The organism is Pseudomonas sp. GL-R-19, assembly GCF_019956375.1.
Classification (GTDB): domain Bacteria; phylum Pseudomonadota; class Gammaproteobacteria; order Pseudomonadales; family Pseudomonadaceae; genus Aquipseudomonas.
In genome coordinates, this window is record NZ_JAHBDJ010000033.1 from 230,687 (window position 1) to 277,563 (window position 46,877).

Sequence of the window (46,877 nt, forward strand, 5' to 3'; positions counted from 1 at the left end):
ACTTCAAGGGACCGTTTTTCCTGACGCAGACGCTGTTGCCATTGCTCAATGACGGCGGGCGCATCGTCAACATTTCCAGTGGCCTGGCCCGCTTCAGCCTGCCGGGTCACAGCGCCTACGCGGCGATGAAGGGTGCGATGGAAGTGCTGACCCGCTACCAGGCCAAGGAACTCGGCGCACGCAACATCGCGGTGAACATCCTGGCACCGGGTGCGATAGAAACCGATTTCAGCGGTGGCGCCGTGCGCGACAACCCTGAGTTGAACACGCTGGTGGCGAACAACACCGCTCTGGGTCGCGCCGGTTTGCCGGATGACATCGGCGCCGCGATTGCGCTGCTGCTGGCGCCGGGCAGCCAGTGGATCAATGGCCAGCGTATCGAGGCGTCGGGGGGGATGTTTTTGTAAACCGTAGGAGCTGGCTTGCCAGCGAAGGGGTCGGCACATCCAACAATGATGTCGCTGGATTGTCCGCCTTCGCTGGCAAGCCAGCTCCTACAGGCCTCATTGCGGACCATGCATTACGGTTATGAGTGAGTGATGCTCGCACGCACTACTAACCGCTCGCGCAGCACGTCATACACCCAGTGGTAAACGTAGGTGTACGGCAGGAAGAACAGCAACACACCGATATCCAGCACGAACGCTTGCCACAGGCTGACATTCAGCCACCAGGCGATCAACGGCACGCCGAGGGCGACCAAACCGCCTTCGAACAACAGCGCATGCACCACGCGGACCCAGGCATTGTGTGCGATGGCCAGGCGCTTGAGCACCCGATCGAACATACCGTTGAAGACCACGTTCCAGGCCAGGGCCAGTGCAGCCATGGCGATGGTCACAGCGCCCATGTCCAGCATCGGTTTGTTCATGATCCAGGCCAGCAACGGGGTACAGATCAGGATGGCCAGCAGTTCGAAACCGATGGCTTGAAAAATACGTTCAGTAATGGACTTGTTGGCGCTCATGGCCGAATTCCCTTGAGTGACTGTGGTTGCCATGATCTGTCATCACACCGATACTTCATAACCAATAACCATCGATCAAGGCGATAGTTCATGGCGTCTCACGAAGTGTTGCTGGCGTTTGTCGAAGCGGCGACCCAGGGCTCATTTTCTGCCGCGGCGCGCAAGCTGGGCCGCAGTCAGTCGACCATCAGCGCCGCAGTGGCCAGCCTGGAAATCGACCTGAACCTGACGCTGTTCGACCGCAGCAGCCGTAAGCCCGGGCTGACCCCGGCCGGGCACGTCATGCTGCAACGGGCCGAAGACATCCTGGCCGCCACCAGTCGTCTGGAAATGGCCGCCAGCCAACTGTCCCAAGGCGTGGAAGCGAAGTTGACGGTGGCGCTGTCCGATACCTATCAGTCGGACCGCTTCGAAGCCGCCCTCAGTGCCTTCGAGCAGCGCTACCCGGACCTGGAGCTCGAATGCCTGATCGCCGAATGCGATGACCTGGTGTCCCTGGTGCAAAGCGGCCGGGCGCAGATTGCCTTTGCCGAAATGCAGGACAGCTACCCGCCGGACCTGGTCAGCTCGACGGTGGACGAGCGCACGGAAATCGCCTTGTTCGTGTCCCCGGCACACCCGTTGGCGATGCTGGAGCACGTCGACCGGGACGTACTGCAGCAACACCGCGAGCTGCGCCTGGCCACCATCATCAATCCCTATGAAAGTCGGGCGAAGGGCCGTGTCTGGTCGGCGCCGAGTTATCTGATGCTGCTGGAAATGGCCCAGGGCGGATTCGGCTGGGCACCGTTGCCCCGCTGGCTGGTCGAGCGCTTCGGGCCTGGCACCTTGCAGGAACTGGTGGTGCGCGGGTGGCCGAAAACGGTGTCGGTGGATGCGTTGTGGTCGCGGCTCAATCCGCCGGGGCCGGCGGGGAACTGGTTGCTGGGCAAGATGCTGGAGTGAAGGTCCTTCGGCCCTTATCGCGAGCAGGCTCGCTCCTACAGGTATCGAGTACACCATCAATCCCTGTAGGAGCGAGCCTGCTCGCGATGAGGCCAGAACGGCCGCATCAATCCAACGCCCTGAGCCGCTCTTCGATAAACCGCCGCTCCGGCTCTTGCCGAGTCAACGCCAGCGCCCGTTCCCACGCCGCCCGCGCCTCTTGCACCCGGCCCAGTTGCCGACAGAATTGCGCCCGCGCCGAATGCGCCAGGTGGTAGTCGAGCAGCTCTCCCCGCTCCAGAATGGCGTCAACCAGCGTCAGCCCCGCCAGCGGTCCATCCCGTTTCGAAATCGCCGCCGCCCGATTCAACTCGATCACCGGCGACGGCACTGCCCGCAGCAGCACGTCATACAGACCGACAATCTGCGGCCAATCGGTTTCCCCCGCCGTCGGGGCTTCGGCATGCACCGCCGCGATGGCCGCTTGCAGGCAATAGGGTCCGAATCGTCCCATGGTCAGTGCTTGCTCGACCAGCGTGCAGCCTTCAGTGATCAACCCGGCGTCCCACAGCGAACGGTCCTGCTCGTCCAGCACAATCAGCTCGCCGCTCGCCGAGGTCCTGGCCGGGCGTCGCGACTCGTGCAACAGCATCAACGCCAGCAAGCCCATGACCTCCGGCGCCGGCAGCAGTTCCACCAGCAACCGACCGAGACGGATCGCTTCGCGGGTCAAATCCTCGCGGATCAGTTCGGCTCCGATGGACGCCGAATAACCCTCGTTGAACACCAGGTAAATCACCCGTAATACGCTGTCCAGACGCTCAGGCAACTCAGCCCGCGTCGGCACTTGATAAGGGATTTTCGCATCACGGATCTTCGCCTTGGCGCGCACGATGCGCTGGGCGATGGTGGCCGGGGCCGAGAGAAAGGCCCGGGCGATTTCTTCAGTGGTCAGGTCGCAGACTTCCCGCAGCGTCAGCGGCACTTGCGCGTCCGCCGCCAGGGCCGGGTGGCAGCAGGTGAAGATCAGCCGCAGGCGATCGTCTTCCACGTCTTCATCACTCCAGTCGGCCTGTTCCAGCGCCTCCAGTTGCGCGATCAGCAAGGGCTGCGACGCGGCAAAACGCGCGCGCCGACGCAAGGCATCGATGGCCTTGAAACGCCCGGTGGACACCAGCCAGGCCCGCGGATTGCTCGGTACGCCGTCACGCTGCCAGCGTTCGACCGCGACGAAAAACGCCTCGTGCAAGGCTTCTTCGGCGAGGTCGAAGTCACCCAGCAAGCGAATCAGGGTCGCGAGGATCCGCCGCGACTCTTCGCGATAGACCCGCTCGACCTGCGCCTGAACCGGCAGCCCCGGCATCTTAAGGATTCAACTGTCGAACGGGGCGCACTTCGACACTGCCGACCCGGGCCGCCGGAATGTTGCCCGCGACCTGAATGGCCTCGTTGAGGTCCCTGGCGTCGATCAGGTAGAAGCCGGCCAATTGCTCCTTGGTTTCGGCGAACGGGCCGTCGGTGATCGACATCTTGCCGTTGCGCATGCGTACCGTGGTGGCAGTCTGCACCGATTCCAGGGCCTCGGCGGCGACCATCCGGCCACTGCCCTGGATCGACTCGGCATAGGCCATGCACTCTTCGTCCTTCGGGCTTTCCGGTAGCGAATGCAGCAACTGCTCATCGCTGTAGACCAGGCATAGATACTTCATCACGCTCTCCTTATCGAACGATCAACTATGGTCGCTGATTGGCATTCTGGCTCGGCTTCCCGACGATCAGGGTTTGAGATCGAACAGCGTCGCGCCGCTGGTCATGTCGAACGGTGCCGACCAATGTTCGTGGACGATCTGCCACAGCCCGGCTTCTTGCCGATAGCAGGCGGTGACGCGCATCCAGCAGGACTGGGTTTCACCTTTTTCATTGGTGCCGCCGCAGTGGGCGAGCCAGTGAGCGAACGCAATTTCCTGGGACGGCTCGATGGTGATTTCGTCGAATTCGAAGATGTGCGGGCCGGGGCACATTTCCATGCAGGCCTGCCAATGCGCGCGATACGCCGGCTTGCCTTTGAATTGCAGGGCCTTGACCGCGTCGAAGGAGACGATGTCATCGGCATAAAGGGCCATGACTTTTTCAATGTCCTTGGCCATGACCGCCTGACGATAGTTCTCGATGAGGTTATGAATCTGGGTTTGCGAGTTCATGGTGGTTCTCCGTGGTTTTTATAGTGAAGACACCCTTAGTCGTCCGGCGATCCGGCGAATCGACAAGTGAAATAAAAATAATCCATACGGCCGGAATCGCTAGAATCCGAGGCTCTATTCATGCTGGAAAAGGACACACCCGTGACAGCCCGACTCGTACCTTATGAAAGCCTGAATACGCAGCAGCGCCAACAGGTCGAGGCCATCGAAGTGCATCCGCAGCAAATCAGGTTTTCCGGTGATATCCACGGTGCCTTGCACACCTTGTTGTCCAAGCCCGGCCCGGGAGTCAAAGGATTTGCCCTGCTGGCCGAAGATATTCCCGTGGCCTTCCTGCTGCTCAAGCGCCCTCCGGTATTGCCGGCCTGGGCCGATGAGCACAGCGCCACCCTGCATGCCCTGCAAGTCGATCAGCGCGCCCAGGGCAAAGGCTACGGCAAGGCCTGCCTGCAAGCGCTGCCCGAAGCGGCGCGCCTGGCCTGGCCGGAAATCCGGGGGCTGGAGCTGTCGGTGGATGCCGACAACGAGGCCGCCATCGCCCTGTACGCCAGGTTTGGCTTTGTCGACAGCGGCGAGGCGTACAAGGGGCGGATCGGTTATGAGCGGCGGATGGGGTTGGTGTTCTGACTGCGCGCTAGTTTTTTGCAGACATTACTGACACAACACCGCCCCCTGTAGGAGCGAGCCTGCTCGCGAAGGTGTGTCAGCATAAGTGGTGTCGACTGACACTCCATCGCGAGCAGGCTCGCTCCTACAGGGGATCTTCGTCGGATCAGAGTTCGAGCACCATCTCATGCCACGCCATGCCGCCATGGTCCGAGGCCGACGGCTTGACGTAGGCAAAACCGAATCCGGCATACAACGGAATATGCCGCTCCTTGCACATCAGGTTGATGCTGGCCTTGCCCATCGCGCGCATGCGCTCGATGAACTCGCCCATCAGGCGCTTGGCCAGGCCCTGCCCCTGATAATCCGGGTGCACCACCACCGACATGATCACCACGTGCGGCCCGGCCGGGTCGTGGCCGATCAGTTCCTTGAACGCTTCGTCCGACATTTCCACCTGAAACGCCGCACCGGAGTTGATGAAACCGGCGACTACCCCGTCCACTTGCGCGACGATAAAACCCTCGGGCCAGGTGGCGATACGGGTGGCGATCTTCTCGCGGGTCGCGGCTTCGTCACCTTCATAGGCAAGGGTTTCGATGGCAAAGCAGCGATCCAGATCGGCGGGGGTGACGTTGCGAATGACGGTGTTCATGGCAGCTCGGAATCAGCGTGGGAAAGGCAGGGGATGATAAATCAGCCGCAGTGGGACATCGAGAGACGAATCGGCGGATCCGCCTCTCGCTGCAGGTGTCACGCCTTGATCGGCAGCCAGATTTCCAGTTTGCCGGTGTTGAGCTTGGGGTTGAAGTCTTCGCTGTAGCGTTCGAATTCCGGGGCAGCCAGCAACTCATGCCCGGACTGTGGCAACCACGTGCCATGGATGTATTGGAAGGTTTGCGGCAATGTGGCCAGCGGTCCTTGATGTTCGAACACGACGTACTGCTGGGGCTGAATCTCTACCCAACGATACGTGTCCGGCAAATCGTCGAGTTTGCTGATCTCGACGCCAGCGATGTAATCGAAGCCGCCCTTGCCGTCGAAATTGCAGCAGACGCCGTAAGTGACTTCGTCTTTTTGGCCCGGAATCTCGCCCAAATGCGGATTGAGTTTCTCCCAGAGTTCGGGAATGCCTTGAATGGTTTGTTGGGTAAATGTTCCACCAAGCCCTGCAATCAGCAGGAAGTGCCCGTGTTCGAAGCGCGGTTGCGTCAGTTCGACGCGTGCTAACTCATCCATGACTCGACTCCTGACACATAAAATGGGTTCGGCTGGGAGTATAGAAGCCAAACCCGATTCGCCCAATTACAGCGCGTGCAACTGCTCGACGGCAGCGGCACCGACGAACTCGTTATAGCCCGATAGAATCACGTAGACCGCGAAATAGCAGAAGATCGCCGCCGATGCCATGTAGGAATAGCGCAACAGTTTATCCCCCAGCAACTTGCCGCCATGGCTCGCGGCGAAGCACAAACCTGCCGACCAGAGCAGCCCGGCACAGAGAAAACCGCCGAGAAACAGTGCCGAACTGAGCGGGCCACCACCACCGGAGCGGGCGATCAGGGTACCGCCGACTGCCGCGAACCAGAGAATCGCGCTGGGCGAGGACATGGCCAGGAAAATCCCGCGGAAGAATTCCTTGCGATGGGAGTTGTTCCCGACCTCCGCCGTCTCGGCCAGCAGCGCCTCGTGATGGATCGCCGAGTAGATCATCTTCGCCGCGAAGTACACCAGCAGCGCCGAGCCACCGATCCACAGCACCCAGCGCACGGTTTCGTATTGCAGCAACACGGTCATGCCGGCCAGCGCCAGCACTGCGTAGATCAGGTCGCCGACGCAGGTCCCCAGGCCCAGGGCAAAGCCCTGGAAATAGCCACGCTGCATGGCCAGGGTGATCATCGCGATGTTGGCCACGCCGATATCCAGGCACAGCGAAAGGCTCAGCAAGAAGCCGCTGGTAAATTCCATCGAACCCTATCCTTCGGAAAAAATTGTTTACATGGAGGCTGGACAGTCTGCCACAGCTGCCCGTACATTCCGCCACAGGCCACCGCAGTGGCCAGCGTCGCTCGGACGGTTCCGGGCGCTTACGTTATCCGAGGCAACAATGGCCGAACAAGGTTCGCCGCGCCGCTTTGCGCGCATAGATCGACTCCCCCCTTACGTTTTCAACATCACCGCCGAGCTGAAGATGGCCGCCCGTCGTCGTGGCGAAGACATTATCGACTTGAGCATGGGCAACCCCGACGGCGCCACGCCGCCGCACATCGTCGAAAAACTCGTGACGGTGGCCCAGCGCGAAGACACCCACGGTTACTCCACCTCCAAGGGCATTCCGCGCCTGCGCCGGGCGATTTCCAACTGGTACAAGGACCGCTACGAGGTCGACATCGACCCGGAAAGCGAAGCCATCGTCACCATTGGTTCCAAGGAGGGCCTGGCGCACTTGATGCTGGCCACCCTGGATCAGGGCGACACCGTACTGGTGCCGAATCCGAGCTACCCGATTCACATCTACGGCGCGGTGATTGCCGGCGCCCAGGTGCGCTCGGTGCCGCTGGTGCCGGGGGTGGATTTCTTCGCTGAACTGGAACGGGCGATTCGCGGCTCGATTCCGAAGCCGAAGATGATGATTCTCGGTTTCCCGTCCAACCCCACCGCGCAGTGCGTGGAACTGGACTTCTTCGAACGCGTCATCGCCCTCGCCAAGCAGTACGACGTACTGGTGGTGCACGACCTGGCTTACGCCGACATCGTCTACGACGGCTGGAAAGCCCCGTCGATCATGCAGGTGCCGGGGGCCAAGGACATTGCGGTGGAGTTTTTCACCCTGTCCAAGAGCTACAACATGGCCGGCTGGCGCATTGGCTTCATGGTCGGCAACCCGGAACTGGTCAACGCCCTGGCGCGGATCAAGAGCTACCACGACTACGGCACCTTCACCCCGCTGCAAGTGGCGGCGATTGCCGCGCTGGAAGGCGATCAGCAATGCGTGCGCGACATCGCCGAGCAATACCGGCAACGGCGCAACGTGCTGGTCAAAGGCCTGCATGAGCTGGGCTGGATGGTGGAAAACCCGAAAGCCTCGATGTACGTCTGGGCCAAGATTCCCGAGGCTTATGCGCACCTGGGCTCGCTGGAGTTCGCCAAGAAACTGCTGTCCGAGGCCAAGGTGTGTGTCTCGCCGGGCGTCGGGTTTGGCGAGTACGGCGATGATCACGTGCGCTTTGCCCTGATCGAAAACCAGGACCGGATTCGCCAGGCCGTACGCGGGATTCGCGGGATGTTCCGGGCGGATGGGCTAGTCGCAAAAACCAGCGCCTGACACAAAAGCCTGTAGGAGCGAGCCTGCTCGCGAAAAACGCAAGACCACCGCGGAAAATCAGATGCCCCGCGTTTTCGTTAACGACCATCGCGAGCAGGCTCGCTCCTACAGTGGATTTGTGTACAACCTGAACATCACCCACAAAAAAACCGCATCGCTGCGGTTTTTTTGTGTCTGCCGAATCGCTTAGACGAACAGCGACAACAACAGGATAAAGCCCAGGCCAACCACTGACAGGATGGTTTCCATCGCGGTCCAAGTCTTGAAGGTTTCTGCTACGGTCATGTTGAAGTACTGCTTGACCAGCCAGAAACCGGCGTCGTTGACGTGGGACAGGATCAGGGAACCTGCACCGGTGGCCAGCACCAGCAGTTCGCGGTTCACACCGGGAATCATCCCCACCACCGGCACTACGATACCGGCACCGGTAATGGTCGCCACGGTCGCCGAACCGGTCGCGATACGAATCACCGCCGCCACCAGCCAGGCCAGCAGGATCGGCGAGATCTGTGCCGCCACCGCCATGTGACCGATCACATCACCCACACCGCTGGTCACCAGCATCTGCTTGAAGCCACCACCGGCACCGATGATCAGGATGATCGCAGCGGTCGGCGCAAGGCTCGCGTCCAGCCATTTGAGCATCTGTTGCGAACCGATGCCCTGCTTGTAACCGAAGGTGTACAGCGACAGCAGCAACGCCAGCAGGAGGGCCGAGATCGGGTGACCGATCAGGTCCATGAAGGTGCGGAAGAAGTTGCCGTCTGGCAGCACCACATCGGCAAAGGTCTTGAGCAACATCAGGAACACGGGCGAAAGCACAGTGATCAGGGTAATGCCGAAGCTAGGCAGTTCGCCTGCATTCTCATCGCGCACCAGTTGATCCACCAGTTCCTGATTCGGATGACCAGGAATGTGCTTGGCAATGAAGGTACCGAAGATCGGGCCAGCGATGATGGCGGTTGGCAACGCAACGATCAGACCATAAAGAATGGTCTTGCCGATGTCGGCACCGAATACGCCGATGGCCAGCAGCGGACCCGGGTGCGGTGGCACCAGGCCGTGCACGGCGGACAGACCGGCCAGCAACGGGATACCGATCTTGATGATCGACACGCCGGTACGGCGGGCAACGATGAACACCAGCGGAATCAGCAACACAAAGCCGATTTCGAAGAACAGCGGAATACCGACCAGGAACGCAGCGAACATCATCGCCCACTGCACCTTGTCCTTGCCGAAGGCGCGGATCAACGTCTGCGCAATCTGATCCGCACCGCCTGATTCGGCCATCATTTTGCCGAGCATGGTACCCAGCGCCAGGATGATGCCGACGAAGCCAAGCACGCCACCGAAGCCGTCCTGGAACGCCTTGATGATGGTCCCGATCGGCATGCCGGAGGTCAGCCCGAGGAAGGCTGCGGCGATGATCAGGGCGATGAAGGGGTGAAATTTGAACTTGGTGATCAGGACGATAAGCCCGATCACCGTGACCACTGCATCGAGCAGCAGGAACGTCTCGTGGGACATGCCAAACATTGGGGGTGTCTCCTGGTTGTTGTTGTTATTAAAGCGGGTTGATCAGAAGTCGTGAGGACAGCGCTGTCTTTGCAAACACAGTCATACCGCCTGTTTCAGGCCGTGCGCCTGCCACCAGTCATGAGCCTGCGCCGCCAGTTGCTCGACGCTATGGCTCGAAGCATCCAGCGCCAGGGTCAACGGCTCGCCGACGGGCGATTCGAGGGTGGCGAACTGGCTGTCGATCAGGGTCGACGGCATGAAGTGGCCTGGCCGATGGGAGACGCGGTCGGCGGCCACTTCGGGGGTCAGTTCAAGGAACACGAAGCCCAGGCCCGGCAAGGCACTGCGCAGACGTTCGCGATAGATGTGCTTGAGCGCCGAACAGGTCAGCACCGGGCGCTGGCCCTTGGCGTCGACACGGCGCAGTTCATCGCACAGGCTGTCGAGCCAGCCGGCGCGGTCTTCATCGTTCAGGGGGATCCCCGCGCTCATCTTTTCGATATTGGCGGCAGGGTGGAAAGAGTCGCCTTCAATGGCCGTGGCGCCGCTCAAATGGCACAGGGCCTCGCTGACGCACGTCTTGCCGCAACCGGCAACGCCCATGATGACCAGGGCGGTGATGGGATGATTCATGTAACACCTCAGCGCGCAGACAGCGCTACCTTTGCCAGTTATGACACCAGAGCAAAAGCAGAAGTTGCCGACGCCTTTCTTGTCATTTTATGGGTTGCAGCAGTTAGGTCCCGACGCCAAAAAGCAAGGATCAGGCGAACCCCCGCTCACGCATTTGCAGCTGCATCGAGACAGCGCTACCTTAGTGCCTTGAATTTTGTTTGGCAAGCCGTCGATGAACACAACCAAGAACGATAAAAATACCCGCACCACTGGCCGCCCTACCCTGAATGAAGTTGCCCGACTGGCCGGCGTCAGCCCGATCACCGCCTCCCGCGCCTTGCGGGGCGTCAGCACCGTGGCCACGGAACTTGTGGAAAAGGTGCAAAAAGCGGCGCTGGAACTCAACTACGTCGTCAACCCCGCCGCCCGCGCCCTGGCCTCGGCCCAGAGCCAATCGGTAGTGGTGTTGGTGCCGTCGCTGTCGAACCTTTTGTTCATCGACACCCTGGAAGCCATTCATCGGGTTTTACGCCCCAAGGGCTTCGAAGTGCTGATCGGCAACTTCCATTACTCCCGTGATGAAGAAGAAAACCTGCTGCGAAATTACATGGCCTATCAACCCCGAGGCCTGCTGCTGACCGGTTTCGACCGCACCGAAAGTTCGCGGCGGATGATCGAAGCCAGCAACATTCCCTGCGTGTACATGATGGAACTGGATAGCGCGGCCGGGCTCAATTGCGTCGGCTTCTCGCAACTGGCCGCCGGTGAAACGGCTGCCGAACACTTGCTGTCTCGCGGCCGCAAACGCCTGGCCTACATCGGCGCGCAACTGGACCAGCGCACCCTGCTGCGCGGCGAAGGCTTCCGCAAAGCCCTGCAAAAGGCCGGATTGTATGACCCGGACCTGGAAGTGCTGACGCCCCGCTCATCCTCCGTCGGCCTCGGCGGCGAACTGTTCCTGCAACTGCTGGCCAGTCATCCGGATGTCGACGCGATCTTCTTCGGCAACGACGACCTGGCCCAGGGCGCTTTGCTCGAAGCGATGCGCTGCGGAATCAAGATCCCCGAGCAAGTGGCGATCCTCGGCTTCAACGACTTGCCCATGTCCGAACACATGGTCCCGCGCCTGAGCAGCATCAACACCCCACGCGAAGCCATCGGCCGCCGCGCGGCAGAGCAAATGCTGACGCTGATGGCCGGCAACACCGTGGCCAAACCGGTGCAGGACATGGGGTTTGAGTTGAAGGTGCGGGAGAGTACTTAAAGACACGCTCGGCGACACGGTTCAAGGAGTTTGCCGTGTCTGCCGTGTCAGGATCAGCTCTCATCAGAACGGGTCACAGTTTTGGCTTCAGGATCACGGCAACCACCCCAGAAAGACGAACCATCCGTAATTGATGGGAACCAATACAACATACGTAATGAATGCAAGCGCAAGACTCAATCGTAACGCTGCCATGAAAGGGATTCTTCCCATTTCAATAGCGAGAACAATCGGAGAGGCTTGGTAAGGCAGGAGCGGTGTTGAAAACCCGATGACCTGAATCATTAGAACACTAAGTAACGGCAGTCCGGATGCGGTGGCTAACGACTGTGCCAAGGGAGTAAATAACGCTGGTACTCCGTTCGCTGTAACCACAAAATTTAGCAGCGTGGAAAGACCTACGATTGAGGTGTAGCTGCCGAACGGTGAAGCCGGATCCAACGGTGCGAGGGTAAGTACTTCATTACCAATTAATGTTCCAAGTCCGCTTTGTCCTACAAGTGCGGCGAGTCCGAGGATTGCTGCGACATAGACTGCCGTCCGATGGTTTACCTCTTGACCAAACTCTTCACTGGATACAAAGCCGATTCGTGGAAGGAGGCATACGCAAGCTGCCACGAGACCGACCCATGCAGGGGAAATGCCGTGTAAGGAGTCAGTAAGCCAGAGCCCCAGAGTCATCAAAAGAAGGATACCCAACCTCTTTTCCTTAGGACTCAAAGGGCGAGCAGGTTCCACCTCTATGCTTTTTCCCGCTTTATCTGGAAACAACCAGACGATACATGCACAGAGTGCAAGCCCCTTGAGAATGCCAAGTATGGGGGCATGCAATATCAGATAGGGCAGATAGGATAACTGCAACCCGTACGTGGTATCGATGGCTCCCGCCATGACAAGATTTGGAACGTTCGCCGGCAGAATGGATGCCGAAAGCTGGAAGGTTCCAAAGCCGACAGCAAGTGAAAGACCAATACGCCCTGGACTTTTCTCCCTGAAACCCACTCGATCAGCAAGCGCCAGGACAATCGGCATCAGTAGCGCAATACGCCCCATATTGGAAGGCATAACAAAAGCGAGCGCGTAAGTGAGGCCGACAATTCCAAGGACCATTTGTGGATATGATCTGGAAAGATGAACCGCGAGCACCCTCGCACATCGAGAAGCCAATCCTGTCTTGCGGATAGCGATTCCAATGACATAGCCGCTGATAACGAGCCAGAGCGCAGCCGAGGTAAACCCAGAGAAAATCAAGGAAGCAGGAGCGACATGGAGGATCATCGCGGTCGCGAAGAACATAAGTGCAGTCAAGTACTCAGGAAGTCTACGTGTTGCCCATAGCGCGATTGTCACAGTTACCAAACCGGCCACTGTTATGAGTTGAACATCCATATCACTTTCCTATGTTCCGCGGACTCGGTTTCCATCTTGAACTTTCTCAGTTCCTGAGGTCCGACTTCATAGCTGGGTTTATAACAAGTCCAAGGCAAGATACCGGCTGGTCTGAACGATTTTTTCGCGTTCCTCGAAACTCGTCAATTGTGCTGCCATGGCGCTGCTATCCCCTGAGCGTTTGATCTCAGTCAGAACGACTTGCATCGCGTGTATTGCAGCGCGCTGCATATCCGAAGGAATAATGACGAGCTGGTAGCCAAGAGCGGACAGCTCTTCAATGGGCATTAAGGGAGTCTTGCCACCGTAGAACATATTCATCAGTTTTGGCCCTGGGATGCGCCGGGCAATCGTGCGAATTTGATCCAGTGTCTCCGGGGCTTCTACGAAAATCATGTCTGCACCTGCCTTCACATACTGCTCGGCTCGGCTTAACGCAGACTCAAAACCTTCTGTTGCAATTGCATCGGTACGGGCAATAATCATGCAGTCCTGATCGATCAGTGTATGGCGTGCAATCCGAATTTTTAGGCACATCTCGCTTACATCTATTAATTTTTTGTTGTCCAGATGGCCGCAGCGCTTGGGAAACGATTGATCCTCAAGGTGGAAGGCGGCGACACCGGCACGCTCAAGAGCTCGAACCGTGCGCTGAACATTGGCTGATCCCCCAAATCCCGTATCGGCGTCTGCAACCACTGGCAAGCCACTTGCTTCAACGATTTTCTCGATCCGTTCTAATACTTCGTTGAAGCTCAGTAGACCGATATCCGGGTATCCAGCAGCACGCGCAATCGCACCACCGCTGGCATAAACCGCGTCGAAACCCGCCATGGCAACTAGTCGAGCGGATATACCGTCATAAGCGCCCGGTGCTATCACAGGAGAACCTGAGGATAGTTTTTCACGCAGATGTCGAGTTGGTTTCATATGAAGTTCTCCTAATTCTCGGACCGTAAACGTTCTGACCGAAGCACTGACGGTATTTTTGACGCAGAAGAAGCATGGCGGCAGACAAATAAGATGTCTAATATTTAGAAAATACAGAATTAGTATCTTTGGAGTCCTAATTGGAACTCAGGCATCTACGTTATTTCGTCGTCACGGCCCAGGCGGAGAACTTCACACGAGCCGCCGAACAACTTGGGATCGCCCAACCCCCGCTTGGACAGCAAATACGTGATTTGGAGGATGAAATTGGTACGCCGCTTTTTCACCGGGTGGGACGCGGCGTCATACTCAGTGATGCTGGCAGGGTATTTCTGGTATCGGCACAAGATATTCTTGCGCGTGCCGAGGACGCCCAAAAAAATGCGCGGCGCGCCGCACGAGGAGAGATCGGCTCATTGAACCTGGGGTTCACCGAATCCGCTTCGTTCAATGATACCGTCACCGGTTTGATCAGCCGTTACCAGCGACAACACCCCAAGGTGGAGGTAAACCTTGAGGAGAACGATAGCGAATCTCTTATTTCCAGGCTCGGCCGTGGAGAAATAGACGCTGCGTTTGTCAGGCCTCCGTTTGCTATGGGCGGCGACATTGACTTCATCACCTTATCCGAAGAACCACTTATTGTTGTCCTGCCTGACGGCCACCCATTAACGTCACGCAAGCGTCTGTCGCTTGCTGATTTACGGCAGGAGAATTTCATCCTGTATTCACGCAAATCCGGTTATGGGCTGAGTGCGGATATCGTGGCCGCTTGCCGGCAATCCGGGTTCAATCCGACCATCCGTCAGCAGGCACCCCAACTATCTTCCGCTGTAAACCTGGTATCTGCCGGGATGGGTATTGCGGTAGTACCTGCATCGATGCAGCGAATTCAACGCGCTGACCTGCACTACAGAGCACTTCGGCTTGATTGGCCGAAGGCGATACTTGGATTGGCCACGCGAAAATCGAATCAATCAACCGCAGTCAAAGACCTGATCAGTTCGACGAGAATCGAAACTCTGTAGTTGATCCTCCGGATACAGACCATATTGTGGCGAGGGGGCAAGCCCCCTCGCCACAGGGAATGCCTCTCGCCCTCGCTCTGTGTTCAGTCCTGCGGATCGAGGTTATCCAGTACCCGGTTCACCGCCAGCTCGGCCAGCATGATGATCTGTGCAATCGCCAATGCCGTATTGCGCTGGCTACCTTCCAGGAATGCCGCAAAGTCATTGGTCATGACACTCGCCGAGGCCAACGATTCGCAGGCGTGTGCCAACAGGGTTTCGTTATTGATGCCGGGTGAGATGGAGAACATTGGGCTGGGATTGCGTGGGGGGTTCGGCGTGGGTTTGAACATTGCGATGCTCCTAGAGTGATGGAGCTGCCACGATTCGCTGCTAGACGAAAATAAGGTGGCAGCCATGCGCGGGCTAGCAGACCAGGACTCTAGAACCCGGTAGACCCGAAGATCTTCCCACGCACAGCCGCCATAACATGAACTGGCAGACATAAAAACACCTGCTCACGAATGGTGGACGTCATGCGTCTAAAGTATCCAGGCTGCTAGACCCGATCGCTGAATTTGCAGCGACGCGGAACGATAGAGTCCGGATACCAGGCGCACAAGCCGGCGGATTCTGGCGTAGTTGTAGGCAATGACGCAATAATTCGTAGGCAGCGGAAACCTGTCGAAACGCCTTTCCTACAGACCGCTCCTACAATTACACCTATGCCATTCGCGATGGAGTTGCTCAAATGGAACACACCCTGAAGATTCTCGGCAAAGCCTCGTCCATCAACGTCAGAAAAGTCCTGTGGACCTGCGAAGAATTGGGCATAGCCTACGAACGCGAGGACTGGGGCAGTGGCTTCGCGTCCACCCACAGCCCCGAGTTCCTGCGCTTCAATCCCAACGCTCAGGTACCGGTGATCATCGATGAAGCCGGCGCGTTGTGGGAATCCAATACCATCTGCCGCTATCTGGCCGGCAAACACCAACACCACCACGAGCTGTTGCCCGGCGAGCCGGCCGCCCGCGCCCGGGTGGAGCAGTGGATGGATTGGCAAGCCATCGAGCTCAATCCGTCCTGGACCTATGCGTTCATGGCGCTGGTGCGCAAGGACCCGGAGTTCCAGGACGCCCATCGCCTTGACGTCGGCATCCGCGGCTGGAACCAGAAAATGGGCATCCTCGAACATCAACTCGCGACCACCAAGGCCTATGTCGCCGGACCGAGGTTTACCCTGGCCGACATCGTCATCGGCCTGTCCGTCAACCGCTGGCTGATGACCCCGATCGACCGTCCTGACTACCCCGCCGTCGATGAATATTTCAAACGCCTGGCGCAACACCCCGGTTTCCTGAAGCATTGCTGCAACGGCTTGCCTTGAATGGCCGCAGGTTGCCGCCTGGATCGCCACACAGCAAGGTAGCCTTGGGCATGCAAGGCCCACTAAGTCGCTCAGCATTGAGGACAAAATCGGTTCAATTGCTTGCCAGGGGTTTCCGTCCGTCGAGCATGTCCAGCAGCGCCTGCACCGCCGCCGACGGTGGTTTGTTCGCCGCGACCACCAAGGCGAACTCGCGCTCGATCCGCGGCAGCACCGGCACCACGCGCAAACCCTGCCGATTGCCTGGCAGCGTCATTTCCGGCACCAGGCTCACGCCGATGTTTTCCCGCACCAGGGTGAACGCACTGCTCCATTCGCGGACCTCGACGCGCACATCCTGCAGTTGCAGCCCCGCATCGGCAGCCAGGCTTCGCGCATTGGTCGAACAACCGCCCGTGGCCAGTACAAAAGGTTGCTTCGACAATTCGTCGAGGGAGACGCCCTCTTCATGAGTTCGCCGCGCCAGTGGATGGCCTCCGGGCAACACCGCCATCCAGGCATCTCGTCCCAATGGACTGGCCTTGCGCTCGGCAGACGGATTGAGCACCACGCCGACATCCACCAGTCCCGCGCCGAGCAGGGTTTCCACTTCGTCATCGCTGACTTCCAGGGCGACCACCTCGATGCCGGGGTAAAGCCGATTGAACTGACGCAGCAACGGCGGCAGAAACGTCGCCAGTACCATGGGAAAACTGGCCAGGCGAATCGTCCCGCGTTCAGCACCTTTTGCCGCCTCGACGGTGCTGCGAATGGCCTGCAGCGCACCGAGCATGGTCCGCGCCTGCTCGATGACCGGCAGGCCGATGGCTGTCGGCAACGTCCGGCGATTTTCCCGGGTGAACAATTGAACGCCCAGGGTTTCCTCGATCAAGGCCAGTGCCTGGCTGGCGCCTGACTGGGTCATGCCGACCCGTTCGGCGGCGCGGGTGATGTTGCCGGTATCCGCCACGGCCACCACCATTCGCCAGTGCATCAGGTTCATCATGGCAGTAGCTTTCCTTATGGCAGTTTTCTGAAAGATTAATTTTACCGAGGGCGCCGCGCACTATGACACTGGCGTAAATCCACAACCAGAGCCCGCCCCATGAAGCTGTATTACGCCCCCCAAGCCTGCTCGCTGGCGCCGCATATCGTGCTGCGTGAACTGGAACTGCCCTTCGAATTGATCCGCGTCGATAACATCAGCAAAACCACGGCCGACGGCGACGATTTTCTCGCCATCAATCCCAAGGGCTACGTCGCCGCCCTGCAACTGTATAACGGCGAAGTGCTGACCGAAGGCCCGGCGATCCTGCAATACCTGGCTGATCTGCATCCAGACGCGAAACTGGCCGCAGCCCTGGGGACATTTGAGCGGGTGCGATTGCAGGAATGCCTGAACTTCATCTCGACGGAGATTCACGGCGGGCTCGGTTGGCTGTTCAACGCTCGATTTCCCGAAGAGGTGAAAGCGCTGATCAAGGAGAAACTGTTCAAGCGTTTGGCCGTGTTGAACCAGACGTTGGAGCGGCAGGATTACTTGATGGCGGGCGGGTTCAGCGTTGCTGATGTGTATTTGTTTACGGTGCTGCGTTGGGCTCGGTTGTTCGAGATTGATTTGAATGGGTGGCCGGCGTTGGCAAGGTTTCAGGCCAGGGTAGATCTGCGGCCGGCGGTGAAAGCCGCGCTGGCCGCAGAGTTGGCGTAGGACGTTAGATCAATCGCGAGCAGGCTCGCTCCTACAGGGGATCTTTGTTGACCACGGGTTTTGTGGGCAATACAGACTTAATGTGGGAGCGAGCCTGCTCGCGATGGCTGCAGTCCAGACACTACAAAACTACAAGCTGGCACTCACCCTGGTAGCCACCTCCCCCGGCACCCAGCCCTTCCACACCTGCGGCTGTTCACGCAAAAACGCTTCGGCGACTTCACGGGGTTTCTGCCGTTTTTCACTCATCTGGCCCAAGGTCTGGTTCAACAGATCGATCGGCAAATCGACCTTTTCAAAGAACGTCACCAGGTCCGGGTATTGCGCCTTGAACGGTGCCGATACGCCGATGGCCAGGCTCGCCGGCATCGAGCGCGTGCCTTTGGGGTTCGGGTTGTTGGCGTCGGCCAGGGTTTTCCAGGCTTGCGCGTCGAACGGCGGTTCGTCGAGTTTCACCAGTTTGAAACGCCCCAACAGCGGTGTCGGCGACCAGTAGTAGAACAGCACCGGTTTGCCACGTCGGATCGACGACACCACCTCGGCATCCAGTGCGGCACCGGAGCCGGTGCGGAAGTTGACGTAGCTGGCGGTCAGATCATAGGCCTTGAGTTTCTGGCTGTTGACGATTTCCGAGGTCCAGCCGGTCGGGCTGTTGAGGAAGCGTCCGCGGCTCGGGTCTTCGGGGTCGCGGAATACGTCCTTGTACTTCGCCAGATCAGCAACGGACTTTAGCTCCGGAGCCAAGGGCTTGATGCCGCGCTCGGGATCGCCCTTGATCACGTACTCCGGCACCCACCAGCCTTCAGTGGCGCCCTTGACCGTATCGCCGAGGCCGAACACTTTGCCCTCCGCGGCAGCCTTGACCCAGGCCGGACTGCGCCCGGCCCACTCTTCACCGATGACCTGGATATCGTTTTTCGCCAGCGCCGCTTCAAGGCTGACGGTGCTGCCCGGCAGCGTGTCGGTCGGGTAGCCGTAACCTTTTTCAACGATCAGGCGCAGGATTTCGGTGATGAGGCTGCCGCTTTCCCAAGTGATGTCGCCAAAGTGAATGGGCGCGACTTTCTCCGTGGCCGAGGCCGGGTGGGACAACAGGCTCAGGGCCAGCAACGAACTGCCGAGCAGGGTTTTGATCGATCTCATGCGGACCTCTTGTTCTGGAGTGGACGGCTCAGGGGTTGATTGGCGCTGTGCCGGTCGCACAGGGCCTGGGAACGGGTCATGTAGTCGCTGACCGAACGCAGCGAGATGCCCAGCGCGGCGGCAATTTGCGGATAGGTCAGGCCGTCGATCCGCGACAGCAGGAAGGCCGAGCGGACTTTGCCGGGCAGCCGCTGAAGGCTGCGATCCACCCGGTTCAGGGTCTGGGACAATTGAGTCAGTGCTTCCGGCGATTCCGCGTGGACCGGCTCGGCCTGTTGCAGTTGCTGAAGGTACTGGCGCTCCAGATCACCTCGACGCCAACGCTGATAGAGCAGGCGCCGGGCGATGGTGGTGAGCAAGGCACGGGGTTCACGGATGGCCGTCAGGCCAGGGGCCTGGAGCAATTGCACGAAGGTTTCGCCGGCAATGTCTTCGACAGCGGCGGCATCGTTCAGGGACTGACGCAGGCGCGTGCAGAGCCAGTGGTAGTGGGCGCGGAACAATCCGTCCACGTGTTTGCGATGAAGAATATCGGCGCCGGACATAGGGGCTCCTGGGTGAGGGGTCGCTGAATGTCCGGTGGTCCGGTGAGGCGAATCCTAGCAAGGAGCCTTATTCATTAATAATACTTAAAACTTATTTTTATATTCGCTTATGGAATTAAACAAAGGTGTGCCTGATAGACCGCTTTCGTCGGAACGCCGCCCGGAGCAAGCTCGCTCCTACAGGGTTTCGGTGTACCTGGACCCAACACTCAAACCTTATCGCACTTCCCCATACCCCAACGTCTCGGCCTCACGTTGATAGTCGAGCACAACCTGATAGTCGCTTTCGCTGGCGGGCAGTACCTCTGGCAAACCGAGGGTTTGGGCAACGTCCGGCAACTCGCGCAACGCCAGGTTCATCACCCGCAGAAGCTCAACGGCCTGCTCATCGCTGACCGTCGCAGCAGTAATGAACGGTAAGGCAGGACTGAGCGCACTGCGGGCAATCACGCCCAAACCGGCCACTTCCTCTGCGGCATGGCGCGCCAGATAGGCAAAGGTCACGCTGTCGATGGCCGCCAGATCGGCAAGGTCTTCGCGCAGCCAGCGCAGGCTTTCACGATGACTGCCGCTGATGCCGACCCGGGCAAAAAACCGCCCGTCACGCTGCAATGGCGCCAACCGGTGGCGCAGCAGGTTCATGCCGCTGTTGGAATCCAGGCCATTGATCACGCCTCGGCTGCCGCGAAAATCCGCCAGGGTTGGCCGTGCATCATCAAGGCGTCCCATAATCAGGCTGCAATGATTGCCGCCGCTGCTGTCCGGCAGCTCATAACGAGGCCGCCCCAGCACCCGGACCTTGCCGCGCAATGCCGTCATCAGCGGATAGCCGCAGGTTTGTGTCAGCAGCAAGTGCGGCGACAACCACATCTGCATCAGGGACAGGCCTTCGGCATTGAGGCGGGTGTCGCCCAGATGCTCGAGGATTCGCACCAGCCAGCGTTCGTTGGCCTGGTGGATGGGTTCGGGGGCGGTGTACATCAGCAGTTCGGCGATGTGTTGGGTCATCGATATAGTCCCATGCAATGAAAATCCCCTGTGGGAGCGGGCTTGCTCGCGAAGGCGGCGTGTCATTCAACATGGATGTTGGCTGGGACGACGCCTTCGCGAGCAAGCCCGCTCCCACAGGGTTTTGAGGTGATCAGGCATCAGTAAAACGGATGCCTCGGGCTGTCGATGGCCTTCACTCCATGCTCACGCCACAGCTGCCCATAACCCTGCACCAGAAACCCGCCGCTACGCGCCAGCCATTGCTCGCGGCGAGCCCGGTAAGCACGGGGCAAGTCGTACCAGGGCAGCCCCGGCAACTCGTGGTGCACCAGATGAAAATTGAGGTTCAGGAACAGCCAGCGCCACGGCCACGCCGCTTCGTTGAGCACGGTTCGTTGCTCCGGTGCCGCGTGAGGTCGATGTTCATAGTAGGAGCGAATCATGGCGATCGACAGCGCAGGCACACTGATCAAAAACAGGTAATACCAAACCGGCAACACACTGAAGTTTGCGATGAACAGCAGCATCAACCCGGTCATCGAGCCGTGACTCAACCACATCAGCCACGCCTGGCGCTCGCCTGCTCTGAGGCGTTGCAGCTCTTCACGGGCCAGCGTCAGCAAGGCCAGCGGTGCACCCAGGGCAAAGCGGCCGAGCACGGTTTTGTTCAGCCAGTGCAGGCTGCGCCCCAGAGGTGAACTGCCCTGCCACTGCCCGGCGCTCAGGTAACGGCTTTCCGGATCACGACCGGGGATCGTCAGGTCCTCGTCGCGGTGATGCAGCAAATGGCTATCGCGATACAAGGTGTACGGATACCAGACGGCAAACGGCGCGTAGCCCAGGATTTTGTTCAGGGTTGGCCAGCGCGTGGGATGACCGTGCAGCAGTTCGTGTTGCACGGATAACCACAGCACCAGCAACGGAATCAGCAACAGCGTGCTCCACCACAAACCCAACCGATGGCTGTTCAACACGATGCCAAACCAGGCGCCATACACACCGATCAACAGCAACCAGGTCGGCCATTCGGTGCGCGCGGTGAAACGTCGGCGCAGGGTTTCTATTTCTTCCTGGTGGGCGCTATCAAAGTAATGGGGCATGGCGTTGCTCAGATTGGGGACCAGTCCCCTTCTGTGCATTGGCCTTGGGAAATCTTGCAGATTATTTTCTGGAGGATCGCTCCCATGTTGCATGGGAGCGATCAATCAACGCGGGATCAGTGACCGAACACGCCGACCTTCTTGGCCTTCTTGTCCGCGCGCTTTTCAATGGCGGTTTTCACTGGTTTCTTTTTCGCCGATTTCTTTGAATCCATACCTTTGGACATGATGCGTACTCCACTCATGGGGATGTGAGATCAGGTATACACCTATCCCGACGCGTGCGTTCTTTTATAATAGCCTGCTTTGCACACTGACAGCCCTGGACCATGCCCGACACCCAATACACCCTGCTCGACGAGCCGTTATGGCCGTTGATGAACAAGTTCTATCGCGCTCACCAATCGTCGATGAAAGCCGTGCGCGACGCGCAACTGTGGGTGGCCCGGCGTGAGCAGATCGTTGCCGTGCTGTGTTTGCGCCCGGTGTCCGGCGGGCATTGGCTGACCGGGTTGTTTGTCGATCCGGCCTGCCGCGAACAAGGGCTTGCTGCCGGCTTGATTGCGGCCGCGGTGATGGATTGCGAACAGCCGGTGTGGTTGTTCTGTCATCCGGATTTGCGGGGGTTTTATGAGCGACGCGGGTTTACTTTTGATCCGCCAATGCCTTACGCGATGGTTGAGCGATTGAGCCGTTATGCGCGTAGCAAGCCGATGATTGCGATGGGGTTGGAACCCTAAACCTGTAGGAGCGAGCCTGCTCGCGATGGCGATCTGTCAGTCATCGCATATATGACTGCCAGACCGCTTTCGTCGGATCGCCGCCCGGAGCAAGCTCGCTCCTACAGGGGTTTGCGGTGTTTTTAGTCGTCCGTGTTGGGGTCCAGGTCCGGGAACATCACCTCGGTGAAGCCAAACTTGCTGAAGTCGGTAATGCGCGACGGGTACAGGCGGCCGATCAGGTGATCACACTCATGCTGCACCACCCGCGCGTGGAACCCTGAGGCAAAACGCACGATAGGCTCGCCCTTGGGGTCGACGCCTTCGTAGCGAATCTGCTGGTAACGCTGCACCGCGCCGCGCAGTCCGGGTACCGACAAACAGCCTTCGAAGCCCTCTTCCAGAATCGGACTCAGCGGTGTGATCAACGGGTTGATCAGGATCGTCTGCGGCACGGCCTCGGCATCCGGATAACGCTCGCTGTGCTCGAAGCCGAAGATCACCAGTTGCAGGTCGACGCCGATCTGTGGAGCAGCGAGGCCAACGCCCCCCACACTTTCCATGGTCTGGAACATGTCATCGATCAGTTGCCACAACTCGGGGCTGTCGAACATTTCGGCCGGCACCGGCGGGGCAATGCGCAGCAGGCGCTCGTCGCCCATTTTCAGAATTTCACGAATCATGATCAGGTTTCATCGATGGTCGGTTTGTGTGAGTGATCGCGGCCCAGCCCCGACACGTGGTGCTTTTCCTCATGGACGGGACCATGCTCGCCAGCTACTTTTTCGCCAGGGTCCTTGCCCTCTCGCGACATGTGCTCGATCACCGCGTTCATCTCCGCGCCCAGCAGCAGCACCGCTGCGGAAATGTAGAAGTACAGCAACAGCACGATGATCGCCCCGATACTGCCATACATGGCGTTGTAGTTGGCGAACTCCTTGACGTACAAACCGAAGCCCAGGGAAGCGATGATCCACACCACCACCGCCAGCACCGAGCCTGGGGTGATGAAGCGGAATTCCTGTTTGACGTCGGGCATGACGTAGTAGATCAACGCCACTGCGACCATCATCAGAATCACGATCACCGGCCAGCGCGCGATGGTCCAGAGCGTGACGATAAAGTTCTCAAGGCCGACTTGCGCAGCGATCCACTCCATCACCTGCGGCCCGAGCACCATCAGCGCTGCGGCGATCAGCAGCATGCCGGCAATGCCGACGGTGTAGATGATCGACAACGGAAAGCGTTTCCACAGCGGGCGCCCTTCAACCACGTCGTAGGCAGCGTTCATCGCGCTCATCATCAGCCGCACACCGGCGGACGCGGTATACAGCGCAATCACGATACCCACCGAGAGCAAGCCACCCTTGGACTGCTGAAGCTGGTCGATCACCGGGTTGACCTGTTCCAGCGCCTGGGGCGGCAGCACCAGTTCCGATTGCAGGCGCAGCCAGGAGAAGAAATCCGGCAGGTGCAGGAAGCCGATCAGGGCAATCAGGAACAGGATGAACGGAAACAGCGAAAACAGCATTTGATAGGCCAGCGCCGAGGCATAGGTCGACATCTCGTCGGCGATGAACTCGGTGACCGTGCGCATCATCACACGGTGCAGGGGCAAGCCTCTCATGTCCGGGAAAATCATTCGCGTCTCCATTCGCCGCATACGGATTTGGGTGGAAGTCGTGGCGACTCAGGGGCCGTTTTCTTTCATCAAGGTAGCCCAGTTGGCGACTTTGAAACAAATTCAGCGTGCAAGTTCAGGCTGACACAAAAACGGCCATCTGCAGATGGCCGCGTCTTCTTTTCATTAAAGGCATTTCGATGCAGGAAAGTCGTTACACAAGGTTGACCGGGGGCTTTTGCAGGGAGTTTCATTAATTTTCACCACGACATTTCATCGTTCAGTGCAGGTTGCGCTTTATGTTTGCGGGCCAACCCCTGAGAATGCGCAACACATTCAGGCCTTGGCGCTGAAGATCCAATCCCGTAGGAACGTTATGAAACTCGATAAAAAGCAGGCCATTGCCCGCAGAAACCAGGAACTCGGCGGTGCTGTGCTTGGCGTCAACAACTGCCACTTCGCCGAACTGAACCGTAACCGCAACATCTGGTGGTTCGACCTCCCGGTGACGCGCCTGGCCGTGGGTCAGTACGAGTGGATTCACCTGCTGATGCACACACCGGACACCGACGAGCTGCTGCACCTGAAAGTGCCGACCGTGTTCCTGCGCGAGAAGCTCGAAGGCCTGGTGGTGCGTAATGAAGGCAAGCGCAAGGCTGCATTGAGCCTGGAACTGAGCGCCGACAAGGACTCCTTCCTGCAAGACATGCGCCCGACGGGCACCAACGTCAACTTCGCGCCGTTCCGCTTGTAGGAGCGAGCTTGCTCGCGATGATCGTTAACGATAACGCGTGTTTATTGGTTAAACGCAGCGCTCTTGAGTCCATCGTCGGAACGCCGCCCGGAGCAAGCTCGCTCCTACAGATACATACAAAAAGCCCCGCATCTGCGGGGCTTTTTGTTTTACGCGGTAGCTTTCTTCGCGTTGATCTTCTTCAGCTCTTCATCGCGCAGTTCACGACGCAGGATCTTGCCGACGTTGGTGGTCGGCAGTGCATCGCGGAACTCCACGGAGCGCGGGACTTTGTAGCCTGTGACGTTGGCGCGCATGTGCTCCATCACCTGTTCCTTGGTCAGGATCGCCCCCGGCTTGGCGACGATGAAAATCTTGATCGCCTCGCCCGACTTCTCGTCCGGCACACCGATGGCCGCGCATTGCAACACACCCGGCAGGGTAGCCAGCACGTCTTCGAGCTCGTTCGGGTACACGTTGAAACCGGACACCAGGATCATGTCTTTCTTGCGATCGACAATGCGCATGTAGCCATCGGGCTGGATCAGCGCGATGTCACCGGTCTTCAACCAGCCTTCGCTGTCGAGGATTTCATCGGTGGCTTCCTGGCGCTGCCAGTAGCCTTTCATGACCTGTGGGCCTTTCACGCACAGCTCGCCGATTTCGCCCATCGGTTGTTCGACACCGGCATCGTTGATGACTTTGCACAGGGTCGACGGCACCGGAATGCCGATGGTGCCGATCTGGATGTTCTGGATCGGGTTGACCGTGGCCACCGGGCTGGTTTCGGTCATGCCGTAGCCTTCGCAGATGGCGCAACCGGTCACCGCTTTCCAGCGTTCGGCCGCGGCCAATTGCAGGGCCATGCCGCCCGACAAGGTGACTTTCAGCGCGGAGAAGTCCAGTTTGCGGAACCCTTCGTTGTTGCACAGGGCCACGAACAGGGTGTTCAGGCCGACAAAGCCGCTGAACTTCCACTTCGACAGTTCCTTGACCATCGCCGGCAGGTCACGCGGGTTGCTGATCAGGATGTTGTGGTTGCCGATCAGCATCATCGCCATGCAATGAAAGGTGAACGCATAGATGTGGTACAGCGGCAGCGGTGTGATCAGGATCTCGCAACCTTCATTGAGGTTGGAACCCATCAGCGCCTTGCACTGCAGCATGTTCGCCACCAGGTTGCGGTGGGTCAGCATCGCGCCCTTGGCCACGCCGGTGGTGCCGCCGGTGTATTGCAGCACCGCGACATCACCGCTGGCCGGATTGGCTTCCGCCACTGGCTGGCCCAGGCCCTTGCTCAGCACGTCATTGAACTTGACGGCTTTTGGCAAGTGATAGGCCGGCACCATCTTCTTCACGTACTTGATGACGCTGTTGATCAGCAAGCGCTTGAGCGGCGGCAGCAGGTCGGCGACTTCAGTGACGATCACGTGCTTGACGCCGGTTTTCGGCACCACGATTTGGGCCAGGTGCGCCATGTTGGCCAGGCAGACCAGGGCCTTGGCACCGGAGTCGTTGAATTGGTGTTCCATCTCCCGCGCGGTGTACAGCGGGTTGGTGTTGACCACGATCAGCCCGGCGCGAATTGCACCGAAGACGGCTACCGGGTACTGCAACACGTTGGGCAATTGCACGGCGATTCGATCGCCAGGCTGCAAGTCGGTATGCTGTTGCAGGTAAGCGGCAAACGCACCGGACAATTCGTACAGTTCACCGTAGGTGAGTGTCCTGCCCAGGTTGCTGAATGCCGGCTTGTTGGCGAAGCGTTGGCAGGATTGCTTCAACACTGCCTGAATATTCGGATACTCGTCTGGATTGATGTCTGTAGCAATCCCAGCTGGGTACTTATCCTTCCAAAAGTCTTCGATCATGGAAGCCCACTCCTCAGCAACGCGAATTCAGCACCGCATTTGATGCGATTATTATTGGTGTTTGGTCATTGGTGAATCTGGCTGATAGAAGGCCGAGAAGTCACAAAGCGCGCCGAGAGTAGCAGCTTTGCCGAGGGTCGACTAGAGCCAAAATAGGCCTCTACGGTCACAATTGTGACTCAAGACTAGCGATTGGTCATTTTAGAGCAAAAATTCTATTCATCCCCGAAAGCCCCGAAAATCGGGGCTTTCGCGCTAAAACTGTAGGAGCGAGCTTGCTCCGGGCGGCGTTCCGACGAAAAACGTCCGGACAACGCGATCATTCAAACAGGGCGCGTTATCGTTGACGTCCATCGCGAGCAAGCTCGCTCCTACAGGGGATCGGTCATTCACCGGTCAGGCGATATCACGCAATTCCCGCCGCAGGATCTTGCCCACCGGCGTCATCGGCAGCGACTCACGCAGAACAATGTGCTTCGGTACTTTGTACGCCGTGAAGTTTTCTTTGCAGTAAGCCTTCAACTCTTCAAGGCTGACCCCCGCTTCACGGGCCACCACAAACAGCTTCACCGCCTCCCCCGACCGCTCGTCGGGCACACCGATGACCGCGCAGTTGGCGACTTTCGGGTGTGCCATCACCACGTCTTCGATCTCATTCGGGTACACGTTGAAACCCGAAACAATGATCATGTCCTTCTTGCGATCGACGATGCGCACGAATCCGTCCGGGTCGATCACCGCGATATCACCGGACTTGAACCAGCCCTCGGCATCCAGCACTTCGGCCGTGGCATCAGGTTTTTGCCAGTAGCCCTTCATGATCTGCGGGCCTTTGATGCACAACTCGCCGCGTTCTCCCAAAGGTTGTTCGACGCCGTCATCACTGATGACTTTCAGCGCGGTGCCCGGCACCGGCAGGCCGACCGTGCCGATCCGCGATTGGCTGCCGTAGGGGTTGGTGCAGGCCACCGGCGAAGTTTCGGTCAGGCCGTAACCTTCGGTGATACGGCATCCGGTCAGTTGTTCCCAACGCTCGGCGGTTGCCTTGACCAGCGCAGTGCCGCCGGAGTTGGTGAGCTTGAGGCTGGAGAAGTCCAGGGTCTTGAAGTCCGGGTGATCCATCAGCGCGACGAACAGCGTGTTGAGCCCCAGCAACGCCGAGAACCGCCAGTTCTTCAGCTCCTTGATGAAGCCGCCGATGTCACGCGGGTTGGTGATCAGCACGTTGTGGTTGCCTGTCACCATCATGCACATGCAGTTCGCCGTGAAAGCATAGATGTGGTACAGCGGCAGCGGCGCGATCATCACCTCCTGGCCTTCGCGCAGCAGCGGCTGGCCGTCGCTGGCCGACTGGCTGAGACAGGCCCGCGCCTGTTGCATGTTCGCCACCAGGTTGCCGTGGGTCAGCATCGCGCCCTTGGCAAGGCCCGTGGTGCCGCCGGTGTATTGCAGTACGGCGATGTCGTCAAGGCCGACCTTCAGCGGCTTGATACCCAGGCCACGGCCCATGCGCAGCGCACTCTTGAAGGAAACGGCCTGGGGCAAGGAATAGTCCGGGACCATCTTCTTGACCTTGCTCACCACGGTGTTGACCAGCCACCCCTTGGCAGTGGGCATCAGGTCGCCCATCTTCGCTTCGATCAGGTACTGGATATCGGTGTCGGGCAGCACTTCCTGGACTTTCTGGCCGAACATGTTCAGGTACACCAGCGCCCGGGCGCCGGAATCCTTGAACTGGTGGCGCATTTCCCGCGCGGTGTACAACGGGTTGGTGTTGACCACGATCAACCCGGCGCGCAAGGCACCGAACACGGCGATCGGGTAATGCAGGACGTTGGGCATCTGCACCGCGATGCGGTCACCCGGCACCAGATCGGTGTGGGCTTGCAGGTAGCCGGCGAAGGCAGCGCTCTGACGCTCCAGTTCGGCGTAGGTCAGGGTCACGCCCATGTTGCTGAACGCCGGGCGGTCAGCAAACTTCTTGCAGGAACGCTCGAACACCTCGATCACCGACTTGTAGGTTCCCAGATCGATATCCATGGGCACGCCGGCCGGGCGTTTGTCATTCCAGAAATCAGGTTGCATTGTTCTTGTCCTCTTTACCTGAATCTATCCCGGGCCACTTTTCTGTCATTTTTCAAAAAAAAATGCAAAAAGCGGAGCTTCACGGACACTAGCAGTTATGACGTAGCAGGCAAATATGCCCACGGCCGTCATTGACCGTATGAATCTTCTTGCCGTGGCGTAGGCTGATCAGACGCCCAGCCAAGGATGCGCTATAAACTGCAACGAGCTGTTTGCGACCAGGCAGCCTCATGCAAAGGAACCGCCATGATCCATGACACTTTCTGGCTGACCACGAGCGACCACAGCCGCCTCTTCGTCAACCAGTGGCTTCCCGACGGCAGCCTCAAGGCAATGATTCTGCTGGCACACGGCATGGCCGAACACAGCGGTCGCTATGGTCCCCTGGCGGAAAAACTCTGTGAACAGGGCTATGGCGTGTGCGCGCCGGACCTGCGTGGACATGGCAAAACTGCCGAAAACGGGACGCTCGGGCATTTCGCCGATGACGATGGCTGGTGCAAGGTCGTGAGCGACCTGGCCTGCCTCAACCAGCACATCGGCCAGCAGTACCCTGGCGTGCCGATCGTGCTGTTGGGTCACAGCATGGGCAGCTACATCGCCCAAGGCTATCTGCTGCACCACAGTGCCAGCCTGCACGGGGCAATCCTCAGCGGCTCGAACTTCCAGCCCGTGGCGCTTTATCGCGCGGCCCGGCAAATCGCCCGTTTCGAACGCCTGCGCCAAGGCCGCAAAGGACGCAGCGCATTGATCGAATGGCTGTCGTTCGGCTCGTTCAACAACAAATTCAAACCGGCACGCACGCCGTTCGACTGGCTCAGCCGTGATCCGGCGCAGGTCGATCTGTACGTCAACGACCCGCTCTGTGGTTTTCGCTGCACCAATCAACTGTGGATCGATTTGCTCGGCGGCTTGCAGCAAATCAGCAAAGCGTCCAATCTCGCCCAGATCGACCCGGGCCTGCCGTTGCTGGTGATTGGCGGCGAATGTGATCCGGTGAGCGAAGGCAAACGTCTCAAGGATCTGGCCGACGCGCTGCGGGCGGCTGGCAGCCAGCACCTGCAACTGACCGTTTACCCACAGGCGCGGCACGAACTGTTCAACGAGAGCAACCGCGATGAAATCATCGCCGATGTGCTGAACTGGATCGCACAGGCCTTGAGCACTCCTCGGCCGCACCGATCCGAATAGTTTTTTGTGGATTTTTTAATTCGTTACAGGAATCGAGACAGATGACCCAGGTTACCAACACCCCTTACGAGGCCCTCGAAGTCGGCCAGACCGCCAGTTTCAGCAAGACCGTTGAAGAGCGTGACATCCAGTTGTTCGCCGCGATGTCCGGCGATCACAACCCGGTGCACCTGGATGCCGACTACGCCGCCAGCACCATGTTCAAGGAGCGCATCGCCCACGGCATGTTCAGCGGTGCGTTGATCAGCGCAGCGGTCGCCTGCGAACTGCCTGGGCCGGGGACTATCTATCTCGGCCAGCAAATGAGCTTTCAGAAACCGGTGAAGATCGGCGACACCCTGACCGTGCGCCTGGAAATCCTGGAAAAACTGCCGAAATTTCGCGTACGCATTGCCACCCGCGTATTCAACCAGCGCGATGAACTGGTGGTGGATGGCGAGGCGGAAATCCTCGCGCCACGCAAGCAACAGAGCGTGACCTTGACCACGCTGCCGGCGATCAGCATCGGCTAACTCTCTGTGGCGAGGGGGCTTGTCGCAATGCCTGTATTTTCCAGACTGACCGAATCAAGACGATCGATCGATGAATCCTGAAAAGCTCGAACTGCTGATCACCCGCGAGATGCCCTTCGGCAAGTACAAGGGTCGAATCATTGCCGACCTGCCCGGCCCTTACCTGAACTGGTTCGCCCGGGAAGGTTTCCCCCATGGCGAGTTGGGTGGCCTGCTGGCCCTGATGCAGGAAATCGACCACAACGGTTTGTCGGACTTGCTCGAACCGCTGCGCGCCAAACACGGCAAACCGGCTCCGCGCCACTGAACACCTACCGAGTGCCCCATGCCCGACAACACCCGCCGCGCCCGTGATGAAACCTTCTGGAAAACCTTTGCCGACCGCTACGATGTCGAACCCGGCCCGCTCAACCTGGAGAACGGTTACTTCGGGCGCATGTCGCGCACGGTGGTCGAGGAATACCAGCGCAACATCGAGCTGATCAACCGCAGCAATTCGGTCTATGTGCGCCAGCGCTTCGAACAGGGCGACAGCCTGAAGATCCGCGCGCAACTGGCCAGGTTGATCGGCGTACCCGCCGACAGCATCGCCCTGACCCGCAACGCGTCGGAAGGTTTGCAGTCGCTGATCCGCAACTACAACCGGCTGCAGCCCGGCGATCAGGTACTGGTTTGCGATCTGGAATACGACACGGTCAAAGGCGCCATGCGCTGGCTGGCGCGTCATCGCGGTGTTGAAGTGATCGAGATCGAACACACCCACCCGGCAACCTTCGACAGCCTGCTCAATACCTACCGCGAAACCTTCGCACGACACCCACGGCTGAAGCTGATGGCCCTGACCCACGTCACCCATCGCACGGGCCTGGTGATGCCGGTGCAGGCGATTGCAGTCGCGGCAAAGGAACACGGCATCGACGTCATCCTCGACGGTGCCCATGCCCTCGGTCAGTTCGAATTCGACCTGGCCGAGTTCGGTATCGCCTTCGCCGGCTACAACCTGCACAAGTGGATCGGCGCACCGCTGACGCTCGGCTTTATCTACATCGACCCCGAACGCCTGGCCGATATCGACCCGGACATGGGCGAAATGCATTTTCCACCCACTGACATTCGCGCCCGTACCTCGTACAGCACCCCCAACATCCCGGCGCTGCTGACCCTGCCGCTGGTGCTCGAAGAACATTGGGCGATGGGGGGTGCTGCGGCCAAGGGTTCTCGGCTCAACTACCTGCGCAACCTGTGGGTCCGCCCCGTGCGCGAACTACCGGGCATCGAAGTCCTGACCCCGGACGACCCGCGACTGTACTGCGGCATCACGTCCATGCGTTTCATCGCACAGACCGATCAGCAGGCGATGGTCGAGCGGCTGCTCAAGGACTACAACCTGTTCACCGTGGTACGCACTGGCGCGGCGTGCGGCCCGTGCATCCGCATCACTCCGGGACTGACCACAACCGCCGAGCACATGACGCGGCTGACCACGGCGCTGACGCAATTGTGCTGACCTGTAGGAGCGAGCTCGCTCGCGAAAAACTTCCAGGCACCGCTGGCTATCGGGTTCCCGCGTTATCGTTCACGACCATCGCGAGCGAGCTCGCTCCTACAGGTATTAATTGCCTCAACTTTTCGCGGGCAAAAAAAAACGGTGCGCCGACCAAGCGCACCGTAAAGCCGTAGAACACACAACGAAGTGTAGGGTGAAGCGATCAGTCCAGCAGCGCCAAAGCCTCGGCGGTGCATTCCTGAATGCGGGCCCAGTCGCCGTTCTTGATCCACTCCGGATCGAGCATCCAGCTACCGCCCACGCACATGACGTTTTTCAACGCCATGTAGCTCTTGATATTGGCCGGGCCCACGCCGCCGGTCGGGCAGAATTTCACTTCGCCGAACGGGCCGCCCAAAGCCTTGATAGCCGCAACGCCGCCGCTGACTTCGGCCGGGAACAGCTTGAAGCGGCGATACCCCAGGCCGTAGCCTTCCATGATGCCCGAGGCATTGCTGATGCCCGGCAACAGTGGAATCGGGCTGGCGACGCTGGCTTCCAGCAGGTCACGGGTGATGCCCGGCGTGACGATGAATTGCGAGCCGGCCGCTTCCGCCGCTGCCAGCATGTGGCGATCGAGCACGGTGCCAGCACCTGTCACCAGCTCCGGACGCTGCTCGCGCAGGATCTGGATGGCCTTGAGGCCGAATTGCGAACGCAGGGTCACTTCCAGGGCCGTCAGGCCACCGGCCGCCAGGGCGTCGGCCAACGGCAGAACGTCTTGCTCGCGGGCGATGGTGATCACCGGCAGGATCCGCGCTTTCGCGCAGATGCTGTCGATCAGGGCAACTTTGTCCGCCATGGAAACGGTCGGGGATGGGTTTGTCATAGCGGCTGTTCCTTGGCTCATGGGCACCAGTAAATCTCTAACGTGGGTTGCAGAAATGCGCGCACCGGCATTTCGGTGACATCGTCACCGGCCAGCGCGAAACTCAGGGTGGTCAGCTTGGACGAACCGGAAATCGACAGAATTTTATGTTTGGCCGAGGCCAGTAGCGCCCGGCTCATGGTCAGGCGCTGATGCGGCACGGTCGGCGCCAGCATCGGCCAGCAACGACGAGTGCCGTCGACTTTCAAGGCCTCGTCAAGGTTCGGGCTGTTGGGGAACAGCGATGCGGTGTGGCCGTCATCGCCCATGCCGAGGATCAGCACGTCGATCACCGGCAATTCGGACAACAAACGGTCGGCCTGCTCGGCCGCCTGTTCCAGGTTGGCACTGGCGCTGTACAGGTTCAGGAATTGCGCCTTGGCCGCCGGGCCTTGCAGCAGGTAACGCTTGATCAGGCCGGCATTACTGTCGGCGTGCTCCACCGGCACCCAGCGCTCATCGGCCAGGCTGATCACCACGTTCGACCAGTCCAGCGTCTGTTTGGCCAGGTGCTGGAAAAACGCCACCGGGCTGCGGCCACCGGAAACCACCAGGGTCGCAGTGCCCTGGTCTTCGATCGCGTCGCTCAGTTTTTTCGCCACGTTCAGCGCCAGGCTTTCAGCCAGCAGCACCGGGCTCTTGAACGCATGGGCGCTGACGCCCTGCGGCAGTTTCAAATCAGATATCGCCATACCACGACCTCCCGTCCCGCGTGATCAGAGCAATGGAGCTCATCGGCCCCCAGGACCCGGCCGCGTACGGCTTGGGCGCATCACCGGATTTTTTCCACCCGGCGATCAACTGGTCACACCAATTCCACGCGGCTTCGATTTCATCTTTACGGACAAACAGGTTCTGATTGCCGCGCATCACTTCCAGCAACAACCGCTCGTAGGCATCGGGAATCCGTGCGCTGCTCCAGGTGTCGGAAAAATTCAGCTGCAACGGACCGCTGCGCAGCTGCATGCCTTTGTCCAGGCCTTGATCTTTGGTCATCACGCGCAAGGAAATGCCTTCGTCCGGCTGCAGGCGGATAATCAGCTTGTTGCTGATTTGCAGGCGCTGCTCGGGAGCGAAGATGTAGTGCGACGGTTCCTTGAAGTGGATGACGATCTGCGACAGCTTCTGCGGCATGCGCTTGCCGGTACGCAGGTAAAACGGCACGCCGGCCCAGCGCCAGTTGCGGATGTCAGCGCGCAGGGCAACAAAGGTTTCGGTATTGCTCTGGGTGTTGGAGTTAGGTTCTTCCAGGTACCCCGGCACTGCTTTGCCTTCGCTGTAGCCGGCGATGTACTGGCCGCGCACTACCTGGGTGGTCAGGCCTTCCGGGCTGATCGGCGCCAGGGCCTTGAGCACTTTGACCTTCTCGTCGCGGATGCTGTCGGCGGACAGGTCGGCCGGCGGGTCCATGGCGATCAGGCAGAGCAGTTGCAGCAGGTGGTTCTGGATCATGTCCCGCAGCTGGCCGGCCTTGTCGAAGTAACCCCAGCGGCCCTCGATGCCGACCTGCTCGGCCACGGTGATTTCCACGTGGGAAATGTAATTCTGGTTCCACTGGGTTTCGAACAGGCTGTTGGCGAAACGCAGGGCGATCAGGTTCTGGACGGTTTCCTTGCCCAGATAATGGTCGATGCGGTAGGTGCGGTTCTCCGGGAAGAACTGCGCCACGGCGTCGTTGACCTTGCGCGAGGATTCCAGGTCCGAACCGATGGGCTTTTCCAGCACCACGCGGGTGTTTTCTGCCAGACCGACCTTGGCCAGGTTCTCGCAAATCGCGCCATACACGGCGGCCGGGGTCGCAAAGTAGGCGATGACCCGCTGCGCACTGCCGGCGGACTCGGCCAGGGCCACATAATCTTCGCCGTTGAGGAAGTCGACGTGCAGGTAGCTCAGGCGTGCCAGGAAACGCTCGACCACGGCTTCGTCCAGCTCTTTGGCACCGACATAACGGCGCAGCTCAGAGGTGATGAACGCCAGGTGTTCCTGCTCGCTGCCAGCCTCACGGGCCAGCGCGATGATGCGCGTGTCCTCGTGCAAGAGGCCTGCACCGTCGAGTTGATAAAGGGCAGGAAACAGTTTGCGTAAGGCCAGGTCGCCAAGGGCGCCGAACAAGGCAAAGGTGCACGGTTCAACCGTAATCGAGAGCATGATGTTTGTTCTTTTATCAAGTTAAGCTACAAATACCTTTTTTTAAGGCATCACTCAAGGGAAAATGTAGTAATAACCACAACATTTTCGCAAAATACAGATTGCGAGTGGTGGTCGGTCGGAGCCATCAGTAGGATAGGCCACCGTTACGGGCCTCACCAAAGGCCCTTTTTGCATTAGCCGCGCGCTTATCGGTGCCGGTGAATCAAGGATACTTATATGGACCGCGTGCGAAATTTACTGGAGCAAATCCAGAATCGCCTTGAAGAGCTGAACAAGGCCGAACGCAAAGTCGCCGAGGTGATCCTGCTCAACCCGCAGCAGGCCACCCGCTTCAGCATCGCCGCCCTCGCCCAGGCCGCCTCGGTCAGCGAACCGACGGTCAACCGTTTCTGCCGTTCGTTCGGCGTCAGCGGCTACCCCGAGCTCAAGCTGCAACTGGCCCAGAGCCTGGCCAGTGGTGCCGCGTACGTCAGCCGTGCAGTGGAAGCCGACGACAATCCGGAGGCCTACACACAGAAGATCTTCGGCAGCGCCATTGCCTCGCTGGACAGCGCCTGCCAGGCACTGGACCCGAACCTGATCAGCCGCGCCGTCGACCTGCTGATCCAGGCGCGGCAAATCCACTTCTTCGGCCTCGGCGCCTCGGCCCCGGTGGCACTGGATGCGCAGCACAAGTTCTTCCGTTTCAACCTGGCCGTCACGGCCCACGCGGATGTGCTGATGCAGCGCATGATTGCCTCGGTGGCCCACACCGGCGAATTGTTCGTGATCATTTCCTACACCGGCCGCACCCGCGAACTGGTGGAAGTGGCGCGCATCGCCCGGGAAAACGGCGCCTCGGTGCTTGGCCTGACCGCCGAGAACTCGCCACTGGCCAAGGCCAGCACCCTGAGCCTGAACATTCCGCTGCCGGAAGACACCGACATCTACATGCCGATGACGTCGCGGATCATCCAGCTGACCGTGCTGGACGTGCTCGCCACGGGCATGACCTTGCGCCGGGGCGTGGATTTCCAGCCGCATCTGCGCAAGATCAAGGAGAGCTTGAATGCGAGCCGGTATCCGGTGGGGGATGAGTTCAATTAGGACGCTTCGCGTAAAAGATCGCAGCCTCGTTCCACTCGACAGCTCCTACAGGTATACGCGCTTGTGTAGGAGCTGCCGAAGGCTCGGGCCGCGTTCGGACGATCTTGATCTTCTTTACACCCCCACCCGCGCCTGCAAACTCAAATGCGCCCGCTCCCCGGGCGCAAGGCACAGGCTGTCGGTGCCGCCGCTCGCGGCTTCGACACAGACAAATTCGGATATCTCGTTCCAGGTCACCCCAAGCAATGGCCGCGAGCCGGGGTGCCACACCACCGTGTCGGCCTTATCCCCCGTATCGATGCACAAAGCCCGCTGCCAGGCGTGGTCGTTGAGCTGCAATTCGCCGTCGTGCTGGAACACCCGCTGACATCCGCCGTCCACGCGCAACTCGCCTTCCTGCTGACAGGCCTGCCGGCTCAACTGGTCGTAACCCTGCGCACCTTCGAGCCCAGACAGCGCTATCTCACTCACATCGCCAATACGCCAGTAGGCGTGCAAAGCCTGGCTCAACTGGCACGGCATGTCGTCCTGATGCTCGGTGCTCAGGCGCAGCTCCATGCGCTCACCCAAGTGGGCGTGCAAGTCCACCTGCCAGTCGCACAACTTCAGCTGCCAGTGCAATCGCACGCCATCGTCGTCACTGTTGCTGTCGAGCAGCTTCCAGTCGAGCAAGCGCGCCCAGCCATGGGACGGCCAGGCATTTTCGCTCGGATGCCGGCCATACCACGGCCAACACACCGGCACGCCGCCGCGAATGGCGCCGACCTGCGGCCATTTGGCCGCGCACCACAGCCAGGGTTTCTGGCCCGTGGGCTGGAAGTGCAACAACTGCGCCCCCTGACGGCTGAACACCGCCTGACACAGCGGATGATCGATCACCAGCACATCGCGCACCTGATAGCGCTCCCACGCAAACACCGGACGTTCGCGCAAGGATTTGAAGAAGCGTTGTAGCGGATGCTCAAGCATGTGCCACGGTCCTGAAAATCAACTGTCACCGGGGTGCGCGGCCCACAAAAAAAAGCGGACAGCCATGGCTGTCCGCAAATATGCGCACATTGAGAGAAGCTTATCGCAGACGCGTCAGAACACCGACTGAATTTTCAGGCCGGCCACCAGCGCGTTGTCGACTTCATCCACGCCACCCGGGTGTGTGACGTATTGCAGGTTGGGACGCACGGTCAGCCAGTTGGTCACGTGGAAGCCGTAGTTGATCTCGTAGTTGTATTCGGTTTCACGAATGGGTGAGAACAGCGGATTTTCGTATTCCGAAACACCATTGGCCGCGTTGGTCAGCTCGGCGTTTTTCTTCACGTCATCGTTGACATGGATACGGGCGAAACCGATGCCCATGTCATCCTTCGGACGTGCGTCGAACGGGCCCTTGTACACGAACATCAGCGACTGGTAGTTGTCGACGACGTTAGTGTCCTTGTCGTGGAAGGTGGCGTTGGCCGCGATGTTCAGACCGCGAGAAGCGTCACCGTTGTGACTGGTGAGTTGCTGCTGCGCGACGAACCAGTAGCCGTGCTTGCTATCGTGGACGCGAAAAGGGTTGCCGGTGGTCGCTGCGTCCTGGCCGTTATCGTCTTTGAGAACGTCATCGGCAGGGGCTGTGCTTTTGTAGTAACCGACACGGTATTCACCCGGCAGGCTGTTGACCTTCGGCGACCAGACCAGTTCGACCGGCAGCACGGTGCCCGCAGTACCGCTGCCGCTGAGTTTGAAGCCGTTGCCGTGTTCCAGTTGCGACGGGTTCTGGTTGTACGCACCAATCTGAGCGTAGAGCTCGTCATTGATGTTGTACTTCACGCGGATCGCCGCCTGGCTGACAGGCCAGTTGAACCAGACGTTGGTGGCCCAGTTACCCACTTGGGATCCGCAGAACGCCAGGTTCTGGAATTCGCACGGGAAGGTGTTGAAGTCTTCACCTTCACCGAAGTAACCGGCTTTGACGTCCAGTTTGTTGTCGAAGAACTGATGCTGAATCCACAACTGGGTCAAACGCACCATATGGCCACGACCGAAGACTTCCTGGGAGGAGCTCAAGGTGCCGGCACGCGGATCGCCGATACGGTCGTTGGAGATGTTCTCACCGTTACGGTTGGTGAGCTGGATCTTGGCCTGGGTGTTATCCCAGCCGAACAGCTTCTCCAGGTCCAGCGCCGCGCCCAGGCCGAACTGATCGGCGTAGCGCGCGGTCTTGTCATCGTTGAAACCGCCATGGAGGTTGCCGCCGACTTCTCCGACGTAATCCATCTTGATGTCGATGCCTTGCTCGATCAGCTTGGTACGCTCGCCACCCCAATCGCCCGTCATCCACTTGGAGTCGGAGCTGAATGCTTCATCGGCCATCGCATTGCCGGCCAGAACCAGTGCTGCCGCTGCTGAAACCTGGCAGATCAACCGGGCCTTGTTCTTCATCTTCATCCCTACTTCCTCGTTTTATTGTTATTAACTTTTCTTCTTTAACGCGGTTACATCAGTTGCGACGCACGACAGGTCGCGCATCACGAATCCCCCCTGTAGGAGCGAGCTTGCTCGCGATGGTCTCAAATGCACCGCGTTCACCCAGACGGTGCACGTCATCGTTAACGTCCATCGCGAGCAAGCTCGCTCCTACAGTTTTGATCTTCAGCGGCCTTTGAATCGGGCCACGTTGTCAGTGTGCGCCTCGGCTTGCGGCACGCCGGCCACCCCCAGTCGCTCCCCACTCTTGGCATCGAACAACAGCACTTTCGCCGGATCGAATTGCAACGTCAGGGTCTCGCCCACCGCCGGCGCCACGTCCGGTGCCAGTCGGCAGCAGACCTTGGTGTCGTTGAGGTTGACGAAGACCAGGGTGTCGGGACCGGTCGGTTCGGTGACCTGGACTTCGGCACGAATGGTCGGCAAACCGTTCGCTTCGCCGTTGGCCAGGATGATCTGCTCAGGGCGCATGCCGAGGATCACTTCGCGGTCTTCGAGACCGGCGTCCTGCATGCCCAAAGGCAACTCGCAACGGGCCTGGCCGCTGTCGAGCAGCGCGACCAGACGACCGTCCTTGCGCTGCAGGCGCAGCGGGATGAAGTTCATTGGCGGCGAACCGATGAAGCTCGCCACGAACAGGTTGGCCGGGTTGTTGTAGATGTCCTTCGGCGTACCGAACTGCTGGATGATCCCGTCCTTCATCACCGCCACTTTGTCGCCCAGGGTCATGGCTTCGATCTGGTCGTGGGTCACGTAGACCGTGGTGGTTTTCAGGCGCTGGTGCATCAGTTTCATTTCGGTGCGCATCTCGACCCGCAGCTTGGCGTCGAGGTTGGACAGCGGCTCGTCGAACAGATAAATCTTCGGCCGCCGCGCCAGCGCACGGCCCATCGCCACACGCTGCTGCTGGCCACCGGAGAGTTGGCCGGGTTTGCGGCTGAGCAGGTGTTCGATCTGCAACAGCTTGGAAACCCGAGCGACTTCTTCGTCGATTTCGGCGGTGGGCATCTTGCGGATCTTCAGGCCGAAGGCGATGTTGTCCCGCACGCTCATGGTCGGGTACAGCGCGTAGGACTGGAACACCATGGCGATGTCGCGATCCTTGGGGCTCATGCCGCTGATGTCGGCGTCGTCCACCAGGATTGCGCCGCCGCTGATGGTTTCCAGGCCGGCGATGCAGTTCATCAGCGTGGATTTGCCGCAGCCCGACGGGCCGACCAGGATCAGGAATTCCCCGTCATCGATTTTCAGTTCGATGTTTTTCAGGGTGTCCGGCAAACCGGCGCCGTAGGTCTTGTTGACGTTGCGTAATTCGAGAGTTGCCATGTTCTACCCCTTGACCGCGCCGGACGTCAGCCCACGCAGGAAATACTTGCCAGCGAATATGTAGACCAGCAGTGTCGGCAGCCCGGCGATCATCGCGGCGGCCATATCAACGTTGTATTCCTTGGCCCCGGTACTGGTGTTGACAAGGTTGTTCAGGGCCACGGTAATTGGCTGGGCATCGCCACTGGCGAAGACCACGCCGAACAGGAAGTCATTCCAGATCTGGGTGAACTGCCAGATCAGGCAGACCATCACGATCGGGATCGACATCGGCAGCAGGATTTTCAGGAAGATCGTGAAAAAGCCCGCGCCATCGAGCCGCGCCGCTTTGACCAGCGCATCCGGAATGCTCACGTAGTAGTTGCGGAAGAACAGCGTGGTGAACGCCAGGCCGTAGACCACGTGCACCAGCACCAGACCAGTGGTGGTGTTCGCCAGCCCGAACTTGCCGAGGGTGAACGAGGCTGGCAACAGCACGGTCTGGAACGGCAGGAAGCAGCCGAACAGCAACAGGCCGAAGAACAGTTGCGAACCACGGAAGCGCCACATCGACAGCACGTAGCCGTTCATCGCACCGATGAAGGTCGAGATCAGCACCGCCGGCACGGTGATCTTCACCGAGTTCCAGAAGTAGCCGCCGACCACGTCCCAGGCCTTGATCCAGCCGATGCCGTCGATCACGGTCGGCCAGCTCAACAGGTTGCCGGTACGGATGTCTTCCGGGGATTTGAAACTGGTCAGCAGCATCACCACCAGCGGGATCAGGTACACCGCCGCTGCCAACAGAAGGGTGGCGTAGATCGCGATACGGCTGAAGCTGAGCGATGGTTTGCCGAGTTGATTAGTCATGGCGTTTGCCTCGCAGCTCGGAGTACAGGTACGGCACGAGGATGGTCAGCACGGCGCCGAGCATCAGCATGGCGCTGGCCGAACCGATGCCCATCTGGCCACGGCTGAACGTGAAGGAATACATGAACATCGCCGGCAGGTCGGAGGAGTAACCCGGACCGCCCGCGGTCATCGCCGCGACCAGGTCGAAGCTCTTGATCGCAATGTGCGCCAGGATCATGAAGGCGCTGAAGAACACCGGGCGCAGGCTCGGCAGGACGATCTTCAGGTAGATGGTCGGCAGGCTCGCACCATCGACCTGGGCGGCACGGATAATCGACTGATCGACACCGCGCAGGCCGGCAAGGAACATCGCCATGACAAACCCGGAGGCTTGCCATACGGCGGCGATCACCAGGCAGTAAACCACTCGATCCTGATCCACCAGCCAGTCGAGGCGGAAGCCTTCCCAGCCCCAGTCCCGCAGCATCTTGTCCAGGCCCAGGCCCGGGTTGAGCAGCCATTTCCACGCGGTACCGGTGACGATCATCGACAGCGCCATCGGGTACAGGTAGACGGTGCGGATGAAGCCTTCCTTGCGAATGCGCTGGTCCAGCAGCACGGCGAGGAACACGCCCAGCACCAGGCTGATGCCGATGAACATGCCGCCGAACAGCGCCAGGTTCTTGCTCGCGACCCACCAGCGGTCGTTGTCCATCAGGCGCATGTATTGCTGCAGGCCGACCCACTTGTAGCTCGGCATGAAGCTGGAGTTGGTGAAGGACAGTATGAACGTCCAGATGATGTAACCGTAGAAGCCAACCAATACGATCAGCATGCTCGGCGCGAGTACCAACTTGGGTAGCCAGCGTTGCAGCGCATCGAACGGTGAGGCTTTGCTGAAAACCGCCACAGAGCTCATCGGGATAATCCAGGTTTAGATGTAAGGATCGGAGTGCGATCCCTTGTGTAGGAGCGAGCTTGCTCGCGATGGAGTGTCAGAAACATCTGAGTAGCTGACACACCTTCGCGAGCAAGCTCGCTCCTACATAGGGGGCGCTCGGTGTCAGGGATTACTGGGCCGCTTTGACAGCCGAGGCCAGTTGGGCGCTGGCCTTGGCCGGGTCAGCATCCTTGTCGTTCATGAAGTTGGTGACCACGTCGAAGATCGCACCCTGCACGGCCAGGGAAGTGGCCATGTTGTGCGCCATGCTCGGTTGCAGGCCGCCGGTCTTGTCGTCAGCGATGAAGTCCTTCGCCGACTTCTGCGCGCACTCGTCGAAGCCGAGCTTGTCCATTTCGTTCAGCATGTCGTTACGTACCGGGATCGAACCCTTGTTCATGCTGAAGACTTTCTGGAAGTCGGTGCCCAGCGCCACTTTGGCCAGGTCTTGCTGGGCAGCGATGTCGCCCTTGCGATCGGCTTTGAGCTTGAACACCGCCAGGGAGTCGATGTTGTAGGTGAAGGCTTTTTCGGTGCCCGGGAACGCTACGCACAGGTAGTCCTTGCCGGCGACTTTCTTCGCCGCAGTCCACTCGCTTTTCGCCCAGTCGCCCATCATCTGCATACCGGCCTTGCCATTGATGACGTCGGCGGCGGCGATGTTCCAGTCACGACCGGCGCGGTTCGGGTCCATGTAGCCGGTGATCTTTTTCAGCTCAGCGAACGACTGGGTCATCTGCGGGCCGGACAGGGTTTTCTGGTCCAGGTCGACCAGGGCTTTCTTGTAACCGTCAGCCCCCATGACGGAGAGCACCACGTCTTCGAACACGGTGCTGTCCTGCCAAGGCTGACCGCCGTGGGCGAGCGCGATGAAGCCTGCGGCTTTGAGCTTGTCGCCGGCGGCATAGAACTCTTCGAGGGTCGTCGGGGCCTTTTCGATCCCGGCTTTCTTGAACACTTGCGGGTTGATCCACAGCCAGTTGACGCGGTGGATGTTCACCGGCACGGCGACGTAGTCACCTTCGTACTTCACGGTGTCGGAGACCTTCTTCGACAGCAGGCCATCCCAGTTTTCCGACTTGGAGACTTCTTTCAGCGCGTCGGTGCTGAGCAGGCCAGTGCTGCCCCACTCCTGGATATCCGGACCTTTGATCTGCGCGACGCCCGGCGGGTTGCCGGCTACGGCGCGACTTTTGAGTACGGTCATGGCCGTGGAACCGCCGCCACCGGCGACTGCACCATCCTTCCAGGTGAAGCCGTCTTTTTCGACTTGAGCCTTCAGGACATCGACCGCTGCTTTTTCACCACCGGAGGTCCACCAGTGAACGACTTCAACGGAACCTTTGGATTCGGCGGCAAGCACACTGAGGGGGAGCGCAGACAGGGAAGCGAGAGAAATGACAGTAGCGAGGCGAGAAATCGCATTCATCCAGGAGCACCTTTCTTGTTGTTATGCATGCAAGTCTATTGCTTGCGCTGCATAGGAGTTTAAACAGGGGATATCCCCTCGCAGGTAACGAAGGGATGCGCGAATGTCACCGCATGGTTACATAGAACCGCTCTGGGACAACTGCGCCAGCGCCGTGGCCATGCTCGGTGCCAGCGCCAGGCGCGGAATCAGCACGGCTTGCCAGGCGTGGTAAAGGTCAGGTTTGCCGGGCCAGATATCGGCACTCGGGCGGTTTTGCGGGTTGAGTTCGTGATGCCAGCTGCCGCCTTCGCGGTCGATGAAATGACTGTCACAAAATTCCCAGAACAGTCGGTACCAGTGCTCGTACTGCTCATCGCCAGTACGTTTGAGTAGCGCACTGGCGGCGGCACTGGCCTCGCAATGGGTCCAGTGCAGGCGATGGCGGACCACCGCTTTGTTGTCCCAGTCCAGGGTGTAGACAATCCCCGGCGCGCCATCGATGTTCCAGCCGTGACGGCAGTTGTGCTCGAAAAGTTTTTGCGCGTCGGTGACCAGCCAGCCCGGCGTGAGCATCCCCGCTCTCACCCGCGAAGCTTCGAGATGCAGCAACAATCGCGCCCACTCGAATCCATGGCCCGGGGTGGTGCCGTAGGGGCGGAAGCCGTCGGCCGGATTGTCGCGGTTGTAGTCCCGTAGCGGCTGCCAGTCGCGGTCGAAATGCTCGATCACCAGGTAATCGTTGGCTGCGGCATGACCATGGATCACTCGCTCGACAATCCGTTGGGCACGGCTCAGCCAGCGGTTGTCTTCAGTGACATCGGCCAGGGCGAGGAAGGCTTCGGTGGCGTGCATGTTGCTGTTGGCGCCTCGGTACGCCTCCTCCTCGCTCCAGTCGCGGTTGAAGGACTCGCGCAGCGTGCCCTCCTCCTCACTCCAGAAATATGTGTCGATGATGTCGATCGCATCATCGAGCAAGGCTTGTGCACCGGGACGTTGCGCGACCACCGCAGAACTTGCCGCCAGCGCCACGAAAGCATGCAGGTAGGCATTCTTGCCGGTGTTGCCATCGCGATGTTCGGCGGCCGCGAACCAGCCGCCATGCAGCGCATCACGCAATGGCCCGCGCAGCGCCGCAACGCCGTGATCGACCAGCTCGGCAAAACCCGGCAAGCCCTGAATATGGGCCATGGCGAAGCTGTGGGTCATGCGCGCGGTGTTCATGGTGTGGGCTTGCGCATCAGCCGCAAGGCGACCCTTTTCATCGAGATTGCCGAAGCCTTCAGGCAGCTTCGAAGCCTTGGCGAAGGCCAGCAGGCGCAAGCCCTCGGTGGCGAGCCATTGCTGATGGGCAGGTGCGTTCAGCCAACTGCTGAAGGCCGGTTGGAAGGTGTCCATGGCGTACCTTTTTTGTTGTTATGACTGTGGGGCAGCATAAACAACAGACGAAGGCGGGCTTGTAACGAAGGGGGTGGGTTATGTCACCGAGTTGTGACAAACACAAAGCAAGATCAAAAGATCGCAGCCTGCGGCAGCTCCTACACCGATCTCTGTAGGAGCTGCCGCAGGCTGCGATCTTTTGACCTTCTAATCGGCAGAGCGCGGTAACTGCAGGGTCACCCGCAATCCGCCTTCACGCAAATTCTGCAGACTCACCTCACCGCCATGGCTATGGGCAATGTTGCGGGCAATCCCCAACCCCAACCCATAACCCTGCTGCTGCCCGGCCAGACGGAAGTGCGGTTCGAACACCTGCTCCAGCCTCTGCTCCGGCACGCCCGGCCCTTCATCATCGACGTGCAGGACGAACGCGCTTTCGTCGTCATCGATATGCAGGTGCGCGTTCTGCCCGTACTTCAACGCGTTATCGATCAGGTTGCCGATGCAGCGCTTGAGCGCCAGCGGTTTCCCCGGATAGGCCGCCAGCGCCCGCCCCTGCTGGGTCACGCGACCGTTACCGTTCGGCGCGAGATAGGGCTCCACCAGGCAGTCGAGCACATGGTTGAGGTCCACCGGCTCGATGTTCTCGTGGATATCGGTGTCTTTCACGCATTGCAGCGCGCCCTTGACCAACAATTCGAGCTCGTCCAGGTCACGCCCGAACTTGGTTTGCAATGTTTCGTCTTCGAGCAATTCGACCCTCAGGCGCAAACGGGTGATCGGCGTGCGCAAGTCGTGGGAAATGGCGCTGAACAACTGGCTGCGCTCGGTCAGGTAACGACTGATGCGTTCGCGCATGGTGTTGAAGGCGCGCCCGACCTCGACCACTTCGCTGCCCCCGCCTTCGGCCACTGGTTCCACATCAGCCCCCAAGGACAGGTCCCGCGCCGCCCGCGCCAGGCGCTTGAGCGGACGACTCTGCCAGTGCACCAGCAGGCCAATGAACAACAGCAAAAAGCTGCTGGTCAGGACGATGAACCACACCTGCTGCGCTGGCAGGCCCTGCTCTTCAAGACTGGTGTAGGGCTCGGGCAACAGCGAGGCGATGTAAAGCCATTCGCCCGGCGCCATCTGGATCTGCGTGACCAGTACCGGCGGATTCACCGGCTCCAGGGTCAGCGCGTAGTGCGCCCAGGAGCGTGGCAACTCATCGAGCTTCAGGCCGCCATTGAAGATGCGCAGGTCTTCCGGACTGACGAAGGTCACCGAGATGACCGTGTCCTGGCCGAGAGACTGGCGCAGTACTTCATCCACCGCTTTGAGCACCGCCTCTTTGCGCGGGGTGATGGGCAGCACTTCCATGCCCAGGGGTTTGTCGTTGAGCGTCACCACGAACCGGGTGCCACCCATGCTGCGCAACTGGTCGAGCACCAGCGGCCGGTACGCCACCGGCAACGAACGGAAATAACTGACGCTGGCGGTCATTGAATGGGCCAGGCTGCGGGCGCTGGTGACCAGGCCCTCGAGCTGCGTGGCACGCAGTTGCGATACCCAGATCACGCTCGACAACGCTTGGGCGAACAACACCGCCAGCAGGGTCAACAGCAACATCCGCCCGAGCAGCGAACGCGGCATCGGCACCTTGGCGGCGAGCTTGCGCAACAGCTTAGTGGCCATTGCTGGCAACCACATTGGCTGCTAGTTGGTAGCCACTGCCGCGCACGGTGCGAATCAGCCGTGGCGGTTTTTCGGTGTCGCGCAGGCGCTGGCGCAACCGGCTGACTGCCATGTCGACGATGCGATCGAGGGGCATCAAATCGCGGCCACGGGTGGCGTTGCCGATGGTATCGCGGTCGAGGATTTCCTGCGGGTGATCGAGGAACAGCTTCAGCAGCGCGAAGTCGGCGCCCGAGAGAATCACCTCTTCGCCATCGATGTGAAACAGCCGATGGCTGACCATGTCCAGCCGCCAGTCATCGAAGGCCAGCACCTCACCGCCACTACGCTCCTGACCGAACTGCGCGCGGCGCAGCAATGCCTTGATCCGCGCCTGCAACTCCCGTGGGCTGAACGGCTTGCCGAGGTAATCGTCGGCACCCAGTTCCAGGCCGATGACGCGGTCGGCTTCGTCGGAACTGGCAGTGAGCATGATGATCGGCACCTGTGCCTGGCGTGGATGCTGGCGAACCCAGCGACACAGGCTGAAGCCGTCTTCGTCGGGCAGCATCACATCAAGGATCACCAGATCGGCCGGCGCGTCGTTCAGCGCCTGGCGAAAACCGGCGCCATCGGCGGTGGCCCGCACCTGGAAACCGGCGCGGGTCAGGTAGGTGTCCAGCAACTCGCGTATCTCTTGATCGTCATCGACCAACAAAATCGACTTGTTGACTGAGCTCACGGGCGGCGTCCTTATTGTTTGAATTGGGCGGATTATGCCTTATGCGCTGATTTTACAAACACTACAGAACCACTGTAGGAGCGAGCCTGCTCGCGATGGACGTGAAGGCGCCGCGTGCATTCAGAAAGCACGCGTTATCGT

General features: G+C 59.7%; 48 protein-coding genes (1 of these 48 cut by a window edge). 15 read left to right on the top strand and 33 right to left on the bottom strand.

Going from position 1 to position 46,877, the window contains the following annotated elements:
* Window positions 1–407: the 3' portion of an SDR family NAD(P)-dependent oxidoreductase gene (locus tag KGA83_RS18355; protein WP_108215165.1), read on the top strand. The gene continues 352 nt to the left of window position 1, outside the view; the window shows 407 of its 759 coding nt (coding positions 353–759); the start codon falls outside the window, past its left edge; it ends in the stop codon at window positions 405–407.
* Between the two features lie 119 nt (window positions 408–526).
* Here the strand turns inward: KGA83_RS18355 and KGA83_RS18360 are convergent, their stop codons facing one another.
* Complete coding sequence (locus KGA83_RS18360) at window positions 527–967, bottom strand: multidrug/biocide efflux PACE transporter (protein WP_223530442.1); 441 nt, start codon at window positions 965–967, stop codon at window positions 527–529.
* Between the two features lie 90 nt (window positions 968–1,057).
* Between KGA83_RS18360 and KGA83_RS18365 the strand changes: the two genes are divergently transcribed.
* Complete coding sequence (locus KGA83_RS18365; RefSeq protein ID WP_223530444.1) at window positions 1,058–1,912, top strand: LysR family transcriptional regulator; 855 nt, start codon at window positions 1,058–1,060, stop codon at window positions 1,910–1,912.
* Between the two features lie 106 nt (window positions 1,913–2,018).
* Here KGA83_RS18365 and KGA83_RS18370 read toward each other — a convergent pair whose 3' ends face one another.
* The 3 genes from KGA83_RS18370 to KGA83_RS18380 form a co-directional block, all read right to left on the bottom strand.
* Window positions 2,019–3,254 carry an RNA polymerase sigma factor gene (locus tag KGA83_RS18370; protein WP_115947343.1) on the bottom strand — a complete coding sequence of 412 codons (1,236 nt, stop codon included), beginning with the start codon at window positions 3,252–3,254 and terminating at the stop codon, window positions 2,019–2,021.
* Between the two features lies 1 nt (window position 3,255).
* Window positions 3,256–3,600, bottom strand: coding sequence for a YciI family protein (locus tag KGA83_RS18375; RefSeq protein ID WP_108215161.1), 345 nt, complete (start codon window positions 3,598–3,600; stop codon window positions 3,256–3,258).
* 66 nt (window positions 3,601–3,666) lie between these two features.
* The gene (locus tag KGA83_RS18380; protein WP_108215160.1) at window positions 3,667–4,092 is read right to left on the bottom strand and encodes a YybH family protein; all 426 of its coding nucleotides are present in this window, start codon (window positions 4,090–4,092) and stop codon (window positions 3,667–3,669) included.
* 141 nt (window positions 4,093–4,233) lie between these two features.
* Between KGA83_RS18380 and KGA83_RS18385 the strand changes: the two genes are divergently transcribed.
* Window positions 4,234–4,719: a GNAT family N-acetyltransferase gene (locus tag KGA83_RS18385; protein WP_108215470.1), complete on the top strand. Its 486-nt coding sequence runs from the start codon at window positions 4,234–4,236 to the stop codon at window positions 4,717–4,719.
* 145 nt (window positions 4,720–4,864) lie between these two features.
* Here KGA83_RS18385 and KGA83_RS18390 read toward each other — a convergent pair whose 3' ends face one another.
* From KGA83_RS18390 to KGA83_RS18400, 3 genes are all read right to left on the bottom strand, one after another.
* Window positions 4,865–5,353, bottom strand: coding sequence for a GNAT family N-acetyltransferase (locus KGA83_RS18390; RefSeq protein ID WP_108215159.1), 489 nt, complete (start codon window positions 5,351–5,353; stop codon window positions 4,865–4,867).
* Window positions 5,354–5,451: 98 nt separating this feature from the next.
* Window positions 5,452–5,937, bottom strand: a complete 486-nt coding sequence (locus KGA83_RS18395; protein WP_223530445.1) for a GyrI-like domain-containing protein — start codon at window positions 5,935–5,937, stop codon at window positions 5,452–5,454.
* A 66-nt stretch (window positions 5,938–6,003) separates the two neighbouring features.
* Complete coding sequence (locus KGA83_RS18400) at window positions 6,004–6,666, bottom strand: LysE family translocator (RefSeq protein ID WP_056725914.1); 663 nt, start codon at window positions 6,664–6,666, stop codon at window positions 6,004–6,006.
* Between the two features lie 139 nt (window positions 6,667–6,805).
* Between KGA83_RS18400 and alaC the strand changes: the two genes are divergently transcribed.
* Window positions 6,806–8,023 carry an alanine transaminase gene (alaC, locus tag KGA83_RS18405; RefSeq protein WP_223530446.1) on the top strand — a complete coding sequence of 406 codons (1,218 nt, stop codon included), beginning with the start codon at window positions 6,806–6,808 and terminating at the stop codon, window positions 8,021–8,023.
* A gap of 186 nt (window positions 8,024–8,209) precedes the next feature.
* On the opposite strand, the gene KGA83_RS18410 is transcribed toward alaC, so the two are convergent.
* Window positions 8,210–9,562, bottom strand: a complete 1,353-nt coding sequence (locus tag KGA83_RS18410) for a GntP family permease (RefSeq protein WP_108215156.1) — start codon at window positions 9,560–9,562, stop codon at window positions 8,210–8,212.
* Between the two features lie 81 nt (window positions 9,563–9,643).
* Entirely contained in the window at window positions 9,644–10,177 is a 534-nt protein-coding gene (locus KGA83_RS18415; RefSeq protein WP_223530448.1) for a gluconokinase, read from the bottom strand.
* Window positions 10,178–10,391: 214 nt separating this feature from the next.
* Here KGA83_RS18415 and KGA83_RS18420 point away from each other — a divergent pair, with 214 nt between their 5' ends.
* Window positions 10,392–11,423: a LacI family DNA-binding transcriptional regulator gene (locus KGA83_RS18420; protein ID WP_223530450.1), complete on the top strand. Its 1,032-nt coding sequence runs from the start codon at window positions 10,392–10,394 to the stop codon at window positions 11,421–11,423.
* Between the two features lie 93 nt (window positions 11,424–11,516).
* Here the strand turns inward: KGA83_RS18420 and KGA83_RS18425 are convergent, their stop codons facing one another.
* Window positions 11,517–12,812, bottom strand: a complete 1,296-nt coding sequence (locus KGA83_RS18425) for an SLC13 family permease (protein WP_223530452.1) — start codon at window positions 12,810–12,812, stop codon at window positions 11,517–11,519.
* Window positions 12,813–12,890: 78 nt separating this feature from the next.
* The gene (locus KGA83_RS18430; RefSeq protein ID WP_223530454.1) at window positions 12,891–13,742 is read right to left on the bottom strand and encodes an oxaloacetate decarboxylase; all 852 of its coding nucleotides are present in this window, start codon (window positions 13,740–13,742) and stop codon (window positions 12,891–12,893) included.
* A gap of 140 nt (window positions 13,743–13,882) precedes the next feature.
* Here KGA83_RS18430 and KGA83_RS18435 point away from each other — a divergent pair, with 140 nt between their 5' ends.
* The gene (locus KGA83_RS18435) at window positions 13,883–14,770 is read left to right on the top strand and encodes a LysR family transcriptional regulator (protein ID WP_223530456.1); all 888 of its coding nucleotides are present in this window, start codon (window positions 13,883–13,885) and stop codon (window positions 14,768–14,770) included.
* A gap of 83 nt (window positions 14,771–14,853) precedes the next feature.
* On the opposite strand, the gene KGA83_RS18440 is transcribed toward KGA83_RS18435, so the two are convergent.
* Complete coding sequence (locus KGA83_RS18440; RefSeq protein WP_095942720.1) at window positions 14,854–15,102, bottom strand: DUF6124 family protein; 249 nt, start codon at window positions 15,100–15,102, stop codon at window positions 14,854–14,856.
* Window positions 15,103–15,500: 398 nt separating this feature from the next.
* Here KGA83_RS18440 and KGA83_RS18445 point away from each other — a divergent pair, with 398 nt between their 5' ends.
* Window positions 15,501–16,136 carry a glutathione S-transferase family protein gene (locus tag KGA83_RS18445; RefSeq protein WP_223530458.1) on the top strand — a complete coding sequence of 212 codons (636 nt, stop codon included), beginning with the start codon at window positions 15,501–15,503 and terminating at the stop codon, window positions 16,134–16,136.
* Window positions 16,137–16,230: 94 nt separating this feature from the next.
* On the opposite strand, the gene KGA83_RS18450 is transcribed toward KGA83_RS18445, so the two are convergent.
* A complete protein-coding gene (locus KGA83_RS18450) occupies window positions 16,231–17,121 on the bottom strand; it encodes a LysR family transcriptional regulator (protein WP_223530460.1) in 891 nt (296 codons plus the stop codon).
* 99 nt (window positions 17,122–17,220) lie between these two features.
* On the opposite strand from KGA83_RS18450, the gene gstA reads away from it, so the two are divergent.
* Entirely contained in the window at window positions 17,221–17,823 is a 603-nt protein-coding gene (gene gstA, locus KGA83_RS18455) for a glutathione transferase GstA (protein ID WP_223530462.1), read from the top strand.
* A gap of 129 nt (window positions 17,824–17,952) precedes the next feature.
* Here the strand turns inward: gstA and KGA83_RS18460 are convergent, their stop codons facing one another.
* The 4 genes from KGA83_RS18460 to KGA83_RS18475 form a co-directional block, all read right to left on the bottom strand.
* Window positions 17,953–18,966 (bottom strand): ABC transporter substrate-binding protein, encoded by a 1,014-nt coding sequence (locus KGA83_RS18460; protein WP_223530463.1) that lies wholly within the window; start codon window positions 18,964–18,966, stop codon window positions 17,953–17,955.
* Window positions 18,963–19,511, bottom strand: a complete 549-nt coding sequence (locus KGA83_RS18465; RefSeq protein ID WP_108215149.1) for a sigma-70 family RNA polymerase sigma factor — start codon at window positions 19,509–19,511, stop codon at window positions 18,963–18,965. Before KGA83_RS18465 ends, KGA83_RS18460 begins: the two co-directional genes overlap by 4 nt.
* 216 nt (window positions 19,512–19,727) lie before the next feature.
* Window positions 19,728–20,519 (bottom strand): phosphate/phosphite/phosphonate ABC transporter substrate-binding protein, encoded by a 792-nt coding sequence (locus tag KGA83_RS18470; RefSeq protein WP_223530464.1) that lies wholly within the window; start codon window positions 20,517–20,519, stop codon window positions 19,728–19,730.
* Window positions 20,520–20,659: 140 nt separating this feature from the next.
* Window positions 20,660–21,601 carry a fatty acid desaturase gene (locus KGA83_RS18475; RefSeq protein WP_223530465.1) on the bottom strand — a complete coding sequence of 314 codons (942 nt, stop codon included), beginning with the start codon at window positions 21,599–21,601 and terminating at the stop codon, window positions 20,660–20,662.
* Between the two features lie 329 nt (window positions 21,602–21,930).
* Between KGA83_RS18475 and KGA83_RS18480 the strand changes: the two genes are divergently transcribed.
* Window positions 21,931–22,341 carry a GNAT family N-acetyltransferase gene (locus KGA83_RS18480; RefSeq protein ID WP_223530466.1) on the top strand — a complete coding sequence of 137 codons (411 nt, stop codon included), beginning with the start codon at window positions 21,931–21,933 and terminating at the stop codon, window positions 22,339–22,341.
* Window positions 22,342–22,463: 122 nt separating this feature from the next.
* Here the strand turns inward: KGA83_RS18480 and def are convergent, their stop codons facing one another.
* Both def and KGA83_RS18490 read right to left on the bottom strand, forming a co-directional pair.
* Entirely contained in the window at window positions 22,464–23,003 is a 540-nt protein-coding gene (gene def / locus KGA83_RS18485) for a peptide deformylase (RefSeq protein ID WP_223530467.1), read from the bottom strand.
* A 2-nt stretch (window positions 23,004–23,005) separates the two neighbouring features.
* Window positions 23,006–23,962, bottom strand: a complete 957-nt coding sequence (locus KGA83_RS18490; protein WP_108215144.1) for a YihY/virulence factor BrkB family protein — start codon at window positions 23,960–23,962, stop codon at window positions 23,006–23,008.
* A 355-nt stretch (window positions 23,963–24,317) separates the two neighbouring features.
* Here KGA83_RS18490 and KGA83_RS18495 point away from each other — a divergent pair, with 355 nt between their 5' ends.
* Entirely contained in the window at window positions 24,318–24,695 is a 378-nt protein-coding gene (locus KGA83_RS18495) for a hypothetical protein (protein WP_108215143.1), read from the top strand.
* A gap of 149 nt (window positions 24,696–24,844) precedes the next feature.
* Here KGA83_RS18495 and fadD1 read toward each other — a convergent pair whose 3' ends face one another.
* The gene (gene fadD1, locus KGA83_RS18500; RefSeq protein WP_108215142.1) at window positions 24,845–26,545 is read right to left on the bottom strand and encodes a long-chain-fatty-acid--CoA ligase FadD1; all 1,701 of its coding nucleotides are present in this window, start codon (window positions 26,543–26,545) and stop codon (window positions 24,845–24,847) included.
* A gap of 396 nt (window positions 26,546–26,941) precedes the next feature.
* A complete protein-coding gene (gene fadD2, locus KGA83_RS18505; protein ID WP_108215141.1) occupies window positions 26,942–28,630 on the bottom strand; it encodes a long-chain-fatty-acid--CoA ligase FadD2 in 1,689 nt (562 codons plus the stop codon).
* Between the two features lie 246 nt (window positions 28,631–28,876).
* On the opposite strand from fadD2, the gene KGA83_RS18510 reads away from it, so the two are divergent.
* From KGA83_RS18510 to KGA83_RS18525, 4 genes are all read left to right on the top strand, one after another.
* The gene (locus tag KGA83_RS18510) at window positions 28,877–29,821 is read left to right on the top strand and encodes an alpha/beta hydrolase (protein ID WP_218427154.1); all 945 of its coding nucleotides are present in this window, start codon (window positions 28,877–28,879) and stop codon (window positions 29,819–29,821) included.
* A 41-nt stretch (window positions 29,822–29,862) separates the two neighbouring features.
* Complete coding sequence (locus KGA83_RS18515; protein ID WP_108215139.1) at window positions 29,863–30,333, top strand: MaoC family dehydratase; 471 nt, start codon at window positions 29,863–29,865, stop codon at window positions 30,331–30,333.
* Window positions 30,334–30,403: 70 nt separating this feature from the next.
* The gene (locus tag KGA83_RS18520) at window positions 30,404–30,640 is read left to right on the top strand and encodes a DUF3820 family protein (protein ID WP_003227425.1); all 237 of its coding nucleotides are present in this window, start codon (window positions 30,404–30,406) and stop codon (window positions 30,638–30,640) included.
* An 18-nt stretch (window positions 30,641–30,658) separates the two neighbouring features.
* Window positions 30,659–31,840 (top strand): aminotransferase class V-fold PLP-dependent enzyme, encoded by a 1,182-nt coding sequence (locus KGA83_RS18525; protein ID WP_223530468.1) that lies wholly within the window; start codon window positions 30,659–30,661, stop codon window positions 31,838–31,840.
* A 202-nt stretch (window positions 31,841–32,042) separates the two neighbouring features.
* Here KGA83_RS18525 and KGA83_RS18530 read toward each other — a convergent pair whose 3' ends face one another.
* The 3 genes from KGA83_RS18530 to zwf are packed head-to-tail and all read right to left on the bottom strand — an operon-like array spanning window position 32,043 to window position 34,895.
* Entirely contained in the window at window positions 32,043–32,708 is a 666-nt protein-coding gene (locus tag KGA83_RS18530) for a bifunctional 4-hydroxy-2-oxoglutarate aldolase/2-dehydro-3-deoxy-phosphogluconate aldolase (RefSeq protein ID WP_008050561.1), read from the bottom strand.
* Between the two features lie 17 nt (window positions 32,709–32,725).
* Window positions 32,726–33,439, bottom strand: coding sequence for a 6-phosphogluconolactonase (gene pgl / locus KGA83_RS18535; protein WP_223530470.1), 714 nt, complete (start codon window positions 33,437–33,439; stop codon window positions 32,726–32,728).
* Complete coding sequence (gene zwf / locus KGA83_RS18540) at window positions 33,426–34,895, bottom strand: glucose-6-phosphate dehydrogenase (protein WP_108215136.1); 1,470 nt, start codon at window positions 34,893–34,895, stop codon at window positions 33,426–33,428. Before zwf ends, pgl begins: the two co-directional genes overlap by 14 nt.
* Window positions 34,896–35,123: 228 nt before the next feature.
* Here zwf and KGA83_RS18545 point away from each other — a divergent pair, with 228 nt between their 5' ends.
* Window positions 35,124–35,984: a MurR/RpiR family transcriptional regulator gene (locus KGA83_RS18545; protein ID WP_170948639.1), complete on the top strand. Its 861-nt coding sequence runs from the start codon at window positions 35,124–35,126 to the stop codon at window positions 35,982–35,984.
* A gap of 114 nt (window positions 35,985–36,098) precedes the next feature.
* On the opposite strand, the gene KGA83_RS18550 is transcribed toward KGA83_RS18545, so the two are convergent.
* The 9 genes from KGA83_RS18550 to KGA83_RS18590 form a co-directional block, all read right to left on the bottom strand.
* The gene (locus KGA83_RS18550) at window positions 36,099–36,953 is read right to left on the bottom strand and encodes a D-hexose-6-phosphate mutarotase (RefSeq protein ID WP_223530471.1); all 855 of its coding nucleotides are present in this window, start codon (window positions 36,951–36,953) and stop codon (window positions 36,099–36,101) included.
* Between the two features lie 114 nt (window positions 36,954–37,067).
* Window positions 37,068–38,414, bottom strand: coding sequence for a carbohydrate porin (locus tag KGA83_RS18555; RefSeq protein WP_108215134.1), 1,347 nt, complete (start codon window positions 38,412–38,414; stop codon window positions 37,068–37,070).
* Between the two features lie 204 nt (window positions 38,415–38,618).
* Window positions 38,619–39,779: an ABC transporter ATP-binding protein gene (locus KGA83_RS18560; protein WP_108215133.1), complete on the bottom strand. Its 1,161-nt coding sequence runs from the start codon at window positions 39,777–39,779 to the stop codon at window positions 38,619–38,621.
* Between the two features lie 3 nt (window positions 39,780–39,782).
* On the bottom strand, window positions 39,783–40,628 hold the full coding sequence (locus KGA83_RS18565; protein ID WP_108215132.1) for a carbohydrate ABC transporter permease: 846 nt from the start codon (window positions 40,626–40,628) through the stop codon (window positions 39,783–39,785).
* On the bottom strand, window positions 40,621–41,529 hold the full coding sequence (locus tag KGA83_RS18570; protein WP_008032969.1) for a carbohydrate ABC transporter permease: 909 nt from the start codon (window positions 41,527–41,529) through the stop codon (window positions 40,621–40,623). Before KGA83_RS18570 ends, KGA83_RS18565 begins: the two co-directional genes overlap by 8 nt.
* 151 nt (window positions 41,530–41,680) lie before the next feature.
* Complete coding sequence (locus KGA83_RS18575) at window positions 41,681–42,979, bottom strand: ABC transporter substrate-binding protein (RefSeq protein WP_108215131.1); 1,299 nt, start codon at window positions 42,977–42,979, stop codon at window positions 41,681–41,683.
* Between the two features lie 117 nt (window positions 42,980–43,096).
* Window positions 43,097–44,356, bottom strand: coding sequence for an AGE family epimerase/isomerase (locus KGA83_RS18580; RefSeq protein WP_223530472.1), 1,260 nt, complete (start codon window positions 44,354–44,356; stop codon window positions 43,097–43,099).
* Window positions 44,357–44,545: 189 nt separating this feature from the next.
* The gene (locus tag KGA83_RS18585; RefSeq protein ID WP_223530475.1) at window positions 44,546–45,973 is read right to left on the bottom strand and encodes an ATP-binding protein; all 1,428 of its coding nucleotides are present in this window, start codon (window positions 45,971–45,973) and stop codon (window positions 44,546–44,548) included.
* Window positions 45,974–46,004: 31 nt separating this feature from the next.
* Window positions 46,005–46,736: a response regulator gene (locus KGA83_RS18590; protein ID WP_108215128.1), complete on the bottom strand. Its 732-nt coding sequence runs from the start codon at window positions 46,734–46,736 to the stop codon at window positions 46,005–46,007.
* Between the last annotated feature and the right edge of the window lie 141 nt (window positions 46,737–46,877).

What these genes read in the sequence shown, in the direction of transcription:
- KGA83_RS18360 (WP_223530442.1), bottom strand. Translation starts at nt 967, where the DNA reads ATGAGCGCCAACAAGTCCATTACTGAACGTATTTTTCAAGCCATCGGT.
- KGA83_RS18365 (WP_223530444.1), top strand. Translation starts at nt 1,058, where the DNA reads ATGGCGTCTCACGAAGTGTTGCTGGCGTTTGTCGAAGCGGCGACCCAG.
- KGA83_RS18370 (WP_115947343.1), bottom strand. Translation starts at nt 3,254, where the DNA reads ATGCCGGGGCTGCCGGTTCAGGCGCAGGTCGAGCGGGTCTATCGCGAA.
- KGA83_RS18375 (WP_108215161.1), bottom strand. Translation starts at nt 3,600, where the DNA reads ATGAAGTATCTATGCCTGGTCTACAGCGATGAGCAGTTGCTGCATTCG.
- KGA83_RS18380 (WP_108215160.1), bottom strand. Translation starts at nt 4,092, where the DNA reads ATGAACTCGCAAACCCAGATTCATAACCTCATCGAGAACTATCGTCAG.
- KGA83_RS18390 (WP_108215159.1), bottom strand. Translation starts at nt 5,353, where the DNA reads ATGAACACCGTCATTCGCAACGTCACCCCCGCCGATCTGGATCGCTGC.
- KGA83_RS18395 (WP_223530445.1), bottom strand. Translation starts at nt 5,937, where the DNA reads ATGGATGAGTTAGCACGCGTCGAACTGACGCAACCGCGCTTCGAACAC.
- KGA83_RS18400 (WP_056725914.1), bottom strand. Translation starts at nt 6,666, where the DNA reads ATGGAATTTACCAGCGGCTTCTTGCTGAGCCTTTCGCTGTGCCTGGAT.
- alaC (WP_223530446.1), top strand. Translation starts at nt 6,806, where the DNA reads ATGGCCGAACAAGGTTCGCCGCGCCGCTTTGCGCGCATAGATCGACTC.
- KGA83_RS18410 (WP_108215156.1), bottom strand. Translation starts at nt 9,562, where the DNA reads ATGTTTGGCATGTCCCACGAGACGTTCCTGCTGCTCGATGCAGTGGTC.
- KGA83_RS18415 (WP_223530448.1), bottom strand. Translation starts at nt 10,177, where the DNA reads ATGAATCATCCCATCACCGCCCTGGTCATCATGGGCGTTGCCGGTTGC.
- KGA83_RS18420 (WP_223530450.1), top strand. Translation starts at nt 10,392, where the DNA reads ATGAACACAACCAAGAACGATAAAAATACCCGCACCACTGGCCGCCCT.
- KGA83_RS18425 (WP_223530452.1), bottom strand. Translation starts at nt 12,812, where the DNA reads ATGGATGTTCAACTCATAACAGTGGCCGGTTTGGTAACTGTGACAATC.
- KGA83_RS18430 (WP_223530454.1), bottom strand. Translation starts at nt 13,742, where the DNA reads ATGAAACCAACTCGACATCTGCGTGAAAAACTATCCTCAGGTTCTCCT.
- KGA83_RS18440 (WP_095942720.1), bottom strand. Translation starts at nt 15,102, where the DNA reads ATGTTCAAACCCACGCCGAACCCCCCACGCAATCCCAGCCCAATGTTC.
- KGA83_RS18445 (WP_223530458.1), top strand. Translation starts at nt 15,501, where the DNA reads ATGGAACACACCCTGAAGATTCTCGGCAAAGCCTCGTCCATCAACGTC.
- KGA83_RS18450 (WP_223530460.1), bottom strand. Translation starts at nt 17,121, where the DNA reads ATGATGAACCTGATGCACTGGCGAATGGTGGTGGCCGTGGCGGATACC.
- gstA (WP_223530462.1), top strand. Translation starts at nt 17,221, where the DNA reads ATGAAGCTGTATTACGCCCCCCAAGCCTGCTCGCTGGCGCCGCATATC.
- KGA83_RS18460 (WP_223530463.1), bottom strand. Translation starts at nt 18,966, where the DNA reads ATGAGATCGATCAAAACCCTGCTCGGCAGTTCGTTGCTGGCCCTGAGC.
- KGA83_RS18465 (WP_108215149.1), bottom strand. Translation starts at nt 19,511, where the DNA reads ATGTCCGGCGCCGATATTCTTCATCGCAAACACGTGGACGGATTGTTC.
- KGA83_RS18470 (WP_223530464.1), bottom strand. Translation starts at nt 20,519, where the DNA reads ATGACCCAACACATCGCCGAACTGCTGATGTACACCGCCCCCGAACCC.
- KGA83_RS18475 (WP_223530465.1), bottom strand. Translation starts at nt 21,601, where the DNA reads ATGCCCCATTACTTTGATAGCGCCCACCAGGAAGAAATAGAAACCCTG.
- KGA83_RS18480 (WP_223530466.1), top strand. Translation starts at nt 21,931, where the DNA reads ATGCCCGACACCCAATACACCCTGCTCGACGAGCCGTTATGGCCGTTG.
- def (WP_223530467.1), bottom strand. Translation starts at nt 23,003, where the DNA reads ATGATTCGTGAAATTCTGAAAATGGGCGACGAGCGCCTGCTGCGCATT.
- KGA83_RS18490 (WP_108215144.1), bottom strand. Translation starts at nt 23,962, where the DNA reads ATGATTTTCCCGGACATGAGAGGCTTGCCCCTGCACCGTGTGATGATG.
- KGA83_RS18495 (WP_108215143.1), top strand. Translation starts at nt 24,318, where the DNA reads ATGAAACTCGATAAAAAGCAGGCCATTGCCCGCAGAAACCAGGAACTC.
- fadD1 (WP_108215142.1), bottom strand. Translation starts at nt 26,545, where the DNA reads ATGATCGAAGACTTTTGGAAGGATAAGTACCCAGCTGGGATTGCTACA.
- fadD2 (WP_108215141.1), bottom strand. Translation starts at nt 28,630, where the DNA reads ATGCAACCTGATTTCTGGAATGACAAACGCCCGGCCGGCGTGCCCATG.
- KGA83_RS18510 (WP_218427154.1), top strand. Translation starts at nt 28,877, where the DNA reads ATGATCCATGACACTTTCTGGCTGACCACGAGCGACCACAGCCGCCTC.
- KGA83_RS18515 (WP_108215139.1), top strand. Translation starts at nt 29,863, where the DNA reads ATGACCCAGGTTACCAACACCCCTTACGAGGCCCTCGAAGTCGGCCAG.
- KGA83_RS18520 (WP_003227425.1), top strand. Translation starts at nt 30,404, where the DNA reads ATGAATCCTGAAAAGCTCGAACTGCTGATCACCCGCGAGATGCCCTTC.
- KGA83_RS18525 (WP_223530468.1), top strand. Translation starts at nt 30,659, where the DNA reads ATGCCCGACAACACCCGCCGCGCCCGTGATGAAACCTTCTGGAAAACC.
- KGA83_RS18530 (WP_008050561.1), bottom strand. Translation starts at nt 32,708, where the DNA reads ATGACAAACCCATCCCCGACCGTTTCCATGGCGGACAAAGTTGCCCTG.
- pgl (WP_223530470.1), bottom strand. Translation starts at nt 33,439, where the DNA reads ATGGCGATATCTGATTTGAAACTGCCGCAGGGCGTCAGCGCCCATGCG.
- zwf (WP_108215136.1), bottom strand. Translation starts at nt 34,895, where the DNA reads ATGCTCTCGATTACGGTTGAACCGTGCACCTTTGCCTTGTTCGGCGCC.
- KGA83_RS18550 (WP_223530471.1), bottom strand. Translation starts at nt 36,953, where the DNA reads ATGCTTGAGCATCCGCTACAACGCTTCTTCAAATCCTTGCGCGAACGT.
- KGA83_RS18555 (WP_108215134.1), bottom strand. Translation starts at nt 38,414, where the DNA reads ATGAAGATGAAGAACAAGGCCCGGTTGATCTGCCAGGTTTCAGCAGCG.
- KGA83_RS18560 (WP_108215133.1), bottom strand. Translation starts at nt 39,779, where the DNA reads ATGGCAACTCTCGAATTACGCAACGTCAACAAGACCTACGGCGCCGGT.
- KGA83_RS18565 (WP_108215132.1), bottom strand. Translation starts at nt 40,628, where the DNA reads ATGACTAATCAACTCGGCAAACCATCGCTCAGCTTCAGCCGTATCGCG.
- KGA83_RS18570 (WP_008032969.1), bottom strand. Translation starts at nt 41,529, where the DNA reads ATGAGCTCTGTGGCGGTTTTCAGCAAAGCCTCACCGTTCGATGCGCTG.
- KGA83_RS18575 (WP_108215131.1), bottom strand. Translation starts at nt 42,979, where the DNA reads ATGAATGCGATTTCTCGCCTCGCTACTGTCATTTCTCTCGCTTCCCTG.
- KGA83_RS18580 (WP_223530472.1), bottom strand. Translation starts at nt 44,356, where the DNA reads ATGGACACCTTCCAACCGGCCTTCAGCAGTTGGCTGAACGCACCTGCC.
- KGA83_RS18585 (WP_223530475.1), bottom strand. Translation starts at nt 45,973, where the DNA reads ATGCCGCGTTCGCTGCTCGGGCGGATGTTGCTGTTGACCCTGCTGGCG.